This window comes from Cupriavidus sp. L7L (genome assembly GCF_004353535.1).
GTDB lineage: Bacteria > Pseudomonadota > Gammaproteobacteria > Burkholderiales > Burkholderiaceae > Cupriavidus > Cupriavidus oxalaticus_A.
Window position 1 is genome coordinate 1 of sequence record NZ_SMNY01000044.1, and the last position, 46,710, is coordinate 46,710.

Sequence of the window (46,710 nt, forward strand, 5' to 3'; positions counted from 1 at the left end):
CCGCCTGCCCGAGGCCGCGCCACGCCCCAGCCGGCTGCCGCCGACGCGCAACCTGCCCCGGCGGCCACCCGCGCGCGACGCCGCAAAGCCCGCTAGGCCCGCCAGGCCCGCCAGGCCCGCCACGCCCGCTAGCGCGGCGCCTCCGGCCGCGCGCGCCAATAGCGCGGCTCGGCCTGCCGAAACACTGACAACGTATACCCCGCCGGCGCCGTGGCCATGGTCACCGCGCCGGTTTCGTCAGTGCGGTAGCGCGCGATGCCGGCGCGTCCATAGCGCTCCCACACGTCGGCACGCGGGTGGCGGTAGCGGTTGGCATAGCCAAGCTGGAATACCGCCGCCCGGGGCCGCACCGCGTCCAGCCACGCGGCACCGGAAGAGGTGCCGCTGCCATGGTGCGCCACCACCATCACGTCGGCCTGCAGCGCTTCGGTGGGCAGCCTGTCGATCAGCGCGCGCTCCTCGGCCACGCCGATATCGCCGGTCAGCAACAGGCGATGCCGCGCGGTCGCCACGCTCAGCACACAGCTACGGGCATTGCTGGCGATGGCCGCCTGTTGCGACTGCGACGGCAGCGGATGCAGCACCGTGAAATGCACCCCGTCCCAGTCCCATTGCTGCCCGGCCGCGCACGGCGCCCAGCCGGTTGCCGGCGACCCGAGCAAGGCATGGTCCGGCGGGGCGCCGGTACTGCGTGCGGCTACGGCCACCGCCGCCGACACGTCCGCCACACCACCGGCATGATCCGCGTCTTCATGGCTCACCATCAGCTGGTCGAGCCGGCCGAGACCCAGGCCGCGCAGCAACGGCACCACCACTTGCGCGCCCGCACTGGAGCCCGATGCATAGCCAGGGCCCGTGTCGTACAGCAGCGCATGCGTACGCGTCTGCACCAGCACCGCGGTCCCCTGCCCCACGTCGAGCATCACCGCACGGAACTCGCCATGCGCCACCGGCGGGCCGCGCGCCAATACGAGCGGCAACACCAGCAGGCCGCCATGCAGGCGCGCCGCGGCACTGGCAGGCGGCGCCAGCAACAGCGCGATCCCGAGCAGGGCGAGCAGCAGCGGCAACGGCCCCGATGCCGGCGCCTCCCACATGGCCCACGGCAGGCCGGAAAGCCAACCCAGCAAGGCGGCCAGCCATACCATGGCCTGGTGCGCGACGGCCAGCAACGGCGTGGCCAGCATGGCCGGCGCGGCGGCGGCAGCCAGCGACAGTGGCGTCACCAGCAGGCTGACCACCGGGATCGCGATAGCATTGGCGAGCGGCGACACCACCGACACCTGCTGGAACAGCAACAGCGTCAGCGGCACCAGCCCGGCTGTGACCGCCCATTGCGTGCGCGCCGCGGCGGCAAGCGTGGCACGCATGCGTTGCCAGCGAGTTTCCGGCGCGCCATGCCCGGACCGGGCAGCGTAGAAGATCACCGCCACCGCGCCGAAAGACAGCCAGAAGCCCGGCGACATCACCGCCCACGGATCCAGCAGCAACGCCGCCAGTGCCGCACAAGCCAGCACCACCGACGCCGGCGGTGCCCGCCCACTCCACACCGCCAGTGCGGCCACGCATAGCATCGCCACCGTGCGCAACGCGGGCACCTGCATCCCGGCCAGCAGCCCGTATGTCACCGCACCGGCTACCGCCGTCACCAGGGCCGCGTGCCTGGCCGGCAGCCACAGGGGCAGCGGCCGGCGCAGCCGGCGCCCCAGCCCGAACGAATGCCGCCACAGCATGCCGGCGAACGACCCCGCCATGCCAGCGATCATGGTGATGTGCAGGCCTGAAATGCTGACAAGGTGGCTGATGCCGGTACGCCGGAACAACTGCCAGTCTTCCGTATCGATGCCGCGCTGGTCGCCGATCACCAGCGCGACCAGCACCGGGCCATAGCGCGCATCATCCGGCAGCGCCGCGCGCAGGTGATCGCGCACTGCCGCGCGCCACGCTTCGATTCGCCATGCGAGCCGTTCCCGCGTTGCCTCCTGCGGCGGACCATGCGCGCGTCGTACGTAGCCCGTCGCGCCATAGCCCTGCGCCAGCAGCCAATAGGCATAGTCGAAGCCGAAGGGATTGGCCAGTCCGCGCGGGCGCCGCAGGCGTATGGTCAGGGTATAGCGCTGGCCGGGGTACAGGTCAGGCGGCGCGTCGCGCCAGTGGAGAAGCAGCCGGCCGGGCAACGTCAACCCTGGTTCGTCCGCCCCATCCGGCACGGTCTTCCCGACGGTGAAGGCAAAGCGGACGCCGCCCGCTGATTCGGACGGCAATCCGGAAACCACACCCTGCACGTCGAGATCGCGCGATTCGAGCGATGCGGGCAACCACTCCCGCAAGCGCATATCGGCGCGCCATGCCGCCCAGCAGAACGCGGCACCAACGGCCACCGCGGCCACGGCGGCCAGCACCAGTCCCCGCCATGCGGCACGCAGGCGCCTGCCACGCAGCAGCATCGCGATGGCCGCCAGCACCAGACCGGCAGCGGCCACGCGCACGACGTCCTGCCGCGGCAGCGTTGCCTGCTGCTGCAGCAGCCAGCATCCCGCGACGAACGCCACCACGAACACGCGCACGGCATCTCCCCGGCTGATTGCACACAGCCAGAGTTGTAACCGCACGATGCAGCGGAAAGCTTGTCAGCCTGTCAGGAAATCGTGGAAGTTGTGTGTGTGGCCGGCGCCATGGATTCGGCGAACGCAGCCAGCCGCGGCAGTGCCTCGACGGCATTGCGCCAGGTTGCCTGCGCCAGCGCCGCGGCATCGATGCCGCGCAGATCGCCCAGCACGCGCGCCACGCCGGCGACTTCGGCGGGGGTGTTGCGCACCTTGTGCTGCTCGCCGAACTGGTCGTCGGCAAGCCACGCGGGTGCGATATCGGGAGCGTCGGTTTCCAGCACCAGCGCCTCCAGCGGCATGTCCGTAGCCAGCCGTCGGATCTGGCGCGCGCGGCTGAAGGTCAGGTTGCCGCCGAAGCCAAGCTTGAAGCCCTGCTCGACAAAGCGCCGCGCCTGCTCATGGCTGCCGTTGAACGCATGGGCGATGCCGCGCTTCACGCCCAGCTTGCGCAACTGCGCGCCGACCTGGTCCTGCGACTTGCGCACATGCAGCAGCACCGGCAGGTCAAATTCGCGCGCGATCTTCAACTGTTCGGCATAGAGCCAGGCCTGGTGATTGCTATCGAGACCGGCGACAAAGAAATCGAGCCCGATCTCGCCAATGCCGACGAAGCGCGGATCGCCCATGCTGGCCGCCACCTCGCGCCGCAGCGCATCGATATCGGCCTGCCCGGTACCGGGCGAGCAGAGCGGATGGATGCCGAGTGCGTAGACACAGCGCGAGTCCTCGTGCGCCAGCTTGCGCACCGCCTCGAAATTCCACACCGCCACCGCCGGCACGACCATGCCGCGCACGCCGGCGGCCTCGGCCGCGTCGGCTACCTGGCGCCGGTCAGCGTCGAATTCGCGCGCGTCGAGATGGCAGTGGGTGTCGATCCACATGGTGCAATGGCGGGGGCCCGGCCTAGCGTTCCTGGTGCAGGTGGCCGTCGCGCAGCCGCAGCACGCGGTCGCAGCGGCCGGCCAGGTCGAGGTCGTGGGTGACGATGACGAAGCTGGTGCCGAGCGTGCGCGACAGTTCGAGCATCAGATCGTAGACGCCGCCGGCGGTATGGTCGTCGAGGTTGCCGGTCGGTTCGTCGGCCAGCACGCAGGCGGGTTGCCCCACCAGCGCGCGCGCGATCGCCACGCGCTGCCGCTCGCCGCCGGACAGCTCGCCCGGCCGGTGTTTGGAGCGGCCGCCCAGCCCCACGCGCTCCAGCATCGCCTGCGCCGTCCCGCGCGCATCGTGCTGCGTCATGCCGCGGATACGCATCGGCATCGCCACGTTGTCGAGCGCGGTGAATTCCGGCAGCAGGTGATGGAACTGGTAGACAAAGCCCAGCGAGCGGTTGCGCACCACATTGCGCTCGCGCTCGCGCAGCGCCGTGAACGGCTTGCCGAGCAGCGCAACGCGGCCCGAGTCGGGATTGTCGAGCCCGCCCAGCACATGCAGCAGCGTGCTCTTGCCCGAGCCGGATGCACCGACGATGGCGACCTTCTCGCCGGCATTGACGCGCACGTCCACGCCGCGCAGCACTTCGACATCGAGCCCGCCCTGGCGAAAACGCTTGGTCAGGCCCTCCGCCACCAGCACCGGCGATCCGGCGACCGCCTGGCCCGCCGCATTGGGGGCGGTATCCGCTTGCAGCACGGCTTCACTCATAGCGCAGCGCCTCCGCGGGGTTGACGCGGGCGGCACGCCAGCTGGGGTACAGCGTGGCCAGCGTGGCCAGCACGAAGGAAATGATGCCGATGGTGGCGATGTCGTTCACGCGGGGATCCGAAGGCAATTCACTGATGAAATAGATGTCGCGCGGCAGGAACTGCACGCTGAGCACGCGCTCGATAAACGGCACGATCACGTCGATATTGGTCGCGATCAGCGTACCGCCGGCCACGCCCAGGATGGTGCCGATAAAGCCGATGGCGACGCCCTGCACGATAAAGATCTTCATGATCGAGCGGGGCTGCGCGCCCATGGTGCGCAGGATGGCGATATCGGCCTGCTTGTCGGTCACGGTCATCACCAGCGTCGACACCAGGTTGAACGCGGCCACCGCGATGATCAGCGTCAGGATGATGAACATCATGCGCTTCTCGGTCTGCACCGCGGCGAACCAGTTGCGGTTCTGCTTGGACCAGTCGCGCAGGTACAGCTCGCCCGACATGGAGCCGGCGAGCTGCTGCGCCACCTGCGGCGCGCGCTGCATGTCCTGCAGCTTCAGCCGCACACCGGTAGGTCCGCTCAGGCGGAACAGCGTCTCGGCGTCATGCATGTTGACCAGCGCCAGCGCGCTGTCGAACTCGAAGTGGCCCGACGAGAAGATGCCGGTCACGGTGAACTGCTTGAGCCGCGGCAGCACGCCGGCCGGCGTGATGGTGCCCTGCGGCGCGACCAGCGTAACCTTGTCGCCGACCTGCACGCCCATGGCATTGGCCAGCTCGTTGCCCAGCGCGATGCCGAATTCGCCCGGCACCAGCGCGTTCATGCTGCCGGACTTGAACTGGCTGCCGATGTCCGAGACCTTGGGTTCCTGCGACGGCTCGACACCACGCAGCAGCACGCCGCGCACGGCATCGTCGCGGGTCAGCATGGCCTGCGCCGCCACATAGGGCGCGGCGCCGACCACTTCCTTGTTCTGCATCGCCTCGGCCGCGGTGTGCTGCCAGTCGGGCAGCGACGACGGGCCGATGACCTCGATATGCGCCAGCACCGACAGCATGCGGTCGCGCACTTCTTTCTGGAAGCCGTTCATCACCGACAGCACCACGATCAGCGCGGCCACGCCCAGGGCGATCCCGAACATCGAGATCATCGAGATAAACGAAATAAAGGTGTTGCGGCTGGCGCGCTTGCTGGCGCGGGTGTATCGCCAGCCGATCTGCCACTCGTAGGGAAAGTTCAAGAGGATTCCTGTTGTTTCGGGATATCGCCGCCGCCCTTTCAAGGGGCGCCGGCGGCACTCAGGGAGCCGTGGCGAACGCCTTCCACGATGCACGGAAGCGGCGCGGGACTGGCATCGGCCAGCCGGAAGTTTACAATCTCGCCACCATGATGACGCACCTGACCCTGATTGTGCCCTTTTCCGTCCCGCCGGGCGCCGGCGACGACGGCCGTGACGACGTCATTCCCGGCGCGCTGCTGCGGCAGTTGGAGCTGCCAGCGCTCGGAAAGTTGCTGACGCGGGCCACGCCGGGCCCGCGCGAGCGGCACGACGACCCGTTCCTGCGCAGCCTGCCGCAGGAACGCTGGCTGGCCGCCAAGACGGGGCTCGACACAGGCCGGGTGCCGTCGGCGCCTTATATGCGGCTGGCCGACAGCAGCGCAGCCGCCCTGGCGGCGGACGGCCAGTCCTGGGCCTGCCTGCAGCCGGTGCACATCCACGCGGCACGCGACCACCTGGTGCTGATGCCGCCGGCGCATCTCGGCATCCGGCCGGATGAGGCGGCCGCGCTGCACGCCGCCATCGAGCCGCTGCTGCAGGAATCCGGCATCGCGCTGCAGACGCCCTGCCCGGTGCGCTGGTACCTTCCCGAGTCAGTGTTCGGCCCGCTGGAAGCGACCACGCCGCTGCGCGCGGCCGGGCGCAACATCGATATCTGGATGCAGGCCGGCGAGCGTGCGCGCGACTGGCGCCGGGTACAGAACGAGATCCAGATGACCTGGTTCGACCACCCGGTCAACCAGGCCCGCGAGGCGCGCGGCGAGCTGCCGGTGAACTCGGTCTGGCTGTATGGCGGCGGCACGCTGCAGGCCGTGCCGCGCCTGGCCGACACGGTACTGAGCGACGACCCGTTCCTGGCCGGGCTGGCGCTGGCCGCCGGCAGCCGCGTATTGCCCGTGCCAGCGGGATTGGCCGGCGTGGCGGCGCCCGGGGGATCGGCGTTGGCGATGCTGGAACTCGCCACCGAAGCCCATATCACGGAGGACTGGGGCCTGTGGATCGAGCGCATGCATGCGCTCGATGCCGACTGGTTCGCACCGGCGCTGGAGGCGCTGGCCGCAGGCGGCATCGGCGGCGTGACGCTGGTGCTGGGCGGCGAGAACCACTTTGCCGAGTTCACCGTGACCCGCGCCGACCTGCGCAAGTTCTGGCGCGGCATGGGCCAGCGCGGCGACTGGCGCGCGCTGCTGTCCGACCTCGCCTTTGCCGCCTGAACCTCGCCGAACGCCAGCCAACGACCCACCGCAAGAACAAGACCGCCCCGCCATGACCCGGATCGCCATCCGCACCTATTCCTCCGAACACGTCACCACGCTGGCCGCCGCCGGACTGCATCCCACGCTGGCCCGCATCCTGGCCGCGCGCGGCGTGGCCCGCACCGCCGAGCTGGCGACCGACCTGCCTGAACTGGTGCCACCGGGCGCCATGAAGGGCATCGGCCATGCCGCCGCCTACCTCGCCGACGCCATCGCCGCCGGCAAGCGCCTGCTGATCGTCGCCGACTATGACTGCGACGGCGCCACCGCCTGCGCGGTCGGGGTGCGCGGGCTGCGCATGCTGGGCGCGCGGGTCGAGTACATCGTCCCCAACCGCTTCGAGTACGGCTATGGCCTGACGCCGGAGATCGTGGCGCTGGCGGCCAGGCAGCAGCCGGACGTGATCGTCACCGTCGACAACGGCATCGCCAGCGTCGACGGCGTGGCCGCGGCCAATGCGCTGGGGATCGACGTGGTGGTGACCGACCACCACCTGCCGGGCGCCGAACTGCCCGACGCGGCGGTGATCGTCAACCCGAACCAGCCGGGCTGCGAATTCCCGAGCAAGAACCTGGCGGGCGTGGGCGTGATGTTCTACGTGCTGCTGGCGCTGCGCGCCGAGCTGCGCCAGCGCGGCGTCTATACCCAGGCCACCCAGCCGCCGCTGCAGACGCTGCTCGACCTGGTGGCGCTGGGCACCGTCGCCGACGTGGTCAAGCTCGACACCAACAACCGCATCCTGGTGGCGCAGGGCCTGCGGCGGATGCGCGCGGGACGCATGCAGCCGGGCGTGGCGGCCCTGTTCCGCGCCGCGGGCCGCGAGGCGTCGCGTGCCAATACCTTCGACCTCGGCTTCGGGCTGGGCCCGCGCCTGAACGCGGCCGGCCGGCTGGCGGACATGTCGCTGGGCATCGAATGCCTGCTGACCGACGATGCCAACCGCGCCTGGGAAATCGCCCAGGAGCTCGACAGCATGAACCGCGAGCGGCGCGATATCGAGGCCGGCATGCAGCAGGAGGCCTTGCAGATCCTGGAGCAGCCCATGGCCGGTCTTGCCGGCCCGGATCCGTCGGCGCGCTTTACCGTCAGCGTGTTCAACGACACCTGGCACCAGGGCGTGATCGGCATCGTCGCGTCGCGGCTCAAGGACAAGTACCACCGCCCCACCATCACCTTCGCGCCCGGCGATGAAGCCACCATCAAGGGCTCGGGCCGCTCGATCCCGGGCTTCCACCTGCGCGACGCGCTCGACCTGGTGTCCAAGCGCTGCCCCGGCATGATGGTCAAGTTCGGCGGCCATGCCATGGCGGCCGGCCTGACCGTGCGCGCCGAGCGTTTTGCCGAGTTCCAGGAAGCCTTCGAAGCGGTCGGCAAGGAATGGCTGACCGACGACCAGCTCGCGCGCGTGATCGAGACCGACGGCGATATCGAGGACCACTGCTTCAGCCCAGAATTCGTCACCCTGCTGGAGCAGCAGGTGTGGGGCCAGGGCTTCCCGGCACCGACCTTTTGCGGCGAGTTCGACGTGCTGCGCCAGAGCGTGCTCAAGGGCAAGCACCTGAAGCTGCAGCTCGGGCGCGGCAGCCAGCGCTTCGATGCGATCTGGTTCAACCACGCCGAATCGCTCGGGGCCAGCGCGCAGGTGGCCTACCGGCTCGACAACAACACCTTCAACGGCGTCACGCGCGTGCAACTGGTGATCGAGCACGCGCAATAGCGTGCCGGCCGGGGCATCGCCCAGGTCCTAGCCGCGCGCGGGGAGATAGGCCGCCGGATCGACCGGCTTGCCATTGGCGCGCACTTCGAAATGCAGTTCGCTGGCGCTGGCGCCCATGCGGCCCACGTCCTGCCCGGCCGCGACCGTGGTGCCCTCGCTGACCAGCGGCTGGTCCAGGTTGCCGTAGACGGTCAGCCAGTCGTCGTTGTGCTTGACGATCACCAGCATGCCGTAGCCGCGCAGGTTGCCCACATGGATGGCCCGGCCGGCCGCGGCGGCGCGCACCGTGCCGTTGGCCGGCACGGCAATGGTCAGGCCCTTGCTGGCGGGCGGCGAGTAGCGCGCGATGACGCGGCCGTCGGCCGGCCATTGCAGGCGGATGCTGCTGGCGGGCGGCCTTGACGCGCCGCTGTCGGCGCGTGGGGTATCGGTGACGGCCTGGCCGGTGCCGGTCGAGGCGGTCGAGCCGGCCGAGGCGGCGGCACTGCCGCCGGGCGGCCGCACGCGGATCAGCTGGCCCACTTCGATCTGGCTGGGGCTGGCGATGTCGCTGTTCCAGCGGGTCAGGTCGCGCACGGTGCGGCCGTGCTTGCGGGCGATCGAATAGAGCGTATCGCCGCGTTCCACGCGGTAATAGCCATCCGGCACGGGGCCGCCGGTGGTGCCGCAGCCGGCCGCGACCGCGGCGGCGGTGGCGGCCAGCAGCAGGCCCAGCGCGCGGCGCCGGCCTGGCTCGATGTCATGTCTGGTTTTCGTCATGCGTCCCTGTTTGTCTTCATGCCGGGGGGCGGCTTGCGAATGCGTATTATCGCCGCGTGCGCTGCCCGGCACCGCCGGATAGACCATCGCATGGCCTTTCCGTTCGCCGCGCGGCACGCCATGGCCGCCGCAAATGCCCGAATCCGCGACCGATCCCGGGCACCAATCCGCTATAATTCAAGGTTTTCGAAGCGCAGGAACATCATGGAAGCAGAACGCCTCAACGCCATCTCCGGTGCCATCTCCGATCTCCGTTCCCGGACGGAAGATCTACGGGGGTATCTTTGACTACGATGTCAAAGTAGGAAGGCTGGACGAAGTCAACGGCCTGCTGGAAGACCCGGACGTCTGGAACAACCCCAAGCGCGCCCAGGATCTCGGCAAGGAAAAGAAGGCCCTCGAGGGCGTGGTAAGCGTCCTCGGCAAGCTCACGGACGACCTTAGCGGTGCCGAGGAACTGTTCGAGCTCGCCAAGGAAGAAGGCGACGACGAGACCCTCGAATCGATCGAAACCGACGTCCAGGGCTTCGAGGAGATTGTGGCGGGCATGGAATTCCGCCGCATGTTCTCCGGCGAAATGGACCAGGCCAACGCCTTTATCGACATCCAGGCCGGCGCCGGCGGCACCGAAGCCTGCGACTGGGCCTCGATGCTGCTGCGCCAGTACCTGAAGTACTGCGAGCGCAAGGGCTTCAAGGCCGAGGTGCTGGAAGAGTCCGAAGGCGACGTGGCCGGCATCAAGAGCGCGACCATCAAGATCGAGGGCGAATACGCCTTCGGCTACCTGCGTACCGAGACCGGCGTGCACCGCCTGGTGCGCAAGTCGCCGTTCGATTCGTCGGGCGGGCGCCATACCTCGTTCTCGTCGGTGTTCGTCTACCCCGAGGTGGACGACTCGTTCGAAGTGGAAGTCAACCCGGCCGACCTGCGCGTGGACACGTACCGCGCTTCGGGCGCCGGCGGCCAGCACATCAACAAGACCGATTCGGCCGTGCGGATCACGCACATCCCGACCGGCATCGTGGTGCAGTGCCAGAACGACCGCTCGCAGCACCGCAACCGTGCCGAGGCCATGTCGATGCTGAAGTCGCGCCTGTACGAGCACGAGATGCGCAAGCGCCAGGCCGAGGCCGACAAGCTGGAAGCTGGCAAGACCGACGTGGGCTGGGGCCACCAGATCCGCTCCTACGTGCTGGACCAGAGCCGCATCAAGGACCTGCGCACCAACGTGGAAATGTCCAATACCCAGAAGGTGCTGGACGGCGACCTGGACCCGTTCATCGAGGCCAGCCTCAAGCAGGGACTGTAAGGCAACGACCGTTGTCCGCGCCGCCCGCCCTGCCGGCGCGGCCGGCGGCGGCACAGCAATCCATCCAACGCTGTACCGCCGCCCGCGCCGCACCGCACGGCGGCAGGGCGACATCTCCGACCGGGGCACCATGAGCGAAGCCAATCACCTCTACATCATCACCGGCGCCTCGCGCGGGCTGGGCGCGGCACTGACCAACGCCCTGCTCGTGCCGGGCAACCGCCTGATCTGCGTGGCGCGCAGCCGCAACAACGAGCTGGAGCGCATCGCCACCATGAGCGGCGTGCCGGTGGCCTGGCACCTGCAGGACCTGTCCCAGGCCGGCCCCGCGGCCACCTGGCTGGCCAGCGTGATCGATACCCTCGACCAGCCGCCGGCCAGCGCCACGCTGATCCTGAACGCCGGCGTGGTCGAGCCGATCGGCCCGGTCTCGCGCCTGCAGGAAAGCACGCTGGTACCGCACTTGCTGACCAACCTCGCGGCGCCGATGACGATGACCGCTGCGTTCCTGGAGCGCACCGAGAAGTTCGACTGCCCGCGCAAGGTGCTGGCGATCTCTTCCGGCGCGGCACGCCGCCCGATCGAGGGCTGGAGCGCCTACTGCGCCGGCAAGGCGGGCCTGGACATGTTCATGCGCTCGGTCAACGCCGAGTACGCGCAGGCACCGGCACCGCGCACCGTGCGCGCGGTGGCGCTGGCGCCGGGCGTGATCGATACCGGCATGCAGAACGTGATCCGCAACGCCGACTTTGCCCAGGTCCAGCGCTTCCGCGACCTGAAGGCGAACGAGCAGCTCGCTTCCGCCGAGGAAACCGCGGGCCGCATCGTCGCCTACCTGCACCGCCCGGATTTCGGCAGCACCGAGCTGGACGATCTCCGCAATTACTGAAGCCATACTGATCCCGCGCGCGGCCCGCCGCGTGCGACGCTAGAAGACATCATGACCGAACCGAATCACGCCCAGGCCAAGTCGCAGGCCAAGCCAGCCGCCGCGGACACGCCCGCCGTCGACGAGAACAAGATCATCGCGGAGCGGCGCGAGAAGCTGGCCGCGCTGCGCCAGCAAGGCGTGGCCTTCCCCAACGATTTCCGCCCCACGCACCAGGCCGCCGCGCTGCACGCGCAGTATGGCGAGACCGACCAGGCCGCGCTCGAAGCCAGCCCGGTCGAGGTCGCGATCGCCGGCCGCATGATGCTCAAGCGCGTGATGGGCAAGGCCAGCTTCGCCACCGTGCAGGACGGCAGCGGCCAGATCCAGTTCTACATCACCCGCGACAAGGTCGGCGAAGAGGTCTACGCCGCCTTCAAGCACTGGGACCTGGGCGACATCATCAGTGCCCGCGGCGAGCTGTTCCGCACCAACAAGGGCGAGCTGTCGGTGCAGGTGCGCGATCTGCGCCTGCTGTCCAAGTCGCTGCGTCCGCTGCCGGACAAGTTCCACGGCCTGGCCGACCAGGAGATGAAGTACCGCCAGCGCTATGTCGACCTGATCGTGTCGCCGGAAACGCGCAACACCTTCCGTGCCCGCACCAACGCGATTTCGTCGCTGCGCCGCCATATGGCCGACGCCGGCTTCATGGAAGTGGAAACGCCGATGCTGCACCCGATCCCGGGCGGCGCCGCGGCCAAGCCGTTCATCACGCACCACAACGCGCTGGACATGCAGATGTTCATGCGCATCGCGCCCGAGCTGTACCTGAAGCGCCTGGTCGTCGGCGGCTTCGAGCGCGTGTTCGAGATCAACCGCAACTTCCGCAACGAGGGGGTGAGCCCGCGCCACAACCCCGAGTTCACCATGATGGAGTTCTACGCGGCCTACACGGACTACCGCTGGCTGATGGACTTCACCGAAGACCTGATCCGCAAGGCTGCGATCGACGCGCGCGGCAGCGCCGTGCTGACCTACCAGGACCGCGAGCTCGACCTGTCGAAGCCGTTCCATCGCCTGACCATCTGCCAGGCGATCCAGAAGTTCGCGCCGCAGTACACCGACGCGCAACTGGCCGATGCCGAGTTCCTGCGCGTCGAGCTGAAGAAGTTCGGCGTCAACACCAACGCGCCGCAGTTCCTCAATGCCGGGCTGGGCACGCTGCAGCTGGTGCTGTTCGAGGAAACCGCCGAGAGCCAGCTGTGGGAGCCGACGTTCATCGTCGACTACCCGGTCGAGGTCTCGCCGCTGGCGCGCGCTTCGGACACGGTGCCGGGCATCACCGAGCGATTCGAGCTGTTCATCACCGGCCGCGAGATCGCCAACGGCTTCTCGGAGCTGAATGATGCCGAGGACCAGGCCGACCGCTTCCGCAAGCAGGTCGAGCAGAAGGATGCCGGCGACGAGGAGGCGATGTATTTCGACGCCGACTATATCCGCGCGCTGGAATACGGCATGCCCCCGACGGGCGGCTGCGGCATCGGCATCGATCGCCTGGTGATGCTGCTGACGGATAGCCCGAATATCCGCGACGTCATCCTGTTCCCGCACCTGCGCAAGGAAGACTGACGGTTTGCTCCCTCTCCCGCAAGCGGGAGAGGGAGCACACAAGCGGTAGATCAAGACACGCCGCACGGGCCATCCTCTGTTACAGCCCCACCTCCCCGCCGCACCAAGCCACGCCCAACCCATTGATACAAAAGGCCTTTTCCGCCTACATATATTTACAAAAACAAACGGAAAACGCCCCCCGCTTCCGCCAAACTGGTTCCATCCCATCGCGGCCATCGCCGCACCGGAGCCACAATGCAGAGCCAAGCCACTTCGCACGACCACACCCCCACACCGCTGCAGCCGCTGCCGCCGCAGCGCCGGCTGCATCCGCTGATCGGCGCGGCAGCCGTGGCCGTGGTCATTGCCAGCCTGACCGCCGTCGCCGCCGTCACCGGCGTGCTGCCGCTCGGCAAGGCCGACCCTGATCTGCACGCACCGCAAAGCCAGCAAGCTGCACAGGCGCCGCAAGGGCCTTTGCCCATCACCACGCAGACCGCCCCGCCGCCGGGCAGCACCACCCGCCCGCCTGTCTACGACGACGGCCAGCCCGCGCAGTCGCGCCAGAACGCCACTTCCTCGCAGGCGACGCAAGCGGCACCGCGCACCCCTCCCGCGCGCCAGGCCGCCCAGCGCGATAGCGAGCCCCGCGCCAGCCAGAGCGCCGGCACCGAGCGCCCGGCCGCCAAGGGCAGCCCATATGCCGGCCGCATCGTCGCCGTCACGCCGATAGAGACCCAGAAGCCCAACACCAGCGGCCTGGGCGCGCTCGGCGGCGCCGTGGTGGGCGGCCTGCTGGGCAACCAGGTGGGCAAGGGCAATGGCCGCATCGTCGGCACGGTTGTCGGCGCGGTGGGCGGCGGCGTCGCAGGCAACCAGATCGAAAAGGCCGTGAGCAAGGACACCCACTATCAGGTGCGCGTCCGCATGGATGACGGCAGCCACCGCACCTTCACGTATGAGCAGGACCCTGCGGTGCAGGTCGGCGAGCGCGTGCACATGGAGAACGGTGCGCTGGTGCGAGGCTGACCCTCCAAATTCGCGCTGCACCAATGCAAAAGGCCGGCGATCACGCCGGCCTTTCTGCTTCATTCCGATACCGAGAGCTTATTCCGCTTCCTGGATCCAAGCTTGCTGGATCGCCTCCAGGATCTTCTCGCCCGAACGCGCCGGATCGTCGGCGAAGCCGTCGAGCTCCAGCACCCAGCTGCGCAGGTCGGTAAAGCGCACGCCGGCCGGGTCGACGTCAGGATACTTGTCGTACAGCGCGGCGGCGATATCGTAGGTATCGGTCCACTTCATGGGTTCGTTCTCCGCTGAGATCTGTGCCGGCGGCTCAGTGGCCTTCCTTGGCGTGGTTGATGGTGTACTTGGGAATCTCGACGGTCAGGTCTTCCTCGTCGACGATGGCCTGGCAAGACAGGCGCGAATTCGGCTCCAGGCCCCAGGCCTTGTCGAGCAGGTCCTCTTCCTTCTCCTCGGCCTCGTTGAGCGAATCGAAGCCTTCGCGCACGATCACGTGGCAAGTGGTGCAGGCACAGGATTTCTCGCACGCGTGCTCGAGCTCGATACCGTGGGAAAGCAGCGAGTCGAGGACGCTGACGCCCTTCTCGGCTTCGATCACCTTCCCTTCCGGGCAGTATTCGACGTGGGGCAAAACAATGATCTGTGGCATGTCGTTTCCTGGGTTCTGTAGTGCGGTGCAGGCGCGGTGATCAGCCCAGTTCCTGTACCTTGCGCCCGGCCAGCGCGCTCTTGATCGAGCGGTCCATGCGGCGGGCGGCGAATTCATCGGTGCCGTGCGACAGTTTTTCCACCGTGGCGCGGATCGCCAGGTGATCTTCACCCCTGGCGATCTCGCGCACGCCGGCGATCAGCGCTTCGACCTGTGCGCGCTCCTCGGCCGACAGCAAGTCGCCATCGGTCTGCAGCGCACGCTCGGTGGCCTCGACCAGGCGGTCGGCCTCGACACGTTCCTCGGCCAGCGCGCGGCTCTTCATGTCGTGCTCGGCTTCGCGGAAGCTGTCCTGCAGCATGCGCGCGATATCGTCGTCGGCCAGCCCGTACGACGGCTTGACCGTCACCGAGGCTTCCACGCCCGAATGCGTCTCGCGCGCGGTCACCGACAGCAGGCCGTCGGCGTCGACCTGGTAGGTCACGCGGATGCGCGCCGCGCCAGCCACCATCGGCGGGATGCCGCGCAGCTCGAAGCGCGCCAGCGAGCGGCAGTCACTGGCCAGCTCGCGCTCGCCCTGCAGCACGTGGATCGCCATCGCAGTCTGGCCGTCCTTGAAGGTGGTGAACTCCTGCGCACGCGCCACCGGGATGGTGCTGTTGCGCGGGATGATCTTCTCGACCAGCCCACCCATGGTCTCGACGCCCAGCGACAGCGGGATCACGTCGAGCAGCAGCCAGTCTTCGCCCGGCGCATGGTTGCCGGCCAGCAGGTTGGCCTGCATCGCGGCGCCCAGCGCCACCACGCGGTCGGGATCGAGATTGGTCAGCGGGGTCTGGCCGAAGTAGTCGCCGACCGCCTTGCGGATCGACGGCATGCGCGTGGCGCCACCGACCAGCACCACGCCCTTGACGTCGTCGGGCGTCACGCCGGCGTCGCGCAGCGCCTTGCGCACCGGTGCCAGTGTCTTCTGCACCAGATTGGCGGTGATCTTCTCGAAGGTCTCGTCCGTCAGCGTCAGGTGGACGATCTCGCCGGAGTCGAGCACTGCGTCGATCACGGTGCTGTCCGCTTCCGACAGGGCTTCCTTGGCGGCGCGCGCGCGCACCATCAGCAGGCGCATGTCCTGCGCCGACAGCGGCTGCAGGCTGGCCTGCTCGACGATCCAGCACAGCAGCCGCTGGTCGAAGTCATCGCCGCCCAGCGCGGAATCGCCGCCGGTGGCCATCACTTCGAACACGCCGCGCGTGAGCTTGAGCACCGAGATATCGAAGGTGCCGCCGCCCAGGTCATAGACCGCGTAGACGCCTTCGGCGGCGTTGTCGAGGCCATAGGCAATGGCCGCGGCGGTGGGCTCGTTCAGCAGGCGCAGCACTTCCAGGCCGGCCAGGCGCGCGGCGTCCTTGGTCGCCTGGCGCTGTGCCTCATCGAAATAGGCCGGCACGGTGATGACCGCACCGACCAGGTCGTCGCCCAGCGTGTCTTCGGCACGCTGGCGCAGCGTGGCCAGGATCTCGGCCGAGATTTCCACCGGGCTTTTCACGCCCGCGGCGGTCTTGATCTGCACCATGCCCGGCGCATCGACGAAATCGTACGGGCTGTGCTCGATATTGGCCACGTCGCGCAGGCCGCGGCCCATGAAACGCTTGACCGAGACGATGGTGTTCTTGGGATCGCGCACCGCTTCGTCCTGGGCCCGGTAGCCGATATGCGCGGTACGGTCCGGCAGGTAGCGCACGACCGAAGGCAGCAGCGCGCGGCCGCGCTCGTCGCCCAGCACCTCGGGGATGCTGCTGCGTACCGCGGCCACCAGCGAGTTGGTGGTGCCGAGGTCGATGCCCACGGCCAGGCGGCGTTGGTGGGGCGCCGGCGACATGCCGGGTTCGGAAATCTGGAGCAGTGCCATGGTAATTCTTCGCTGTCTTGTACGGCAGGGGAAACCGCCATGCGGGCGGCATGGGTGCGGTTTTCAAGCCGGGCGCCATTGTGTCACGGCCCCGGCAATCGTGCCGGTCAGTCTTCCAGCCGGTCGATAGCCTCGCTGGTATCGTGCTCGATCTTCTCGATAAACATCAGTTGGCGGACCGCGCCACCGGCGGCTTCGTTGTCGCCGGCGTCGAGCAGCGCGCCCATTGCGGCGTGGCGCTCGCGCTTTTCCCGGCGCAGCTCGCGCAGCAGCGCATCGAGGCGGTCCACGTCGCGCGCTTCCACCGCTTCCTGCAGTGCTTCACGCCACTCCATCTGCTGCATCAGGAAGGCGGGCGACATGGCGGTGTTGTTTTCCGCCTGCACGTCGACGCCGCGCAGCTTCAGCAGGTAGGTCGCGCGGCGCAGCGGCTGGCGCAGCGTGCGGTACGCTTCGTTGGCATGCGCGGCCCACTGCATGGCCACGCGGCGCTCGGCATCGCCGGCGTTGGCGAAGCGGTCCGGGTGCGCCTGCGACTGCACGGTGCGATAGGCCGCGTCCAGCGCGGCCTCGTCGACGCCGAACTGTGCCGGCAGGCCGAACAGCGCAAAAAAATCGTCTTTCAACTGCTTCCCCAAGAAAAAAGAGCGGCCGCGCCGCCCCTTCGTCCATTCGCCGCCATCACCGGCCGGCAGGCTGGCTGGCCCGCGCCAGCGCCCACTCCGCCGGCGCTTCGTTGCGGTCGCACTTCAGGCAGTTCACCCGCGTGCCGATCATGCCGGCGCGGCCCTGCTCGCTCTGCGTCCACGGCCGCAACTGCCACGGCGGATCGTGCCGGACGTGCTGGCCATGGCCGCAATCGAGTTCGGCCACCCAGTGGCCTTCCTCGTCCCGGTGGAACCCGGTGATGCTGCGCTCCACCGACGCTACCGCGATGTGCTGCTCAGACCGTGAAGGACTCGCCGCAGCCGCACTCGTCCTTGACGTTGGGGTTGTTGAAGCGGAACCCTTCATTCAACCCTTCGCGCGCATAGTCGAGCTCGGTGCCGTCGATATACGGCAGGCTCTTGGCGTCAACGATGACCTTGATGCCGTGCGACTCGAACACCGCGTCTTCCGGCAGCAGCTCGTCCACATACTCCAGCTTGTAGGCCAGGCCCGAGCAGCCGGTGGTCTTCACGCCCAGGCGCAGGCCCACGCCCTTGCCGCGGCGTTCCAGGTAGCGGGCGACGTGCTTGGCCGCCTTCTCGGTCATCGTGATCATCGTTGCGTCTTCCTTCGTGCTTCGCTTGTCGATCGACAGGATCAGGCGGCCTTCTGCTCGGCGCCGTGCTTCTTCTTGTAGTCTTCGACAGCGGCCTTGATCGCGTCTTCAGCCAGGATCGAGCAGTGGATCTTCACCGGCGGCAGCGCCAGTTCCTCGGCGATCTGGGTGTTCTTGATCTCCAGCGCCTGGTCCACGGTCTTGCCCTTGACCCACTCGGTCACCAGCGACGACGAGGCGATGGCCGAGCCGCAGCCATAGGTCTTGAACTTGGCGTCTTCGATCACGCCAGCCTCGTTGACCTTGATCTGCAGCTTCATCACGTCGCCGCAAGCCGGGGCGCCGACCATGCCGGTGCCGACCGCATCGTCGTTCTTGTCGAACGAACCGACGTTGCGGGGGTTTTCATAGTGGTCGAGAACCTTCGTGCTGTATGACATTTTGCTTACCTCTTGCGTATCTTTTGCGGGGGGTCTTGCTGTAATTTTTTCTGATCCGTCGGGCGCTCAGTGCGCGGCCCACTGGATCGAATTCAGGTCGACGCCGTCCTTGAACATTTCCCACAGCGGCGACAGGTCGCGCAGCTTGCCGATCTTCGACTTGAGCAGCTCGACGGTGAAGTCGATCTCCTGCTCGGTGGTGAAGCGGCCGACCGTGAAGCGGATCGAGCTGTGCGCCAGCTCATCGTTGCGGCCCAGCGCGCGCAGCACATACGACGGCTCCAGCGAGGCCGAGGTGCAGGCGGAGCCCGACGACACCGCCACGTCCTTGATCGCCATGATCAGCGACTCGCCCTCGACGAAGTTGAAGCTGACGTTCAGGTTGTGCGGCACACGGTGTTCCAGGTCGCCGTTCAGGTAGACCTCTTCCATGTCCGACAGGCCGTTCCAGAGGCGGTCGCGCAGCATGCGGATGCGTTCGTTCTCGGTGGCCATTTCCTCGCGGGCGATGCGGAAGGCTTCGCCCATGCCGACGATCTGGTGCGGGGCCAGCGTGCCCGAGCGCATGCCGCGCTCATGGCCGCCGCCGTGCATCTGCGCCTCGATGCGCACGCGCGGCTTGCGGCGCACGTACAGCGCGCCGATGCCCTTGGGGCCATAGGTCTTGTGGGCCGAGAACGACATCAGGTCGCACTTCAGCTTGTTCAGGTCGATCGCCACCTTGCCGGTCGCCTGTGCGGCGTCGCAGTGGAAGATGATGCCCTTCTCGCGGCAGATCTCGCCGATCTGCTCCACGTCCTGGATTACGCCGATCTCGTTGTTGACCAGCATCACCGACACCAGGATCGTGTCCGGGCGCAGCGCCTGCTTGAACACGTCCATGTCGAGCAGGCCGTTTTCCTTCACGTCCAGGTAGGTCACCTCGAAGCCCTGGCGCTCCAGTTCGCGCGTGGTGTCGAGCACGGCCTTGTGCTCGGTCTTCACGGTGATGATGTGCTTGCCCTTGCCCGAATAGAAGTTCGCGGCACCCTTGATCGCCAGGTTGTCCGATTCGGTCGCACCCGACGTCCACACGATCTCGCGCGGGTCGGCGCCGACCAGTGCGGCGACCTGCTCACGCGCTTCTTCCACCGCGCGCTCCGCGTCCCAGCCGTACGCATGGCTGCGCGAGGCGGGGTTGCCGAACTGCTCGCGCAGGTACGGAATCATCTTGTCCGCCACGCGCGGGTCCACCGGCGTGGTGGCCGAGTAATCCATGTAGATGGGGAAATGTGGGGTGCTCATCGTTATGACTGCCTTTTAGGGACCGCTGTATCGCTGATTACTGTCGTTGCCTGCCGCGTGCGTTGGTAGACGCTCAGGACTGCGCCAGGCTGAATACTGAATTCACCACCCTCGCCCGGACCGGCTTTTCCTGCTTGTCGGCCTTGCCGCGCGCGACGGCGGCGGCCGGCTGCGCGGCTTCCTCGCGCATGTCGTGCAGCACCGCGGGTTGGCGGGCACGCTGCTGGTCGACCAGGTTCTTGAGGGAGACGGAGTCGAGGTACTCGACCATCTTCTGGTTCAGCGTTGCCCACAGTTCGTGGGTCATGCAACGCCCGGAGCCGTCATCTCCGTTACAATTACCCTTTCCGCCGCACTGGGTGGCGTCCAGCGGCTCGTCGACGGCGATGATGATGTCCGCCACCGTGACGTCTTCGGCCTTGCGCGCCAGGCTGTAGCCACCGCCCGGGCCGCGCACGCTTTCGACGATCTCATGCCGGCGCAGCTTGCCGAACAGCTGTTCCAGGTAGGACAGCGAGATCTTCTGGCGCTGGCTGATGCCGGCGAGCGTCACCGGTCCCTGATCCTGGCGCATGGCCAGGTCGATCATCGCAGTGACCGCGAAGCGGCCTTTGGTGGTCAGTCTCATGGTGCAGGGCTCTGGGGGTAAAGCGAATACTTGATCGTTTCCGTCAAGTATAAAGGTACCCGACTAATTCAGTCAACTACCCCTGCCGCAGCGCATCAAACCCCGCGCCCTCCTCCCGGCAGCCCTCGCCGGGCTTGCCGCACGCGGCGGCATGACCCGCGGCCCGTGCCGGCTCAACCGGCGGCGGCCTGCAGGCGCTGGCGCAGCATCGCGACCAGCCCGTCGCAGGCATCCTCGACATAGTCGAGCACGCGCTCGAAGCCGTCGCCCTCGCCGTAGTACGGATCGGGCACTTCTTCGGCATCGTGGCAAGTGGCGAAGCTCATCAGCAGGCGAAGCTTGTCACCGGCGCCGGGATGCAGCCGGGACAGGCCGGCGAGGTTTTCGCGGTCCATCGCCAGGATCAGGTCGAAGCGGTCGAAGTCAGGCAGGCCGACCTTGCGGGCGCGCAGCGCCGACAGGTCGTAACCGCGGCGCAGCGCGGCGCGCTGGGTGCGTGGATCGGGCGCACGGCCCAGGTGGTACTCATGGGTGCCGGCCGAGTCCAGTTCGACCAGCTGCTCCAGCCCGGCCACGGCGAGCTTGGCGCGCAGCACCCCCTCCGCCGTTGGCGAGCGGCAGATGTTGCCCATGCAACACATCAGAATGGCGTATTTCTTCATCGGTCGATCGACAGCGGGGCTGGAGAAAGCGCAGGCGCGGCCACGGCACGGCGGCGCTCAAAGGCCCCTTGCCCGCCGGGCCTGGTGGTTCGGAGAGGCAGAATTCTAGCCGCCTGCACGGAACGGACGCCAAAGCCCTCCGGTGCCCGCGCCGTGGCGGCGGGCCGGCCTATGCGAGCTGCTTGGCCAGGCGCTCGCCGTGCGCAAACCCGGCCACCAGGGCAGCTTCGGCGGATTTGAAATGATCGGTGATGCGCGAGGTCTCGGTCAGCGTGCCGGCGGCGCGGATATTGGTCCCCGGGCGGCAGACGCGCACCGTGTACGACCATTCGCTTTGCGAGCGTTGCTTGACCTGGACCTGCACCTCGTGGGTTTCATAGACCTTTTTCTTCCACTCGCCGACTTCGGTCATTGTGTTTTCTCCTCGGGAAATGGGACAGGATAGGGGCTAATTGACCTCACCGGCATCGATGGCCCGCATTGCCGCGGCCTCGGCCAGCGCAACGGCCGCCTCCTGCGTGGGCGCATCGCCGGCGATGGCCTCGTAGGTGGGCCCCGCCGGCTCGCCAAAGGCATCGGCAATGCGCATCTGCCCGGCAAAGCCCCCTGCGGCATTAGGCACCGCGCTGGCCACGACCAGGTAGCCCCCGTACTCGAACTGGCGCTCCATGGCAGCTCCTTGAGCCCGGCTCACGCCGGCAGCTTGGCCGCCAGCACTTCCAGCTTCTGGATCGGCGGCGTACCCATGAACAGTTCCGGCGCCCGGGCCATCAGCGCGGCGGCAACCTTGCCGGCCAGGTGTGCCTCGCGCGCGGACTCATCGGCAAAGGCATCGAAGATGCCGAACATCGACGGCCCCAGGCGCAGCGCGAACCAGGCTGCGGTGCCGGTCTCCTGCTGCACCAGCGCCAGTCCGTCGCGCAGGAACTGCCCGACTTCCTGCTCCTTGCCGGGCCGCGCTTCCAGCGGCACCCACAGGCCAAGCTTCACCATGATGCGTCTCCGAGATCGGTGATGACGCTTTTCACTATAGGCCAGCCGCGGCGCGCGCCGGCGCCACTGCCGGACCTCACGCCGGCGGCAGCACGCCCTCGCCGCTGGCGCCGAACACCTGCGCCTTGAGCTTGGCCAGCTGATCGCGCACCTGTGCCGCCTGCTCGAACTCCAGGTTGCGGGCATGGTCGAGCATGAGCTTTTCCAGCCGCTTGATTTCCTTGGAGACCTGCTTCTCGCTCATGTCCTCGTAGCGCGCCTGCTCCTGCGCTGCCTGCAGCTCGGCCCTGGCATCGCTGGCGTTGTAGACGCCGTCGATGATGTCCTTGATGCGCTTGACCACGCCGCGCGGAACGATGCCGTTGGCCTCGTTGAAGGCCATCTGCTTGGCGCGGCGGCGCTCGGTCTCGCTGATGGCCTTCTGCATCGAGTCGGTCATGCGGTCGGCATACAGGATGGCGGTGCCATTGACGTTGCGCGCGGCGCGGCCGATGGTCTGGATCAGCGAGCGCTCGGCGCGCAGGAAGCCTTCCTTGTCCGCGTCCAGGATCGCCACCAGCGAGACTTCGGGGATATCCAGGCCCTCGCGCAACAGGTTGATGCCGACCAGCACGTCGAAGGTACCCAGGCGCAGGTCGCGGATGATCTCGACACGCTCCACCGTATCGATATCCGAGTGCAGGTAGCGCACCTTGACGCCGTTCTCGGACAGGAACTCGGTCAGCTGCTCGGCCATGCGCTTGGTCAGCGTGGTCACCAGCACGCGCTCGTTGACCTCCACGCGCGCGTGGATTTCCGACAGCAGGTCGTCCACCTGCGTGGTCGCCGGACGCACGATGATGGTCGGATCGACCAGCCCGGTCGGGCGCACCACTTGCTCCACCACCTGCCCGGCGTGGTCCTTCTCGAACTGCGCTGGCGTCGCCGTGACGAACATCACCTGGCGCATCTTGCGCTCGAATTCGTCGAACTTGAGCGGGCGGTTGTCCAGCGCCGACGGCAGCCGGAAGCCGTACTCGACCAGCGTGGTCTTGCGCGCGCGGTCGCCGTTGTACATGCCGTTGAGCTGGCCGATCAGCACGTGCGACTCGTCCAGGAACATCAGCGCATCGGACGGCAGGTAGTCGACCAGCGTTGGCGGCGGCTCGCCCGGGCGAGCGCCGGACAGGTGGCGCGAATAGTTCTCGATGCCCTTGCAGAAGCCCAGCTCGGAAAGCATTTCGAGATCGAAGCGGGTACGCTGCTCCAGCCGCTGCGCCTCCACCAGGCGGTTTTCCTTGTGGAAGAACTCCAGCCTGTCGCGCAGCTCGTCCTTGATCGCCTCGATCGCGCGCAGCACGGTCTCGCGCGGCGTTACATAGTGGCTCGAGGGATAGACCGTGAAGCGCGGGATCTTCTGTTTCACGCGTCCGGTGAGCGGATCGAAAAACTGCAGCGACTCCACTTCGTCGTCGAACATCTCCAGCCGCACCGCCATCTCGGCGTGTTCCGCCGGGAAGATGTCGATGGTGTCGCCGCGCACGCGGAACGTGCCGCGCTGGAAATCGGTCTCGTTGCGGGTGTACTGCATGGCGATCAGGCGCGCGATCACGTCGCGCTGGCTGATCTTGTCGCCGGCCCGCAAAGTGAGAATCATCTGGTGGTATTCGTTGGGGTTGCCGATACCATAGATCGCAGAAACCGTCGCCACGATCACCGTGTCGCGGCGCTCCAGCAGGCTCTTGGTCGCCGACAGACGCATCTGCTCGATGTGCTCGTTGATCGACGAGTCCTTCTCGATGAACAGGTCGCGCTGCGGGACGTAGGCCTCAGGCTGGTAGTAGTCGTAGTAGCTGACGAAGTACTCGACCGCATTGCGCGGGAAGAACTCGCGAAACTCGGCGTATAGCTGGGCCGCCAGCGTCTTGTTGGGCGCGAACACGATCGCCGGGCGTCCCAGCCGGGCGATCGTGTTGGCCATGGTGAAGGTCTTGCCCGACCCGGTCACGCCCAGCAATGTCTGGTACGAGAGGCCGTCCTCCACCCCCTCCACCAGCTGGCGGATCGCCTCCGGCTGGTCCCCGGCGGGCGGGAACGGCTGGTACAGCTGGAACGGGGAGCCGGGAAATGTGACGAATTTGCTTTCGTCCAGGGCCGGCGCGGCTTCTGCGAGGTTCGACATAGGGGGCGGAATAGCGGGAGAGGTAATTAAGAAGTAACGAAAGAAGTGATGGCGAGACTAGGGAAAAACCTCAGGAAAACGGGCGGATACGCTAGAATCTTGGGGTTGACAGCCCCCGCTTCAAGCCGTTTCAGGCCAGTCCCGAACGGCATGGGGCCAATTCCGCCCAGAACGGAACGGGGCCTGCCAGCCGCCAGCGCAGTCCGAAGCATTCTACGCCTTCCCGTTTTCTTTCATTGCCGACCACGAGATTCCAAATGAGTTTGTTTTCTGCCGTCGAGATGGCCCCGCGTGACCCGATCCTGGGCCTCAACGAAGCCTTCAATGCCGACACCCGCGCCACCAAGGTCAACCTGGGCGTTGGCGTGTACTTCACCGACGAAGGGAAAATCCCCCTGCTGCGCGCCGTCCAGGAGGCAGAAAAAGCCCGTCTGACCACCGCCACCCCGCGTGGCTACCTGCCGATCGAAGGCATCGCCGCCTATGACCAGGCAGTGCAGACGCTGCTGTTCGGCAAGGAATCGCCGCTGATCACCGAAGGCCGCGTGGTGACGGCCCAGGCACTGGGCGGCACCGGCGCGCTGAAGATCGGCGCCGACTTCCTCAAGCGCCTGTACCCGGACGCCAAGGTCGCCATCAGCGACCCGAGCTGGGAAAACCACCGCGCGCTGTTTGAAGCCGCCGGTTTCCCGGTCGTCAACTACGCTTACTACGACGCTGCCAGCCACGGCCTGAACTTCGCCGGCATGGTGGAATCGCTGAAGTCGTACCCGGCCAACACCATCGTCGTGCTGCACGCCTGCTGCCACAACCCGACCGGCGTCGACCTGTCGGCCGAGCAGTGGAAGCAAGTGGTGGATCTGGTCAAGGAACACAACCTGATCCCGTTCCTGGACATGGCCTACCAGGGCTTCGCCGACGGCATCGACGCCGACGGTGCCGCCGTGCGCCTGTTCGCCGACTCCGGCCTGCCGTTCTTCGTGTCCAGCTCGTTCTCGAAGAGCTTCTCGCTGTACGGCGAGCGCGTGGGCGCGCTGTCGATCGTCACCACCGGCAAGGAAGAAGCCCAGCGCGTGATGTCGCAGGTCAAGCGCGTGATCCGCACCAACTATTCCAATCCGCCGACGCACGGCGGCACCGTGGTCGCCACCGTGCTGAACAGCCCGGAACTGCGCGCCATGTGGGAAGAAGAGCTGGCCGAGATGCGCGACCGCATCAAGCTGATGCGCCATGCGCTGGTGGACAAGCTGGCCGCCAAGGGCGTGCCGGGCGACTTCTCCTTCGTCAAGGCGCAGCGCGGCATGTTCTCGTACTCGGGCCTGACCTCGGCCCAGGTGGACCGCCTGCGCAACGAACACGGCATCTACGCTGTCGGCACCGGCCGCATCTGCGTGGCGGCGCTGAACAGCCGCAACATCGATGCGGTGGTCGATGCGATCGCAGCGGTGATGTAGGGCTGCCAGCGTTGCTGCGCGGCAACGGGCGGCAACACGTGACAGTGCGTTGCAACTGGCGCAAGCATCACAAAGCGTCATTAAAAAAGCGGCCTCGGCCGCTTTTTGCATTTGTTTTCAGTCTTGTAGGACAGTGTCATCCAAATATCAGGCGAATGCCTTATTGTGTTCCGCAGATAGGGAAGTACCTTAAGGTATATGCTGCAAAGCAAGATCGTTAGCACGGTCGTTCGATAACGGGCATAATCCGCGACGATCCCAAGTGTATTGTCAGTACATTAGTACTTGGTGGTACGTGACCAAAAGTAAGACAGGCAGAAACGGCATGCTCTACCAACTGCATGAGTTCCAGCGCTCGATCCTGCACCCGCTCACCGCATGGGCCCAGGCGACCGCCAAGACTTTCACCAATCCCCTCAGCCCGATGTCGCTGGTTCCCGGCGCCCCCCGGCTTGCGGCGGGCTATGAGCTGCTGTACCGGCTCGGCAAGGAATACGAAAAGCCGGCATTCGACATCAAGTCGGTGCGCTCCAACGGCCGCGACATCCCCATCGTCGAGCAGTCCGTGCTGGAAAAGCCGTTCTGCAAGCTGCTGCGCTTCAAGCGCTATGCCGACGACCCGGAAACCATCAAGCTGCTGAAGGATGAGCCGGTGGTGCTGGTGTGCGCGCCGCTGTCGGGCCACCACGCCACGCTTCTGCGCGACACCGTGCGCACGCTGCTGCAGGACCACAAGGTCTACGTGACCGACTGGATCGACGCGCGCATGGTGCCGGCCGAAGACGGTGCCTTCCACCTGTCGGACTACATCTACTACATCCAGGAATTCATCCGCCATATCGGCGCCGAAAACCTGCATGTGGTGTCGGTGTGCCAGCCGACCGTGCCGGTGCTGGCCGCGATCTCGCTGCTGGCCTCGGCCGGCGAGACCACGCCGCGCACCATGACCATGATGGGTGGCCCGATCGATGCCCGCAAGAGCCCGACCGCCGTCAATTCGCTGGCCACCAACAAGTCCTTCGAGTGGTTCGAGAACAACGTGATCTACACCGTGCCGGCCAACTACCCCGGCCACGGCCGCCGCGTGTACCCGGGCTTCCTGCAGCATGCCGGCTTCGTGGCGATGAACCCGGACCGGCACCTGTCCTCGCACTATGACTATTACCTGAGCCTGGTCGAGGGCGACGCCGACGACGCCGAGGCGCATGTGCGCTTCTACGACGAGTACAACGCGGTGCTGGACATGGCCGCCGACTATTACCTCGACACCATCCGCGAAGTGTTCCAGGAATTCCGCCTGGCCAACGGCACGTGGGCCATCGATGGCAAGCCGGTGCGGCCGCAGGATATCGAGGGCACCGCGCTGATGACGGTGGAAGGCGAACTGGACGATATCTCGGGCGCGGGCCAGACTGCCGCCGCGCACGACCTGTGCAGCGGCATCCCGAAAGACCGCAAGCAGCACATCACCGCGCCGCGTTGCGGCCACTACGGGATTTTCTCGGGCCGGCGCTGGCGCGAGAACATCTATCCGGACCTGCGCGATTTCATCCGCAAGTATCACCAGACCGCGGCGAAGTAACGCTGCCGCGGACAGGACAACGCCCGCAATCGCGGGCGTTTCCTTTCAGGTCGCGCTCTCGGGACAGCAGGAGCGCTTCAGGTAGCAGAGCAGCATCTCGGAATGCAGCTCGGCAAAACGCTCGTGCTCATGTTGCGAAGCCACGTCGCGCCCGGTCACGGCGCTGATGGTGTAGCGGTTGGACAGCACGTAGTAACCCAGCGCCGAGATCGTCAGGTAGAACTGCGGCACGTCGATGTTGTCACGGAAGACGCCCTGCTGCTGGCCCCTGCGGATCACGTCGGCCAGCACATCCACGACCGGGTTGATCAGCTGCTGCAGCTGCGCGGATTTCTTCAGGTGACGGGCTTCGTGCAGGTTCTCGCTGTTGATCAGGCGGATGAACTCGGGGTGCTCGTAATACCAGTCCCAGACAAAGCGGGCCAGCGCGCGCACGCCGGCGATCGGGTCTTCGTCGACCAGGTGCAGCCTTTCTTCAGCGGCGCGGAATTCGGCGTACTGTTTTTCCAGCACGGCCAGGAACAGCCCTTCCTTGCTGCCGTAGTAGTAATACAGCATGCGTTCGTTGGTTTCCGCGCGCCGGGCAATCTGGTCGACGCGGGCGCCGGCCAGACCACCCTTGGCAAATTCCTCGGTGGCCGCAGCGAGGATGCGTCGGCGCGTCCCTTCGGGATCGCGTTTGGTCTTGGTCTCTGTTGACATGGATGGCAGGTCGATCGTTGCGCGGATTATGGCACACGCCGGAATGCGGCAGTCCGGCTGCGCGACGCGCATCATCGCCGTTTCTGTCCACCGGCGAAATCGGGGATAATCCTTGCGGCGCGAGGGCTCGAAGAGACCCGCCGGCGACGGTTACGCCGGATTATTGTGCGCCGGCGCAGTCCCGCCGGGTGTTTCCCGGGCGGCAGTTGTGTCGCCAAACACGCATAGCGCCGCCCCATAAACGTTCAGTCCTGTCCTGATCCGGTTTGTCTCCTGAATTCCAGCCTGTTGTCGTGAATCCCGCCGTCAAATCCCTCGCCGACCGCATCGAGGCACTGTTGCCCCAGACTCAGTGCACCAAATGCGGATTCAACGGCTGCCGCCCGTACGCCGAGGCCATGGCCGCCGGCGAAGCGGCCTGCAACCGCTGCCCGCCGGGCGGCGCGGAAGGCGTGCGCCGGCTGGCCGGGACGCTTGGCGTCGAACCCATGCCGCTCGATCAGGAGCGCGGCACCGAGCAACCGCGCGCGGTCGCGCTGATCGACGAGAGCCTGTGCATCGGATGCACCCTTTGCATCCAGGCATGCCCGGTCGATGCCATCGCCGGCGCCGCCAAGCAGATGCATACGGTGATCCCCGAACTGTGTACCGGCTGCGACCTGTGCGTGGCGCCCTGCCCGGTCGACTGCATCGCCATGGTCCCGGTCACCGGCGACCGCACCGGCTGGGAGGCCTGGTCTCAGGCCCAGGCCGACGCTGCCCACGCGCGCTACCTGGCGCGCCAGGCCAGGCTGGTGCGAGAGCGCGAGGAAAACGACGCGCGCCTGGCCGCCAAGGCCGCGGCCAAGCTGGCCGCGGTGCAGGCCGAAGCTCCGCAGGACGACGCCGAGCGCGCCGCGCAGGAACGCAAGCGCGCCATCATCCAGGCTGCGATCGAGCGCGCCCGCCAGAAGCAGCAGGCCGCGCGTCCGCGCAATACCGAAAACGTCTCCCCCGCCGTCCAGGCGCAGATCGATGCCGCCGAAGCGCGCCGCGCGCGTGCCGGCCTGACCGAGCCGGCCGTCGGCCCCAACGCCAAACCCGACCCGGAACGACAACAATGAACGCCGCCAAGTGCCGTGCCATTTTCGAGACGCTGCGCGAAGTCAACCCGGCCCCGGCCACTGAACTGGAATACAGTTCGCCGTTCGAGCTGCTGATTGCCGTGCTGCTGTCGGCGCAGGCCACCGACGTCGGCGTCAACAAGGCCACGCGCCGGCTGTTCCCGGTCGCTCACACGCCTCAGCAGATGCTCGACCTCGGCGAAGCCGGGCTGAGCGAATACATCAAGACCATCGGCCTGTACAAGACCAAGGCCAGGCATGTGATCGAGACCTGCCGCATCCTGGTCGAGCGGCACGGCGGCAAGGTGCCGCCCGACCGCGAAGCGCTGGAAGCGCTGCCGGGCGTGGGCCGCAAGACCGCCAACGTGGTCCTCAATACTGCCTTTGGCGAGCCCACCATTGCGGTCGACACGCATATCTTCCGGGTCGCCAACCGCACCGGGTTGGCGCCGGGCAAGAACGTGGAGGTGGTCGAGCAGAAGCTGCTCAAGTGCGTGCCGCATGAATTCCTGCACGATGCGCACCACTGGCTGATCCTGCACGGCCGCTACGTGTGCAAGGCGCGCAGGCCGGAATGCTGGCACTGCGTGATCGAGCCTTTGTGCGAGTTCAGGGAAAAGACGGAAGCGCCGCAGCTGTGAGGCGCCCCGGCGGCGGGTCTTAGTACGGCTCGCGCGCCAGCACCATGGCCAGCTGCAGCGCCGTGCGCGCCACCACCTCGACGTCGGGCGTGTAGCCCTGTCCGATCCAGCGCAGCGCGACGTGGATGACCCCACCCGCAACGCCTGCGGCCAGCAACGGATCGAGCCGCCGGCCCGGCGGCAGCAGCGCCTGCGCCAGCAGGCCGCCGAATTCGCCCAGCGAATCCGCCAGCGCGCCATCGACCAGCTTGCTGACGCCGCGGATCTCCACCAGGAACACCCGCGCTGAACGCGGCTCGCGCTGCAAGGTCCCGAAATAGGCGCGCAGCATCGCCAGCGCCCGGTTGGGGCCGTCACCGCCGGCCGCCTCACCGGCGCGCGCCAGTGTCTGCAGCAGGCGGTGGGTGACCGCCTGGAACGACGCCAGCAGCAGCGCCTCGCTGTTGGCGAATGACTCGTAGAAATAGCGCTCGGTCAGGCCGGCGGCCTCGCAGACGGCCTTGACCGTGGCGTTCTGGTAACCGCGCTCGCCATAGACCTGCACCGCCGCGGCGATCAGCTGGCTCCGGCGCTGAGCGCGCCGTTCTTCGGCTTCGGCGCCGCGGTAGCGGCGTGCGGGGGTGAGCTCGGGGGTCATGTGCGCCATTATGACATTCCCTATTGTCAGATGCCTTGTCTTATCGCTTCTGACAACCTATGTTGTCAGAAGCGCCACTCGCCCCCGGATGCCTGACATGACCGCAGCCCATCCTGATGATGCCGTCCTGGATGTCCTGATCGTAGGCGCCGGCCTGTCCGGCATCGGCGCCGCGCGCCACCTGCAGATGCGCTGCCCCGGCAAGCGCTACGCCATCCTGGAAGCCCGCGACGCCATCGGCGGCACCTGGGACCTGTTCCGCTACCCGGGCATCCGCTCCGACTCGGACATGTACACGCTGGGCTACCGCTTCAAGCCCTGGCGCGGCGCCAGGGCCATCGCCGACGGGCCGTCGATCCGGGCCTATATCCGCGAGACCGCCGAGGAAGCCGGCATCACGCCGCATATCCGCTTCGGCCACAAGGTCGTCAGCGCCGCATGGGACAGCGCCGCCGGCTGCTGGACGGTCGAGGCCGAGCGTACGGCAAATCACAGCCGCCTGCGCCTGCGCACCCGCCTGCTCTATGTCTGCGCCGGCTATTACAGCTATGCCGAGGGGCACCGCCCGGCCTTTGACGGCGAGGAGCGCTTCCGCGGCCGCATCCTGCATCCACAGTTCTGGGACGAATCGCTCGACTACGGCGGCAAGCGCGTGGTGGTGATCGGCAGCGGCGCCACGGCGGTCACGCTGGTGCCGGAGATGGCAAAGCGCGCCGCGCACGTGACCATGCTGCAACGCTCGCCCACCTACATCGTGACGCGCCCCGCCGAAGACGCGATCGCCCACAAGCTGCGCAGGCTGCTGCCCGAGCGGCTGGCCTACGGCGCCACGCGCTGGAAGAACGTGCTGCTTGGCATGATGTTCTTCCAGCTGGCGCGGCGGCGGCCCGCGCGCGCCAGGGAAAAGCTGATCGGCATGGCGGCGGCGCAGCTGGCACCGGGTTTCGACGTCGCGACGCATCTCACGCCGCGCTACAACCCATGGGACCAGCGCCTGTGCCTGGTGCCCGATGGCGACCTGTTCGGCGCCATCCGCGACGGCCGTGCCACAGTGGAGACCGATACCATCGAACGGTTCACTGAAGACGGCATCGTGCTGGACGGCGGCAAGACGCTCGCCGCAGATATCGTAGTCGTGGCCACTGGGCTGAAGCTGAACATGCTGGGCGACATCGCGGTCAGCGTCGACGGCGAGCCGCGCCGCCCCGCCGACTCGTTCGCGTACAAGGGGATGATGCTGAGCGGCGTGCCCAACCTGGTGCTCGCCTTCGGCTACACCAATGCCTCGTGGACGCTCAAGGCCGACCTCACCGCCGAGTACGTCTGCCGCCTGTTGCGCCATATGGACCGCCATGGCCACCGCATGGCGATGCCGCGCGCGCCGGCCGGCATGCAGCCCACGCCGTTCCTGGATTTCACGTCGGGCTATGTGCAACGTGCCGCCACCGTGCTGCCCCGTCAAGGCGACCGCAAGCCCTGGCGCGTCTATCAGAATTACTTGAAAGACATGCTGACGATCCGGCACGGGCGCATCGCCGACGGCGTGCTGCAGTTCGATGTCCCGTCTTTCTCCTCCCCGGCTGGCCGGCCACACCGCGACAGCCAGGGGCCTGCCGAAACCAATACCGTGCCGGCCGTTGCCGGCAACGAGGTGCAATCGTGACCATCGCCCTGACCGTCGCTGGCCTGCTGATCGGGCTGCTCGTGGTGCTGGGCGCCGCGCTATGGCTGCACACGTTGCGCACCGTCCGGCGCATCGAGGCGGCAATGCCGCCGCGCGGACGCTTTGTCGATGTACCCGGCGCGCGGCTGCACGTGGTCGAGCGCGGCCAGGGTCCCGCCGTGCTGCTGGTGCACGGCCTGTCCGGACAACTGGAGAATTTCGGCTACGGCATGATCGAACCGCTCGCGCGCCATTTCCGCGTGATCGCCGTCGACCGCCCCGGCGCGGGCCACTCGACGCGCGTGGCAGGCACTGCAGCGGATCTGCCGGCACAGGCCGAGGCGCTCGCGGCACTGTGCGACCAGCTTGGACTGGACAAGCCGCTGGTGGTCGGCCACTCGCTTGGCGGCGCGATCGCGCTGGCACTGGCCATCCATCACCCCGAGCGCGTCGGCGGCCTGGCGCTGATCGCGCCGCTCACCCATCCGCCCAGGGCGATTTCGCCGGTCTTCCAGGCGATGACCGTGCCGGGCGCGCTGCGCCGGCTGCTGGCGTGGACGCTGGTGGTGCCGATGTCGGAACGGCGCCGTGAAGAAGTCATGGATATCGTGTTCGGTCCCGACCCGTTCCCGCTCGACTTCCCGACGCGCGGCGGCGGCCTGCTGGCGCTGCGGCCCTCGCATTTCCTTGCCGCTTCCGAGGACCTGATCGGTGCCGCGCGAAGCCTGCCGGCAATGTTGCCGCACTATGGATCGCTGCGCGTGCCGGTGAGCGTGCTGTACGGCCGCGATGACCGCATCCTCGACTTTGCCGAGCATGGCGAAGCGCTGGTTGCCAAGGTACCAGGCGCCACGCTGGCGCTGGTGGACGGAGGCCATATGCTGCCGGTGACCGCCATCGACACCTGCGTCGACTTTGTGCGCGATGCCGCCGCGCCGCGGCATGCGCCGGCGCCGGGCCCGGCCCAGTTCGCCTGAACCACGGAGTTCCTGCCATGACCACCCCGACCGCGTCCAATCCCTACAAGCAGGATGTCTTCACCGCGTTCCGGGCCGTGCGCAAGCTGCTGGCCAATGGCAACGACACCGAGCAGGTGTTCCGCATCATGCGCGCGCTGAACGGCCCGTCGATGCCGCGCAACTTCGGCCGCCTGCTGTCCACGCCCGACGGCAGGCGCATGGTCTACCAGCGCATCGAACTGGCCGAGCGCCTGTCCGATCCTGCCTATGTCGCGAGCTTCGCCCCGGGCACGGTCGGCGCGGCGTATCGCGCTTTCCTGGAACAGACCGGTTACAGCGCGGACGGGCTGGCCAAGGTCTCCAACCTCGACCAGGAGCCGGTGATCGAGGACGCGTACATGTGGTTCGGCCGGCGTACCCGCGACATCCACGACATCTGGCATGTGCTCACCGGCTACCGCGCCGACGAAAGCCTCGGCGAAGCCGCGCTGGTGGCGTTCAGCTACGCGCAGACCGGCGGCAAGGGATGGGCGTTCATTGCCATCGCGGCGTCGCTGAAAAGCCTGCGCGTGACCGGCCGCCTGGCCTTTGCGCGCGCCGTGCTGGAGGGCTACCGGCTGGGGCGCCGCGCCGGGTGGCTGCTCGGCGAGGACTACGAAAGGCTGTTGCACGAGCCGCTCGACGCCGCCCGCGCACGGCTCGGCATTGCCGAACCCGGGCGTTATCTCGCCTGCCATCCGGTGCAGGAATGGACGGCCTGACTTAGCCGCGAGCCAAAACAAAAAAGCGACCCGATGGGTCGGGGTCGCTTTTTTTTTGCCACCGCCGGCGCGCGGCGTCTTCAGACGATGCGACAGGCTTCGTCGAACGACAGGCGCGGCAGGCGCGGATGCAGCTTGTCGGCAACGCCGTAGCCCAGGTTGACCAGGAAGTTGACCGACCACTTGCCATCGGGGAAGAAGGCCGCGTTGACCTTGTCGGCGTCGAAACCACCCATCGGGCCGCAATCCAGGCCCAGCGCACGTGCGGCCAGGATGAAGTAGCCGCCTTGCAGCGAGCTGTTCATCAGGGCGTCGCGGGCGATTTTCTCGTCGTTGCCGGCATACCAGGCACGCGCGTCGGCGTGCGGGAACAGGCGCGGCAGCTGGTCGTGGAAGGCCTTGTCGAAGGCGATGATCGCCGTGACCGGCGCCGAGCGGGTCTTGTCGACGTTGCCGGCCGATACGCAATCCACCAGGCGCGCCTTCTCGGCCGCGCTCTTGACGAAGACGATGCGGGCCGGGCTGCTGTTGGCGGCGGTCGGGCCGAACTTCATCGCGTCATAGACCTGGTGCAGGACGGCGTCGTCCACGTGGCGGTCCTGCCACACGTTGTGGGTGCGGGCCTCGGTGAACAGTTGCGCCAGCGCGGCTTGGTCGATCTGGGACATGCGGCTCTTCCTATGCATGAAGTGAAAGAAGCGGCGATTTTACCCAAGCGCCAGGATGTGCCGTGCCAGCGTCTTTGACCAACCCGTTCAATTCTCTTGCATGTCGCCGCGGGCCGGTGCCGGCGCGCTGCTGCGCCGTGTCAGCCATAGCACGCCGGCCAGGATCAGCCCGCCGCCGAGCGCCTGCGTGCCGCCGATGTGCTCGCCCAGCAGCAACGCCGCCAGCAGCACCGTGACCACCGGCTCGAGCGTCGACAGCATCGAAGCCTGCGCCGCGCCAAGCCGCTGCAGCCCGGCGAAGAAGGTCAGGATCGCCAGCACCGTCGACAGCAGCGCAATCGCCGCCAGCGCCAGCCAGCCGCCGGCGCTCGCCGGGAACTGCGGCGGCACGCCCGCGCCAAGGCGCAGCAGCCCGACCGCACCGTAGACCAGCGCGGCCGCGCTGCAGATCACCGTGGTGGTGGCGATCGGGTTGACACCGGCGGTCACGCGCGCGCCGACGGTGATGTAGACGGAATAGATCACCGCCGCCGCCAGCCCCAGCGCGATGCCCAGCGGCGAACCCTCGCCGCCGCCGACCGTCAGCCCGGCCCCCACCGAGCACAGCACCAGCGCGATCACGGCCGCCGTGGTCAGCCGCTCTTTCAGGAACACCGCGGCCAGGATCGTCACAAACAGCGGGTACAGGTACAGCAGCAGCGCCACCAGGCTGGCCTGCGCATGGTTCAGCGCACTGAAAAAGCAGAACGACTGGCCCACATAGCCAATGCCGCCCATCGCCGCCAGCGCCAGCACGCGCCGCCACGGCGGCAGGCCGATGCCGCGCGTGCGCATCACCCACGCCAGCGCCCCCGCCGCCAGCACGAAACGTACGAGCAGCAGGCCATAGACGTCGGCACCGGCCGCATAGGCAAAGCGCGCAAAGATCGCCATGGCGCCGAAGGCGCTGGCCGACACCGCGATCAGCAGCACCCCGGTGAGCATGGCGCGGGCCTGTTCGTGGGCGGTGGCGGAGGCGGTCATGAAGATGGCGGGAAGTCGGCGATCCCGCATTCTACTTGGCGCCGGCGGCGCGCCAGCGCTCGCCGCGCCCCTCGTTTACAATGGCGCCACCATGTTTAATCCCTCACGAGAAGAAGTCCGCCGTTTCTTCTGCGAAGCCTGGCAGAAGCAGATCGCGGGCAGCGTGCTGACGCCGCTGGAAGTCATTGCCGTCGACTGGATCGGCGAGCATCCCGAGTACCACGACCTGCTGCGCGACACCGAAGGCGCGCTGACGCAGGACTACACCCCCGAGCAAGGCCAGACCAACCCGTTCCTGCACCTGGCGATGCACCTGTCGATCTCGGAACAGGTTTCCGTCGACCAGCCACGCGGCATTCGCGAGGCTTATGAGGCGCTTGTACGCCGACTCGATTCGCCGCACGAAGCCCAGCACCAGGTGATGGAATGCCTGGGCGAGATGCTTTGGCAGGCGCAGCGCAGCGGCCTGCCGCCGGACGGCGAACAATACGTCGACAGCGTGCGCCGGCGCGCGATGCGCTGAGCCCGCCACGCTAGCAGGCTGCTGGCAGCCTGCTAACCGTCTCTAACGGTTGCGTACATTTCGTCACAACCCGCTTTCTACCGCGTGGTAGGCTTTGCGGGTTCCGAAATTTCCCGCTGCCGCAGCGCGCCGTCCAGCCGCGCCCGCGGTGCCCAGCACCATGTCCCGATTGACCCTGCCCCGCCGGCTGGCACCTGCCAGCCGCGCCGTCGCCCCCCTTTGCCTGTCACTGGCGCTGGCTTTTCCTCTGGCTACCCACGCCGGCGTGGCGCTGCTGCAGCCGCCACGCGTGATCGACGGCAACCAGCCCCTGACGCTGACGCTGGTGGTCAGCGCCGACGGCGCGACGCGCCGTTACCGGATCCCCGATACCCTGGAAGTCACCGCGTCGAGCGAAATGCAGGCGCCGGTACGGCTGGTACTGTGGCGCGAAGTATCCGGACCCGCCATGGTCAACCTGCGCCGTGGTGAGCACCGCGCCATCCGCTACACCGCGACCCTGCCGCCGCAGTTGCGCGGCCAGGTGCGGCTGGATGCGACCGGCATCGACGCCGCGCCGGTGGTGGTCACGCTGAACCGGCTGCCGCAGCCGGGCGAGGCCACCACCGCCGCCCCGCCCGCGGTAGCGGCTACGCCCGGGGCCGCTGGCGAAGCCGCGGAGACGGCCCCGGTTCCCATCACGCCGGTGACCAGCGCAAGCGCCACCGCCCCGGCGCCGGCGGACCTGCGCGACAGCGCGCGCCTGTCGTTCTACGACCCGATGTACTTCATCGTCGGCGCGCACGATGGCGCCAACGCGAAGTTCCAGTTCAGCTTCAAGTACCGGATCTTCGAGGGCGAGGATCCGGCATCGAAGAGCCTGTTCGACAACCTCTACCTCGGCTTCACCCAGTTCTCGCTATGGGACCTGTCTGAGCAGTCCAAGCCGTTCCGCGACACCAACTACCGGCCGAGCCTGTTTTACTACCTGTCGGATACCGGCGTGCGCAACCGGGCCATCAGCCGGCTGTCGCTGGCGGCCGGCGTGGAGCACGAGTCCAACGGCCGCAGCGGCGACGAGTCGCGCAGCATCAACACCGTGTTCGTCAAGCCGACGTTCTACATCGGCGACCAGAACGACTGGCACTGGCGCGTCGCGCCCAAGCTCTATGCCTACGTGGAAAAGGGCGACAACCCTGACATCGCCCACTACCGCGGCTATATGGACCTGGGCATCGCGTATGGGCGCCCGGATTCATGGGAGTTTTCCGCCACGCTGCGCAAGGGCACGCGCAAGTGGTACGGCAGCGTCGATGCGCAGGTCACCTATCCGCTGGCGCGGCTGCTGCCGGGTACCGCGGGTTACCTGATGGCGGGTTACTTCGTCGGCTATGGCGAAAGCCTGCTCGACTACAACCACAAGCTGCCCTGGCAGTTCCGCATCGGCTACGCGCTGTCGCGCTGAAGGCCTGATGCCGCCTGGCTGGCCGGTTCACCCCGCCAGCGGCTTGCCGCCCGCCTTCAGCCGGGCATTGGCGACCGCGGCGGCAAACTGGCCGTGGCCATGCCAGCCGGTGGCACGGCCGAGCTTCTTGCCGTTCTGGAAGAACATGAACACCGGGATGCCGTGCAGGCCGAAGCGCTTGCCCAGTGCGGGGTGCTCATAGACATTGGCATGGAGCCAGTGCAGGCCGAGTGCCCGGATCGGCTCGGGATTGGCGAGCATGGCTTTCTTTGCCATCTCGCAATTGAAGCAATCCACGCCCCAGAAGAACACGCACACCAGCGCATCGCCGGCCTGCGCGATCGCGGCGTCGATGCTGGCGTCGTCGACCTGGCGCATGCCGAAGGCCTCGAAGGCGCGATGGTCGAGGTGGGGGGCCGCGGCCTGGTCCGCGGATGGTGCGCCGGCCGGCGATTCGCTTGACATGATTCGCTCCCGCAAAGGCAAGAAAGCAAAACGCCCGGGCCTGGACGGCACCGGGCGCAGCCTCAGCCGCTAAGCAGTCCGGCTTACTTCGGTGCCGCCACCGTCACCAGCGCCGGGCGCAACACGCGGTCGGCAATGGTATAGCCGCGCTGCAGCACGGTGACGACGGTGTTGGGTTCCTGGTCGGCCGGCACCATCGAAATGGCCTGGTGGCGGTGCGGGTCGAACTTCTCCCCGACCGGGTTCAGTTCCACGATCTTGCCGCGCTCGAACGCGGCTGCCAGCTGGCGCGCAGTCAGTTCGACGCCTTCGCGCAGCTTGGCAATATCGCCGGAACCGTCAGCCAGCGCGGCCTGCAGGCTGTCCATCACCGGCAGCAGGTTGTCGGCGAAGTTCTCGATGGCGAATTTGTGGGCCTTGGCAACGTCTTCCTGCGCCCGGCGGCGGATGTTTTCGCCCTCGGCGACCGCGCGCATGTACAGGTCGTAGTGTTCACGCGCCTTGGCTTCCAGGGCGGCCAGCTGGGCCGCCACATCCTCCACGGCGGCAGCCTCCGGCGCGGCGGTCTCCTGCGCGGCAGGGGCGCTGGCTTCGTCGTTGGGCGTCGGGTTGGATGGCGTCTGCTTCTGTTCTTCCATGTCGATCCGTATCAATGCATTGGCGCGGCCGTCCGTGGGTACGGCCGCGGTGGGTCAATCGGCGTGTTTAGCGGGCAATTGGTGGCGTCGCGCCGGATTTCAAGAGTGGCGCCGGCGAGACGCGGAAACAAGCGGTTACAAAGGCGTGAGTTATGCAATTGACGCCTTATTGCCTTGCTGCACTGCACTCACTAACATTCTCTTACGAAAAATGACAAAAATGCCGGGGGCCTGGAGATGGTTCATTTTTGTGCCTCTTCCGAAAGGTTGGCCATGCATAAGCTGCCAGTCGTGACGCTCTGCCTCGTGGCCGCCCTGGCGGTCATGACCGCCTTTATCTGCCTGTCAGACGCCTTCTCCCCGCGCGATACCGAGTATGGCAGTGGCAAGGCGGTGTTCAAGCACTACATCGTTCCTATCATCAGCCAGGAAGTCTCGCAGGAATAAGCGCCAGCGCAACTTTCCGGCACACACGCTCGCACCGCGGCGGCCCCGGCATTGTGCCGGCGCCGCCGCGTGTCGTTCCTGCCAGCCTCAGTGCCGGAAGTCATCGATGCGGCGGCGGTCGCGCTTGGTCGGGCGCCCCTGCAACTGCGCGGCGGGCTCCGGCTGCAGGCGGCGCCGCTCGGCCTCGGCCTGCCGGCGTGCCTGGCTGTCGGCACTCTCTTCATACAGCGTCTGCGCCACCGGTGCCGGTCCGCGCGCCGGGGCAATGCCCTTCACCTGCAGTTCCCAGCGCTGCTGGTGCGCTTCGAGCGCGACCTTGTCGCCGGGCCGCACTTCGCGCGAGTTCTTGACCAGTTGGCCGTTGACGGTCACCTTGCCCCGCTCCACCGCCTCGGCCGCAAGCGAGCGCGTCTTGAAGAAGCGCGCGCACCATAGCCATTTGTCGATGCGCTGGCGCGCATCCGCTTCAAAATCCACGTTCATGCTGCGGCTCCCCGGGTCTGCGCACGCGAGCGACGCGCTTCCAGCTCATGCGGGTGCGGCGTGTTGAGCGGCCATCCCTGCAGGTGCTGCAGGGCAATCTCCGCCATCGCCGCCACCCACGGCGCCGCGTCGTTCATGCAAGGAATAAAGTGGAAATCCTTGCCGCCCGCGACCTTGAACTCGGTCTGCCCTTCCATCGCGATTTCCTCGAGCGTCTCGATGCAGTCCGCCGGGAAACCCGGGCAGAACACATCGACCCGGCCGGCGCCAACCTTGCCCAGCTCCGCCAGCGTCGGGGCCGTGTACGGCTGCAGCCACTCCGCCTTGCCAAAACGAGACTGGAACGTCACCTGATATTGCCCCGGCTGCAAGCCCAGCGCGTCGCCCAACAGCCGGCCGGTCTTCAGGCACTCGCAGTGATACGGGTCGCCCAGCTCGAGCGTGCGCCGCGGCACGCCGTGGAACGACAGGATCAGCTTGTCGCCGTGCGCAAAATCGGGCATGCCGTGCCGTGACCAGTAGGCCCCGACCTGCTGGTGCAGCGCCGAGATATAAGCGGGGTGGTCATGGAAATGTTTGACCAGCCGCAGCTCGGGCTGGTTGCGCCATTGTCCCAGCACGCGGAACACTTCGTCGAAGGCGGTGGCGGTAGTGGTGCCGGAGTACTGCGGATACATCGGCAGCACCAGCACCTGCTCGCAGCCCTGGCGGCGCAGCGCTTCCATCACCGAGGCGATCGACGGGTTGCCGTAGCGCATGGCGCACGCCACCGTCACCTCGTGGCCGTTCTGGTTCAGCAGCCGCTGCAGCGCATGGGCCTGGCGCTCGCTATAGACCAGCAGCGGCGAGCCGGTCATATGCGCCTCGCGCAGCCAGATCGACTCGTACTTCAACGCCGACGCACGCGAACGCAGCGGCAGGATCACGCCATGCAGCAGCGGCAGCCAGGCGGCACGCGGGATCTCGACCACGCGCGGGTCGGACAGGAATTCCTTCAGGTAGCGCCCCACCGCCCTGGGCGTGGGCGCATCGGGGGTACCCAGGTTGACCAGCAGGATCGCCGTGCGCGGCGCCTGCCCGTGCTGGTAAACCGGTTCGGGTGAAAACGTCATGTCGCTTCCGGGTTGGCGCGCGGCCGGCAACGCGCCATGGCGGCGCGCCAGCGCAGGTGGCGCTCGGTAGGAATGGGGCAGCTTGTCAGACCGGCCAGCCGCGTCACTGGTTCTGGCTCAGCGCGCTGGACAGCAGCCGCGCGGTGATGTCTACGATCGGGATCACGCGCTCGTATGCCATGCGTGTCGGGCCGATCACGCCGAGGGTGCCGACGATCTGCCCGTCGACCTCGTACGGCGCGGTGATGACCGCCATGTCTTCCAGCGGCACCAGCTGGCTCTCGCCGCCGATGAAGATCTGCACACCCTGGGCGTGGCTGGAGACATCGAGCAGCTGCAGCAGGCTGGTCTTGTGCTCGAACACGTCGAACAGCCGGCGCAGCTTGTCCATGCTGGAAGACAGGTCTTCCACTTCGAGCAGCTTGCGTTCGCCGCTGATATAGACGTGGTCGTCTTCCTCGTCGTCGGCCACGCTGCCGGCCTCGACCGCCGCCTGCATCAGCTGCGACATGTCGCGGCGCAGGTCCTGCAGCTCGACGCGCAGGTGGCTGCGCACGGCGTCGAAGCTCATGCCGGTGTAGTGCGAGTTGAAGTAGTTGGCGGCCTCGATCAGTTGGGCCGGGGTATACGACAGCTCGGTCTGGATGATCCGGTTCTGCACGTCGCCCTCGGGGCTGACGATGATCAGCAGGATGCGCTTGTCGGACAGGCGCATGAATTCGATCTGCCGGAACGCCTGCGCGCGCCGGGGCGTCATCACCACGCCGGCGAAGTGCGACAGGTTGGACAGCGTGCGCGCTGCCGCCGTGATCATGCGCTGCGGACCCAGCTGCTGGGCGCCGAGCTGGCCCTGGATCTGGCCGGTCAGCTCGGCCAGTTCGGTGTTGCGCTCCAGCGGCTTGGCCGTCAGCATGGAATCGACGAACAGCCGGTACCCGCGCGGCGTCGGGATGCGGCCGGCCGACGTGTGCGGGCTGGCGATAAAGCCCATTTCCTCCAGGTCGGACATCACATTGCGAATGGTCGCGGGTGACAGGTCCAGCCCCGAGAATTTCGACAGGGTGCGGGACCCGACCGGCTGGCCTTCGGCGATGTAGCGCTCGATCAGGGTCTTGAGCAGCGTTTTGGAACGTTCATCCATGATGCCCCGATTTTACGCAAGTTTTAGACCTTCTGGCGCCCCGCCTGGGTTGCGGCGCCGGCGCCTGCTGGCAACGGCAGCGGCGGTATGGTCTAATCCCGGCATGTCCGCCCCCCCGAGAGCCAGCGCCTTGCGCACTTCGTTCAACACCGTCGCCCTGGTGGGCCGCTACTCGACTGCCGGCATCGAAGGACCGCTGGAGGAGATCGCCTCTTATATCCTGCGCAACGGCCAGGATGTGGTGTTCGAGCGCGAGACCGCGCTGGCCACCGGGCTGACCGCCTACCCTGCCCTGTCGGCCGAGGAAATCGGCCAGCACGCCGACGTGGCGGTGGTGCTGGGCGGCGACGGCACGCTGCTGGGCATTGCCCGCCAGCTGGCCGGGTACGACGTGCCACTGATCGGGGTCAACCACGGGCGGCTCGGCTTCATGACCGACATCGCGCTGGAAGACGTGCACACGGTGCTGCCCGACATGCTCGACGGCCGCTACGAGGCCGAGAACCGGCTGCTGCTCGAATCCCGCGTGGTGCGCGACGACAGCGTCATTTTTTCGGCGCTGGCGCTGAACGACGTGGTGGTGAACCGCTCAGGCATTTCCGGCATGGTCGAGCTGGCGGTGTCCGTTGACGGCAACTTTATGTACAACCAGCGTTCGGACGGCCTGATCGTGTCGACCGCGACCGGCTCGACCGCCTACGCGCTGTCCGCCGGCGGCCCGATCCTGCACCCGACGCTGTCGGGCGTGGTGCTGGTGCCGATCGCCCCGCACGCGCTGTCGAACCGCCCGATCGTGCTGCCGCACGATGCCGAGGTCACCATCGAAGTGGCCAGCGCGCGCGACGCCAGCGTCAATTTCGACATGCAGTCGCTGACCTCGCTGCTGCCCGGCGACCGCATCGTGGTGCGGCGCTCGGAGAAGAGCATCAACCTGCTGCACCCGGTGGGCTACAACTACTACGCCACGCTGCGCAAGAAGCTGCACTGGCACGAATACCCGTCCGAAGACAACCGCCTCTGAGCCGCCCCCAGAGCCCGAGCTAGCCACCCCGATCCTACGCCAGCCCGACTTTCCGGACCGATCCCACTTTCGCCACGATCCGCCACGATGCTGCGCAGCCTGTCCATCCGCGATTTCGTCATCGTCGACACGCTCGACCTCGATTTCACCCCTGGCTTCACCGTCTTTACCGGCGAGACCGGCGCCGGCAAGTCGATCCTGATCGACGCCCTGGCCCTGGTGCTGGGCGAGCGGGCCGACGCCGGCATCGTGCGCGAAGGCGCCGCACGCGCCAGCATCAGCGCCACCTTCACGACCCACCCGGCGCTCGACGCCTGGCTGGCCGAGCGCGAGCTCAATGCCGAAGACGATGACGGCGCCGGCGCGGTGCTGCTGCGGCGTACGGTCGATGCCGGCGGCCGCAGCAAGGCCTTTATCAACGGCGCCGCGGCCACGCTGGCGCAGCTGCGCGAAGTGGGCGACCAGCTGGTCGACATCCACGGGCAGCACGCGCACCAGCTGCTGCTGCGCCCGGACGCGCAGCGCCTGCTGTTCGACGCCCACGCCGGGCTGACCCAGCAGGCCGGCGCGGTGGCCGAGGCCTGGCGCGCGTGGCGCGCCTGCGTGCGCCAGCGCGAGGCGGTCGAGCACCAGTCGCGCGAGATGCAGCTCGAGCGCGAGCGGCTGGAGTGGCAGGTCGGCGAGCTCGACAAGCTCAACCCGCAGCCGGGCGAATGGGAAGAGATCCAGGCCGAGTACAACCGCCTGTCGCATGCCGCCGGCCTGATCGACGGCAGCCGCGCGGCGCTGGAGGCGCTGTCCGAAGCCGACGGCTCGGTGCTATCGGCGCTGAACACCATCGTGCACCGGCTGCAGCAGCTGGCCGACGTCGACCCGGCGCTGCGCGACGTGCTGGCCGCGCTCGAGCCGGCCCAGGTGCAGGCCGAGGAAGCCGCGCATTCGCTGACCCGCTACGTCGACCGGCTCGAGCTGGATCCCGAACGGCTGCAGGCCGTCGAGGAACGCATGCAGGCGCTGCACGCCACCGCGCGCAAGTACCGCCTGCCTCCCGAGCAGTTGCCCGATGAGCTGCTGGCGCGCCGCCAGCAGCTCGACGACCTGCAGGCCGCGCAGGACCTGAACAAGGTGATGGCGCGCGAAGCCGCCGCCAAGGCCGCCTACCTGACGCTGGCGCAGCACCTCAGCCATGCGCGCTCGCAAGCGGCGCAGGCGCTGTCGGCCGCGGTCACCGAGGCCATGCAGGGCCTGTCGATGGCGGGCGGCAGCTTTGTCGCCGCGCTGAACACGCTGGAAGACGGCCAGAGCTACGGCCTGGAGCAGGTCGAGTTCCTGGTGGCCGGCCATGCCGGCGTCAGCGCGCGGCCGCTGGCTCGGGTCGCGTCCGGCGGCGAACTGGCGCGCATCAGCCTGGCGATCTCGGTGATTACCAGCGAGGCTTCGCCCACGCCGACGCTGATCTTCGACGAAGTCGACACCGGCATCGGCGGCGCCGTCGCCGAAGTCGTCGGCCGGCGCCTGCAGGAACTGGGCCGCGCGCGCCAGGTGCTGTGCGTGACCCACCTGCCGCAGGTCGCCGCGCAGGCCGGCACGCACCTGCTGGTCAGCAAGGAAACCACCGATGGCGGTGATGGCTCGGTCACGCGCTCGGTTACGCGCTCGGTTACGCGCTCACGCATCCGCGTGCTCGACCCGGCCGGGCGCGTGGTCGAGACCGCGCGCATGCTGGGCGGCGCAACCGTCACCGCGACCACGTTGCAGCATGCCGAAGAGATGCTGGCGCAAGGCGCCGAAGCCCAGGCCGGCGCCCCGGTGCGCGGCACGGCCAAGGAAAGCCGGCGCGGCCGCCGCGCCGCCGGCTGATGCCCCGGCATCGTCGCCCACATCGCCCACGTCGCCCCCACATCGCGCTTGCATCGGCGCACCCGAACCAACTTTCACAGGAGCCTCACCATGACCCGCCACGCGCCGCCGGCAGGCCGCCGCCACCGCCCCTTGCGCGCCGTCCTGGCCCTGGCCACAGCGGCCACGGCCGCACTGCTGGCATTGTCTGGCTGCAAGGCCCAGTCGGGGCCTTACGCCCCGCCGCCGGGAAGCATCACCGACGACCGCGCGGTGGGCGACATCATGGTCAAGTTCAAGCCGCCCGCGGTCGAAATGTCCGAGGATGCCGGGAAGTTGCTGGCCGAGATCAAGGGCCCGATCCGCTATGTGGTCAAGCGCCCCATGTCGGGCGGGGTCTGGCTGGTGACGGCGATCTCCAAATCGGCGGATGCCACCATCGACCAGGCGGTTGATACGCTGCGCGCCATCCCGCGTGTCGAGACCGCCGAGCCGGACCGGATGATCCAGCCAAACCGCACCATGCCGACCAGCCGGGATATGCCCAAGAGCTGAGTTGCCCGCGGAGTCCGTCCGGAAGCGGCGGGTTCTAAACCTTCGGTATCCCTTGCGCAACCGGCGCGGATCGTATTCCCTACATTCGATCCCCCTGCGCGCCCGATAACGTGCGGGGTGCCTCTGGAGGAATACATGCTGCATCCCGCGCAGTCCGTCTTCCGTCACTGCTTCGCGTTGCCCCACTGGCGGGCAGCCCTGATCACCATCGCTGCGCTTTGTGGCGCAGCACCGGTCGCCGCAGGCGCCGCGCCCTCCTCGACTTCAGCCGCGGCCCCGGCCTACACCGGCCAGATCATCGTGCGCTGGCGCGATGGCACCACCTCCACCGTGAGCAGCAAGGAGCCGGCCGCATCAGCGACGAGTCCGCTGCAGCAACTGCGCGAGCGCACCGGCATCGCCGCCACGCTGCGCCGCCCCATGGGCGGCAACATGGACCTGCTGCAGGTGCCGGACGAACTCGCCTCCGACCCGGAAGCCGCCGCCGCCCGCCTGCGCCAGGACCCGCGCGTGGCCGATGCCGTGCCGGACCGCTGGCTGCACCTGCACGATACCCTGCCCAACGACCCGCAATTCTCCGCCAACCAGCCTTACCTGATGGGCACCGGCACCGCCGTCGGCGGCGTCAACCTGCCGCGCGCCTGGGACCGCACGCGTGGCAGCGGCGGCATCGTGATCGCGGTGGTCGATACCGGCGTGCTGCGACACCCCGACCTGGCCTCCCGGCTTCTGCCGGGCTTTGACTTCATCAGCAGCGCCATCGTCTCCAACGACGGCGACGACGCGCGCGACAGCGACGCTACCGATCCCGGCGACAATGTCCCGGCCGGCTTCACCTGCCCCGGCAGTTCAACACCGACCACCGAGGCCACGTCCAACAGCTGGCACGGCACGCGCGTGGCCAGCGTGATGGGCGCGGTCACCAACAACGGCGAAGGCATTGCCGGCGTCGACTGGAGCGCCCCCATCCTGCCGGTGCGGGTGTCGGGACGCTGCGGCGCGCTGCTGTCCGATACGGTCGACGGCATGCGCTGGGCGGGCGGCCTGCCGGTGCCGAATGTGCCGGCCAATCCAACCCCGGCGCGGGTGGTCAATATCAGCCTTGGCGGCGGCACCTGCAGCAGCATCGAGCAGCAGGCGGTCAACGACCTGAACGCGCGCGGCGTGGTGGTGGTGGCGGCGGCGGGCAACAACCGCAGCGCGGTCGAAGCGCCGGCCGATTGCAGCGGTGTGATCGCCGTCACGGCCCACGCCAACGACGGCGAGAACGCCACCTATGCCAACATCGGCCCGCAGGTGGCGATCAGCGCGCCGGGCGGCGGCTGCGGCAATTCGCGCGTGCAGAACGGGGCATGCACCACCACGCTTTCGGTAATCCGCACGCTGGGCAACAACGGCACCACCTCGATCGGGGCCTACACGATATCGTCGTCGCAGGGCACCAGCTTCGCGGCACCGATGGTGTCTGGCGTGGTGGCGATGATGTTCGCGCTGAACGGGTCGCTGACGCCGGCGCAAGTGACCGCGGCGTTGAAGGCCTCGGCGCGGCCGCATCCATCCGGCACCTTCTGCACCACCAATCCAGGCGTGTGCGGCGCCGGGCTGCTGGATGCCGACAACGCGCTGGCCGCGGCGGTGTCGGCCCCGCCGGCGGCCGCCGCGCCGGCACCGTCCGGCGGTGGCGGTGGCGGCGCGGTGCCACGCTGGCTCGCGCTCGCGCTGGCCGGCACCGGCCTGCTCGGCTTCGCGCTGCGCCGGCGCGCATAAAGCTTGCCCTGCCA

48 protein-coding genes are annotated in these 46,710 nt (G+C 67.8%); 20 read left to right on the forward strand and 28 right to left on the reverse strand.

Annotated elements, in window-relative coordinates; translation table 11 throughout:
• Positions 1–128: 128 nt before the first annotated feature.
• The 4 genes from E1J61_RS30260 to E1J61_RS30275 form a co-directional block, all read right to left on the reverse strand.
• Positions 129–2,567, reverse strand: a complete 2,439-nt coding sequence (locus tag E1J61_RS30260) for a DNA internalization-related competence protein ComEC/Rec2 (RefSeq protein WP_133097572.1) — start codon at positions 2,565–2,567, stop codon at positions 129–131.
• A gap of 71 nt (positions 2,568–2,638) precedes the next feature.
• Entirely contained in the window at positions 2,639–3,490 is an 852-nt protein-coding gene (locus E1J61_RS30265) for a TatD family hydrolase (protein WP_133097573.1), read from the reverse strand.
• A 22-nt stretch (positions 3,491–3,512) separates the two neighbouring features.
• Positions 3,513–4,253 carry a lipoprotein-releasing ABC transporter ATP-binding protein LolD gene (gene lolD / locus E1J61_RS30270; protein ID WP_133097574.1) on the reverse strand — a complete coding sequence of 247 codons (741 nt, stop codon included), beginning with the start codon at positions 4,251–4,253 and terminating at the stop codon, positions 3,513–3,515.
• Positions 4,246–5,496: a lipoprotein-releasing ABC transporter permease subunit gene (locus E1J61_RS30275; protein ID WP_133097575.1), complete on the reverse strand. Its 1,251-nt coding sequence runs from the start codon at positions 5,494–5,496 to the stop codon at positions 4,246–4,248. Before E1J61_RS30275 ends, lolD begins: the two co-directional genes overlap by 8 nt.
• Positions 5,497–5,642: 146 nt before the next feature.
• Here E1J61_RS30275 and E1J61_RS30280 point away from each other — a divergent pair, with 146 nt between their 5' ends.
• Both E1J61_RS30280 and recJ read left to right on the forward strand, forming a co-directional pair.
• On the forward strand, positions 5,643–6,749 hold the full coding sequence (locus tag E1J61_RS30280; protein WP_133097576.1) for a hypothetical protein: 1,107 nt from the start codon (positions 5,643–5,645) through the stop codon (positions 6,747–6,749).
• A 52-nt stretch (positions 6,750–6,801) separates the two neighbouring features.
• A complete protein-coding gene (recJ, locus tag E1J61_RS30285; RefSeq protein ID WP_133097577.1) occupies positions 6,802–8,508 on the forward strand; it encodes a single-stranded-DNA-specific exonuclease RecJ in 1,707 nt (568 codons plus the stop codon).
• A 27-nt stretch (positions 8,509–8,535) separates the two neighbouring features.
• On the opposite strand, the gene E1J61_RS30290 is transcribed toward recJ, so the two are convergent.
• Positions 8,536–9,267 carry a peptidoglycan DD-metalloendopeptidase family protein gene (locus E1J61_RS30290; RefSeq protein ID WP_133097578.1) on the reverse strand — a complete coding sequence of 244 codons (732 nt, stop codon included), beginning with the start codon at positions 9,265–9,267 and terminating at the stop codon, positions 8,536–8,538.
• A 204-nt stretch (positions 9,268–9,471) separates the two neighbouring features.
• Between E1J61_RS30290 and prfB the strand changes: the two genes are divergently transcribed.
• From prfB to E1J61_RS30310, 4 genes are all read left to right on the forward strand, one after another.
• Positions 9,472–10,576, forward strand: a protein-coding gene (prfB, locus tag E1J61_RS30295; protein ID WP_133097579.1) for a peptide chain release factor 2 whose coding sequence is annotated in 2 segments (ribosomal slippage) — positions 9,472–9,552 and positions 9,554–10,576 — 1,104 coding nt in all. Because the reading frame shifts where the segments join, the coding sequence is not laid out codon by codon here.
• Positions 10,577–10,706: 130 nt separating this feature from the next.
• Entirely contained in the window at positions 10,707–11,465 is a 759-nt protein-coding gene (locus E1J61_RS30300) for an SDR family oxidoreductase (protein ID WP_133097580.1), read from the forward strand.
• A gap of 51 nt (positions 11,466–11,516) precedes the next feature.
• Entirely contained in the window at positions 11,517–13,073 is a 1,557-nt protein-coding gene (gene lysS, locus E1J61_RS30305; protein ID WP_133097581.1) for a lysine--tRNA ligase, read from the forward strand.
• A 237-nt stretch (positions 13,074–13,310) separates the two neighbouring features.
• Positions 13,311–14,084, forward strand: a complete 774-nt coding sequence (locus E1J61_RS30310; RefSeq protein ID WP_133097582.1) for a glycine zipper 2TM domain-containing protein — start codon at positions 13,311–13,313, stop codon at positions 14,082–14,084.
• Between the two features lie 78 nt (positions 14,085–14,162).
• Here E1J61_RS30310 and iscX read toward each other — a convergent pair whose 3' ends face one another.
• The 14 genes from iscX to uvrB form a co-directional block, all read right to left on the reverse strand.
• Positions 14,163–14,357: a Fe-S cluster assembly protein IscX gene (gene iscX / locus E1J61_RS30315; RefSeq protein ID WP_133097583.1), complete on the reverse strand. Its 195-nt coding sequence runs from the start codon at positions 14,355–14,357 to the stop codon at positions 14,163–14,165.
• A gap of 34 nt (positions 14,358–14,391) precedes the next feature.
• On the reverse strand, positions 14,392–14,730 hold the full coding sequence (gene fdx / locus E1J61_RS30320) for an ISC system 2Fe-2S type ferredoxin (protein ID WP_111519648.1): 339 nt from the start codon (positions 14,728–14,730) through the stop codon (positions 14,392–14,394).
• Positions 14,731–14,770: 40 nt separating this feature from the next.
• Positions 14,771–16,636 carry a Fe-S protein assembly chaperone HscA gene (hscA, locus tag E1J61_RS30325; RefSeq protein WP_133097584.1) on the reverse strand — a complete coding sequence of 622 codons (1,866 nt, stop codon included), beginning with the start codon at positions 16,634–16,636 and terminating at the stop codon, positions 14,771–14,773.
• Between the two features lie 107 nt (positions 16,637–16,743).
• Positions 16,744–17,262: a Fe-S protein assembly co-chaperone HscB gene (hscB, locus tag E1J61_RS30330; RefSeq protein WP_133097585.1), complete on the reverse strand. Its 519-nt coding sequence runs from the start codon at positions 17,260–17,262 to the stop codon at positions 16,744–16,746.
• A gap of 55 nt (positions 17,263–17,317) precedes the next feature.
• Complete coding sequence (locus E1J61_RS30335) at positions 17,318–17,557, reverse strand: DUF3565 domain-containing protein (RefSeq protein ID WP_133097586.1); 240 nt, start codon at positions 17,555–17,557, stop codon at positions 17,318–17,320.
• A 22-nt stretch (positions 17,558–17,579) separates the two neighbouring features.
• Positions 17,580–17,900: an iron-sulfur cluster assembly protein IscA gene (iscA, locus tag E1J61_RS30340; protein WP_010809024.1), complete on the reverse strand. Its 321-nt coding sequence runs from the start codon at positions 17,898–17,900 to the stop codon at positions 17,580–17,582.
• Positions 17,901–17,941: 41 nt separating this feature from the next.
• A complete protein-coding gene (iscU, locus tag E1J61_RS30345; RefSeq protein ID WP_010809025.1) occupies positions 17,942–18,340 on the reverse strand; it encodes a Fe-S cluster assembly scaffold IscU in 399 nt (132 codons plus the stop codon).
• A gap of 66 nt (positions 18,341–18,406) precedes the next feature.
• The gene (locus tag E1J61_RS30350) at positions 18,407–19,630 is read right to left on the reverse strand and encodes an IscS subfamily cysteine desulfurase (protein ID WP_276609610.1); all 1,224 of its coding nucleotides are present in this window, start codon (positions 19,628–19,630) and stop codon (positions 18,407–18,409) included.
• Between the two features lie 67 nt (positions 19,631–19,697).
• A complete protein-coding gene (gene iscR / locus E1J61_RS30355) occupies positions 19,698–20,252 on the reverse strand; it encodes a Fe-S cluster assembly transcriptional regulator IscR (protein ID WP_133097588.1) in 555 nt (184 codons plus the stop codon).
• 173 nt (positions 20,253–20,425) lie between these two features.
• The gene (locus E1J61_RS30360; RefSeq protein ID WP_133097589.1) at positions 20,426–20,914 is read right to left on the reverse strand and encodes a low molecular weight protein-tyrosine-phosphatase; all 489 of its coding nucleotides are present in this window, start codon (positions 20,912–20,914) and stop codon (positions 20,426–20,428) included.
• Positions 20,915–21,083: 169 nt separating this feature from the next.
• A complete protein-coding gene (locus E1J61_RS30365; RefSeq protein ID WP_133097590.1) occupies positions 21,084–21,326 on the reverse strand; it encodes a hypothetical protein in 243 nt (80 codons plus the stop codon).
• A 36-nt stretch (positions 21,327–21,362) separates the two neighbouring features.
• Positions 21,363–21,584, reverse strand: a complete 222-nt coding sequence (locus E1J61_RS30370; protein WP_029046863.1) for a hypothetical protein — start codon at positions 21,582–21,584, stop codon at positions 21,363–21,365.
• A 20-nt stretch (positions 21,585–21,604) separates the two neighbouring features.
• The gene (locus tag E1J61_RS30375) at positions 21,605–21,907 is read right to left on the reverse strand and encodes a putative quinol monooxygenase (RefSeq protein WP_133097591.1); all 303 of its coding nucleotides are present in this window, start codon (positions 21,905–21,907) and stop codon (positions 21,605–21,607) included.
• A gap of 76 nt (positions 21,908–21,983) precedes the next feature.
• Positions 21,984–24,068 (reverse strand): excinuclease ABC subunit UvrB, encoded by a 2,085-nt coding sequence (gene uvrB / locus E1J61_RS30380; protein WP_133097592.1) that lies wholly within the window; start codon positions 24,066–24,068, stop codon positions 21,984–21,986.
• A gap of 257 nt (positions 24,069–24,325) precedes the next feature.
• On the opposite strand from uvrB, the gene E1J61_RS30385 reads away from it, so the two are divergent.
• Positions 24,326–25,522, forward strand: a complete 1,197-nt coding sequence (locus tag E1J61_RS30385) for an amino acid aminotransferase (RefSeq protein WP_133097593.1) — start codon at positions 24,326–24,328, stop codon at positions 25,520–25,522.
• Between the two features lie 325 nt (positions 25,523–25,847).
• Positions 25,848–27,104 carry a polyhydroxyalkanoate depolymerase gene (locus E1J61_RS30390; protein ID WP_133097594.1) on the forward strand — a complete coding sequence of 419 codons (1,257 nt, stop codon included), beginning with the start codon at positions 25,848–25,850 and terminating at the stop codon, positions 27,102–27,104.
• A gap of 45 nt (positions 27,105–27,149) precedes the next feature.
• Here E1J61_RS30390 and E1J61_RS30395 read toward each other — a convergent pair whose 3' ends face one another.
• Positions 27,150–27,806 carry a TetR family transcriptional regulator gene (locus tag E1J61_RS30395; protein ID WP_133097595.1) on the reverse strand — a complete coding sequence of 219 codons (657 nt, stop codon included), beginning with the start codon at positions 27,804–27,806 and terminating at the stop codon, positions 27,150–27,152.
• A gap of 293 nt (positions 27,807–28,099) precedes the next feature.
• Between E1J61_RS30395 and rsxB the strand changes: the two genes are divergently transcribed.
• Both rsxB and nth read left to right on the forward strand, forming a co-directional pair.
• The gene (gene rsxB / locus E1J61_RS30400; RefSeq protein ID WP_133097596.1) at positions 28,100–28,909 is read left to right on the forward strand and encodes an electron transport complex subunit RsxB; all 810 of its coding nucleotides are present in this window, start codon (positions 28,100–28,102) and stop codon (positions 28,907–28,909) included.
• On the forward strand, positions 28,906–29,550 hold the full coding sequence (gene nth, locus E1J61_RS30405; RefSeq protein ID WP_133097597.1) for an endonuclease III: 645 nt from the start codon (positions 28,906–28,908) through the stop codon (positions 29,548–29,550). The genes rsxB and nth overlap by 4 nt, the downstream gene beginning before the upstream one ends.
• Before the next feature lie 19 nt (positions 29,551–29,569).
• Here the strand turns inward: nth and E1J61_RS30410 are convergent, their stop codons facing one another.
• Positions 29,570–30,196 (reverse strand): TetR/AcrR family transcriptional regulator, encoded by a 627-nt coding sequence (locus E1J61_RS30410; protein WP_133097598.1) that lies wholly within the window; start codon positions 30,194–30,196, stop codon positions 29,570–29,572.
• 88 nt (positions 30,197–30,284) lie between these two features.
• Here E1J61_RS30410 and E1J61_RS30415 point away from each other — a divergent pair, with 88 nt between their 5' ends.
• Genes E1J61_RS30415 through E1J61_RS30425 form a run of 3 tightly spaced genes read left to right on the forward strand, consistent with a single transcriptional unit; the run spans position 30,285 to position 33,570 of the window.
• Entirely contained in the window at positions 30,285–31,850 is a 1,566-nt protein-coding gene (locus E1J61_RS30415) for an NAD(P)/FAD-dependent oxidoreductase (protein WP_133097599.1), read from the forward strand.
• Entirely contained in the window at positions 31,847–32,827 is a 981-nt protein-coding gene (locus tag E1J61_RS30420) for an alpha/beta fold hydrolase (protein ID WP_133097600.1), read from the forward strand. The genes E1J61_RS30415 and E1J61_RS30420 overlap by 4 nt, the downstream gene beginning before the upstream one ends.
• Before the next feature lie 17 nt (positions 32,828–32,844).
• The gene (locus tag E1J61_RS30425; protein ID WP_133097601.1) at positions 32,845–33,570 is read left to right on the forward strand and encodes a Coq4 family protein; all 726 of its coding nucleotides are present in this window, start codon (positions 32,845–32,847) and stop codon (positions 33,568–33,570) included.
• Positions 33,571–33,650: 80 nt separating this feature from the next.
• On the opposite strand, the gene E1J61_RS30430 is transcribed toward E1J61_RS30425, so the two are convergent.
• A complete protein-coding gene (locus E1J61_RS30430) occupies positions 33,651–34,238 on the reverse strand; it encodes a malonic semialdehyde reductase (RefSeq protein ID WP_133097602.1) in 588 nt (195 codons plus the stop codon).
• Between the two features lie 87 nt (positions 34,239–34,325).
• The gene (locus E1J61_RS30435) at positions 34,326–35,261 is read right to left on the reverse strand and encodes a DMT family transporter (RefSeq protein WP_133097603.1); all 936 of its coding nucleotides are present in this window, start codon (positions 35,259–35,261) and stop codon (positions 34,326–34,328) included.
• Positions 35,262–35,352: 91 nt separating this feature from the next.
• Here E1J61_RS30435 and E1J61_RS30440 point away from each other — a divergent pair, with 91 nt between their 5' ends.
• Positions 35,353–35,784 carry a DUF1841 family protein gene (locus tag E1J61_RS30440; protein WP_133097604.1) on the forward strand — a complete coding sequence of 144 codons (432 nt, stop codon included), beginning with the start codon at positions 35,353–35,355 and terminating at the stop codon, positions 35,782–35,784.
• Positions 35,785–35,944: 160 nt separating this feature from the next.
• A complete protein-coding gene (locus E1J61_RS30445) occupies positions 35,945–37,228 on the forward strand; it encodes a phospholipase A (protein ID WP_133097605.1) in 1,284 nt (427 codons plus the stop codon).
• Positions 37,229–37,255: 27 nt separating this feature from the next.
• On the opposite strand, the gene E1J61_RS30450 is transcribed toward E1J61_RS30445, so the two are convergent.
• The gene (locus tag E1J61_RS30450) at positions 37,256–37,693 is read right to left on the reverse strand and encodes a co-chaperone YbbN (RefSeq protein ID WP_133097606.1); all 438 of its coding nucleotides are present in this window, start codon (positions 37,691–37,693) and stop codon (positions 37,256–37,258) included.
• Between the two features lie 83 nt (positions 37,694–37,776).
• Positions 37,777–38,331 (reverse strand): nucleotide exchange factor GrpE, encoded by a 555-nt coding sequence (grpE, locus tag E1J61_RS30455; protein ID WP_133097607.1) that lies wholly within the window; start codon positions 38,329–38,331, stop codon positions 37,777–37,779.
• A gap of 273 nt (positions 38,332–38,604) precedes the next feature.
• On the opposite strand from grpE, the gene E1J61_RS30460 reads away from it, so the two are divergent.
• Positions 38,605–38,778 carry a hypothetical protein gene (locus E1J61_RS30460; protein WP_165971578.1) on the forward strand — a complete coding sequence of 58 codons (174 nt, stop codon included), beginning with the start codon at positions 38,605–38,607 and terminating at the stop codon, positions 38,776–38,778.
• A gap of 87 nt (positions 38,779–38,865) precedes the next feature.
• On the opposite strand, the gene E1J61_RS30465 is transcribed toward E1J61_RS30460, so the two are convergent.
• The 3 genes from E1J61_RS30465 to hrcA form a co-directional block, all read right to left on the reverse strand.
• A complete protein-coding gene (locus E1J61_RS30465) occupies positions 38,866–39,261 on the reverse strand; it encodes an RNA-binding S4 domain-containing protein (protein ID WP_133097609.1) in 396 nt (131 codons plus the stop codon).
• A complete protein-coding gene (gene hemH, locus E1J61_RS30470; RefSeq protein ID WP_133097610.1) occupies positions 39,258–40,373 on the reverse strand; it encodes a ferrochelatase in 1,116 nt (371 codons plus the stop codon). Before hemH ends, E1J61_RS30465 begins: the two co-directional genes overlap by 4 nt.
• Positions 40,374–40,476: 103 nt before the next feature.
• Positions 40,477–41,514: a heat-inducible transcriptional repressor HrcA gene (gene hrcA / locus E1J61_RS30475; protein WP_133097611.1), complete on the reverse strand. Its 1,038-nt coding sequence runs from the start codon at positions 41,512–41,514 to the stop codon at positions 40,477–40,479.
• Positions 41,515–41,617: 103 nt separating this feature from the next.
• Here hrcA and E1J61_RS30480 point away from each other — a divergent pair, with 103 nt between their 5' ends.
• From E1J61_RS30480 to mprA, 4 genes are all read left to right on the forward strand, one after another.
• The gene (locus tag E1J61_RS30480; RefSeq protein WP_133097612.1) at positions 41,618–42,535 is read left to right on the forward strand and encodes an NAD kinase; all 918 of its coding nucleotides are present in this window, start codon (positions 41,618–41,620) and stop codon (positions 42,533–42,535) included.
• Positions 42,536–42,622: 87 nt separating this feature from the next.
• Entirely contained in the window at positions 42,623–44,395 is a 1,773-nt protein-coding gene (gene recN / locus E1J61_RS30485; protein ID WP_133097613.1) for a DNA repair protein RecN, read from the forward strand.
• A 90-nt stretch (positions 44,396–44,485) separates the two neighbouring features.
• Positions 44,486–44,929 (forward strand): hypothetical protein, encoded by a 444-nt coding sequence (locus E1J61_RS30490; RefSeq protein ID WP_133097614.1) that lies wholly within the window; start codon positions 44,486–44,488, stop codon positions 44,927–44,929.
• Between the two features lie 135 nt (positions 44,930–45,064).
• Positions 45,065–46,696: an MprA protease, GlyGly-CTERM protein-sorting domain-containing form gene (gene mprA, locus E1J61_RS30495; RefSeq protein WP_133097615.1), complete on the forward strand. Its 1,632-nt coding sequence runs from the start codon at positions 45,065–45,067 to the stop codon at positions 46,694–46,696.
• Positions 46,697–46,710: the final 14 nt, after the last annotated feature.

What these genes read in the sequence shown, in the direction of transcription:
- E1J61_RS30265 (WP_133097573.1), bottom strand. Translation starts at nt 3,490, where the DNA reads ATGTGGATCGACACCCACTGCCATCTCGACGCGCGCGAATTCGACGCT.
- lolD (WP_133097574.1), bottom strand. Translation starts at nt 4,253, where the DNA reads ATGAGTGAAGCCGTGCTGCAAGCGGATACCGCCCCCAATGCGGCGGGC.
- E1J61_RS30280 (WP_133097576.1), top strand. Translation starts at nt 5,643, where the DNA reads ATGATGACGCACCTGACCCTGATTGTGCCCTTTTCCGTCCCGCCGGGC.
- recJ (WP_133097577.1), top strand. Translation starts at nt 6,802, where the DNA reads ATGACCCGGATCGCCATCCGCACCTATTCCTCCGAACACGTCACCACG.
- E1J61_RS30290 (WP_133097578.1), bottom strand. Translation starts at nt 9,267, where the DNA reads ATGACGAAAACCAGACATGACATCGAGCCAGGCCGGCGCCGCGCGCTG.
- E1J61_RS30300 (WP_133097580.1), top strand. Translation starts at nt 10,707, where the DNA reads ATGAGCGAAGCCAATCACCTCTACATCATCACCGGCGCCTCGCGCGGG.
- lysS (WP_133097581.1), top strand. Translation starts at nt 11,517, where the DNA reads ATGACCGAACCGAATCACGCCCAGGCCAAGTCGCAGGCCAAGCCAGCC.
- E1J61_RS30310 (WP_133097582.1), top strand. Translation starts at nt 13,311, where the DNA reads ATGCAGAGCCAAGCCACTTCGCACGACCACACCCCCACACCGCTGCAG.
- iscX (WP_133097583.1), bottom strand. Translation starts at nt 14,357, where the DNA reads ATGAAGTGGACCGATACCTACGATATCGCCGCCGCGCTGTACGACAAG.
- fdx (WP_111519648.1), bottom strand. Translation starts at nt 14,730, where the DNA reads ATGCCACAGATCATTGTTTTGCCCCACGTCGAATACTGCCCGGAAGGG.
- hscA (WP_133097584.1), bottom strand. Translation starts at nt 16,636, where the DNA reads ATGGCACTGCTCCAGATTTCCGAACCCGGCATGTCGCCGGCGCCCCAC.
- iscA (WP_010809024.1), bottom strand. Translation starts at nt 17,900, where the DNA reads ATGATCACGATGACCGAGAAGGCGGCCAAGCACGTCGCCCGCTACCTG.
- iscU (WP_010809025.1), bottom strand. Translation starts at nt 18,340, where the DNA reads ATGTCATACAGCACGAAGGTTCTCGACCACTATGAAAACCCCCGCAAC.
- iscR (WP_133097588.1), bottom strand. Translation starts at nt 20,252, where the DNA reads ATGAGACTGACCACCAAAGGCCGCTTCGCGGTCACTGCGATGATCGAC.
- E1J61_RS30360 (WP_133097589.1), bottom strand. Translation starts at nt 20,914, where the DNA reads ATGAAGAAATACGCCATTCTGATGTGTTGCATGGGCAACATCTGCCGC.
- E1J61_RS30365 (WP_133097590.1), bottom strand. Translation starts at nt 21,326, where the DNA reads ATGACCGAAGTCGGCGAGTGGAAGAAAAAGGTCTATGAAACCCACGAG.
- E1J61_RS30370 (WP_029046863.1), bottom strand. Translation starts at nt 21,584, where the DNA reads ATGGAGCGCCAGTTCGAGTACGGGGGCTACCTGGTCGTGGCCAGCGCG.
- E1J61_RS30375 (WP_133097591.1), bottom strand. Translation starts at nt 21,907, where the DNA reads ATGGTGAAGCTTGGCCTGTGGGTGCCGCTGGAAGCGCGGCCCGGCAAG.
- uvrB (WP_133097592.1), bottom strand. Translation starts at nt 24,068, where the DNA reads ATGTCGAACCTCGCAGAAGCCGCGCCGGCCCTGGACGAAAGCAAATTC.
- E1J61_RS30385 (WP_133097593.1), top strand. Translation starts at nt 24,326, where the DNA reads ATGAGTTTGTTTTCTGCCGTCGAGATGGCCCCGCGTGACCCGATCCTG.
- E1J61_RS30390 (WP_133097594.1), top strand. Translation starts at nt 25,848, where the DNA reads ATGCTCTACCAACTGCATGAGTTCCAGCGCTCGATCCTGCACCCGCTC.
- E1J61_RS30395 (WP_133097595.1), bottom strand. Translation starts at nt 27,806, where the DNA reads ATGTCAACAGAGACCAAGACCAAACGCGATCCCGAAGGGACGCGCCGA.
- nth (WP_133097597.1), top strand. Translation starts at nt 28,906, where the DNA reads ATGAACGCCGCCAAGTGCCGTGCCATTTTCGAGACGCTGCGCGAAGTC.
- E1J61_RS30410 (WP_133097598.1), bottom strand. Translation starts at nt 30,196, where the DNA reads ATGGCGCACATGACCCCCGAGCTCACCCCCGCACGCCGCTACCGCGGC.
- E1J61_RS30415 (WP_133097599.1), top strand. Translation starts at nt 30,285, where the DNA reads ATGACCGCAGCCCATCCTGATGATGCCGTCCTGGATGTCCTGATCGTA.
- E1J61_RS30425 (WP_133097601.1), top strand. Translation starts at nt 32,845, where the DNA reads ATGACCACCCCGACCGCGTCCAATCCCTACAAGCAGGATGTCTTCACC.
- E1J61_RS30430 (WP_133097602.1), bottom strand. Translation starts at nt 34,238, where the DNA reads ATGTCCCAGATCGACCAAGCCGCGCTGGCGCAACTGTTCACCGAGGCC.
- E1J61_RS30435 (WP_133097603.1), bottom strand. Translation starts at nt 35,261, where the DNA reads ATGACCGCCTCCGCCACCGCCCACGAACAGGCCCGCGCCATGCTCACC.
- E1J61_RS30440 (WP_133097604.1), top strand. Translation starts at nt 35,353, where the DNA reads ATGTTTAATCCCTCACGAGAAGAAGTCCGCCGTTTCTTCTGCGAAGCC.
- E1J61_RS30445 (WP_133097605.1), top strand. Translation starts at nt 35,945, where the DNA reads ATGTCCCGATTGACCCTGCCCCGCCGGCTGGCACCTGCCAGCCGCGCC.
- E1J61_RS30450 (WP_133097606.1), bottom strand. Translation starts at nt 37,693, where the DNA reads ATGTCAAGCGAATCGCCGGCCGGCGCACCATCCGCGGACCAGGCCGCG.
- grpE (WP_133097607.1), bottom strand. Translation starts at nt 38,331, where the DNA reads ATGGAAGAACAGAAGCAGACGCCATCCAACCCGACGCCCAACGACGAA.
- E1J61_RS30460 (WP_165971578.1), top strand. Translation starts at nt 38,605, where the DNA reads ATGCATAAGCTGCCAGTCGTGACGCTCTGCCTCGTGGCCGCCCTGGCG.
- E1J61_RS30465 (WP_133097609.1), bottom strand. Translation starts at nt 39,261, where the DNA reads ATGAACGTGGATTTTGAAGCGGATGCGCGCCAGCGCATCGACAAATGG.
- hemH (WP_133097610.1), bottom strand. Translation starts at nt 40,373, where the DNA reads ATGACGTTTTCACCCGAACCGGTTTACCAGCACGGGCAGGCGCCGCGC.
- hrcA (WP_133097611.1), bottom strand. Translation starts at nt 41,514, where the DNA reads ATGGATGAACGTTCCAAAACGCTGCTCAAGACCCTGATCGAGCGCTAC.
- E1J61_RS30480 (WP_133097612.1), top strand. Translation starts at nt 41,618, where the DNA reads ATGTCCGCCCCCCCGAGAGCCAGCGCCTTGCGCACTTCGTTCAACACC.
- recN (WP_133097613.1), top strand. Translation starts at nt 42,623, where the DNA reads ATGCTGCGCAGCCTGTCCATCCGCGATTTCGTCATCGTCGACACGCTC.
- E1J61_RS30490 (WP_133097614.1), top strand. Translation starts at nt 44,486, where the DNA reads ATGACCCGCCACGCGCCGCCGGCAGGCCGCCGCCACCGCCCCTTGCGC.
- mprA (WP_133097615.1), top strand. Translation starts at nt 45,065, where the DNA reads ATGCTGCATCCCGCGCAGTCCGTCTTCCGTCACTGCTTCGCGTTGCCC.